36 protein-coding genes and 1 tRNA gene (1 of these 37 cut by a window edge) are annotated in these 57671 nt (G+C 34.7%); 18 read left to right on the plus strand and 19 right to left on the minus strand.

Going from position 1 to position 57671, the window contains the following annotated elements; translation table 11 throughout:
- Window positions 1-80: 80 nt before the first annotated feature.
- Genes AC23MC_RS11570 through AC23MC_RS11580 form a run of 3 tightly spaced genes read left to right on the plus strand, consistent with a single transcriptional unit; the run spans window position 81 to window position 3353 of the window.
- Entirely contained in the window at window positions 81-890 is an 810-nt protein-coding gene (locus AC23MC_RS11570) for a DUF4349 domain-containing protein (protein ID WP_487568514.1), read from the plus strand.
- Window positions 891-894: 4 nt separating this feature from the next.
- The gene (locus AC23MC_RS11575; RefSeq protein WP_487568515.1) at window positions 895-2532 is read left to right on the plus strand and encodes a S41 family peptidase; all 1638 of its coding nucleotides are present in this window, start codon (window positions 895-897) and stop codon (window positions 2530-2532) included.
- Entirely contained in the window at window positions 2529-3353 is an 825-nt protein-coding gene (locus AC23MC_RS11580; RefSeq protein WP_487568516.1) for an OmpA family protein, read from the plus strand. Before AC23MC_RS11575 ends, AC23MC_RS11580 begins: the two co-directional genes overlap by 4 nt.
- Before the next feature lie 261 nt (window positions 3354-3614).
- Here the strand turns inward: AC23MC_RS11580 and AC23MC_RS11585 are convergent, their stop codons facing one another.
- From AC23MC_RS11585 to AC23MC_RS11605, 5 genes are all read right to left on the minus strand, one after another.
- A complete protein-coding gene (locus AC23MC_RS11585) occupies window positions 3615-4061 on the minus strand; it encodes a GNAT family N-acetyltransferase (protein ID WP_487568517.1) in 447 nt (148 codons plus the stop codon).
- A gap of 276 nt (window positions 4062-4337) precedes the next feature.
- On the minus strand, window positions 4338-5309 hold the full coding sequence (locus AC23MC_RS11590; RefSeq protein WP_487568518.1) for a DUF4837 family protein: 972 nt from the start codon (window positions 5307-5309) through the stop codon (window positions 4338-4340).
- 30 nt (window positions 5310-5339) lie between these two features.
- Entirely contained in the window at window positions 5340-7280 is a 1941-nt protein-coding gene (locus AC23MC_RS11595) for a LysM peptidoglycan-binding domain-containing protein (protein ID WP_487568519.1), read from the minus strand.
- Between the two features lie 103 nt (window positions 7281-7383).
- Entirely contained in the window at window positions 7384-8571 is a 1188-nt protein-coding gene (locus tag AC23MC_RS11600) for a phosphoglycerate kinase (RefSeq protein ID WP_487568520.1), read from the minus strand.
- 86 nt (window positions 8572-8657) lie between these two features.
- A complete protein-coding gene (locus tag AC23MC_RS11605) occupies window positions 8658-10586 on the minus strand; it encodes an SPOR domain-containing protein (protein ID WP_487568521.1) in 1929 nt (642 codons plus the stop codon).
- A gap of 215 nt (window positions 10587-10801) precedes the next feature.
- On the opposite strand from AC23MC_RS11605, the gene AC23MC_RS11610 reads away from it, so the two are divergent.
- A complete protein-coding gene (locus AC23MC_RS11610; RefSeq protein WP_487568522.1) occupies window positions 10802-11950 on the plus strand; it encodes a DNA polymerase III subunit in 1149 nt (382 codons plus the stop codon).
- Between the two features lie 4 nt (window positions 11951-11954).
- Window positions 11955-12338: a DoxX family protein gene (locus AC23MC_RS11615; RefSeq protein WP_487568523.1), complete on the plus strand. Its 384-nt coding sequence runs from the start codon at window positions 11955-11957 to the stop codon at window positions 12336-12338.
- Window positions 12339-12361: 23 nt separating this feature from the next.
- Here the strand turns inward: AC23MC_RS11615 and AC23MC_RS11620 are convergent, their stop codons facing one another.
- From AC23MC_RS11620 to AC23MC_RS11645, 6 genes are all read right to left on the minus strand, one after another.
- Entirely contained in the window at window positions 12362-14638 is a 2277-nt protein-coding gene (locus tag AC23MC_RS11620; protein ID WP_487568524.1) for a helix-turn-helix domain-containing protein, read from the minus strand.
- A gap of 305 nt (window positions 14639-14943) precedes the next feature.
- Window positions 14944-15531: an OmpH/Skp family outer membrane protein gene (locus tag AC23MC_RS11625; RefSeq protein ID WP_487568525.1), complete on the minus strand. Its 588-nt coding sequence runs from the start codon at window positions 15529-15531 to the stop codon at window positions 14944-14946.
- Window positions 15532-15771: 240 nt separating this feature from the next.
- Window positions 15772-16617, minus strand: a complete 846-nt coding sequence (locus AC23MC_RS11630; RefSeq protein ID WP_487568526.1) for a class I SAM-dependent methyltransferase — start codon at window positions 16615-16617, stop codon at window positions 15772-15774.
- A 129-nt stretch (window positions 16618-16746) separates the two neighbouring features.
- Window positions 16747-18618, minus strand: coding sequence for a tRNA uridine-5-carboxymethylaminomethyl(34) synthesis enzyme MnmG (mnmG, locus tag AC23MC_RS11635; RefSeq protein WP_487568527.1), 1872 nt, complete (start codon window positions 18616-18618; stop codon window positions 16747-16749).
- A gap of 55 nt (window positions 18619-18673) precedes the next feature.
- Complete coding sequence (ybeY, locus tag AC23MC_RS11640) at window positions 18674-19093, minus strand: rRNA maturation RNase YbeY (RefSeq protein WP_487568528.1); 420 nt, start codon at window positions 19091-19093, stop codon at window positions 18674-18676.
- Window positions 19086-22481 carry a hypothetical protein gene (locus tag AC23MC_RS11645; protein WP_487568529.1) on the minus strand — a complete coding sequence of 1132 codons (3396 nt, stop codon included), beginning with the start codon at window positions 22479-22481 and terminating at the stop codon, window positions 19086-19088. The genes ybeY and AC23MC_RS11645 overlap by 8 nt, the downstream gene beginning before the upstream one ends.
- A 389-nt stretch (window positions 22482-22870) precedes the next feature.
- On the opposite strand from AC23MC_RS11645, the gene gltX reads away from it, so the two are divergent.
- From gltX to AC23MC_RS11660, 3 genes are all read left to right on the plus strand, one after another.
- Window positions 22871-24376, plus strand: a complete 1506-nt coding sequence (gene gltX / locus AC23MC_RS11650) for a glutamate--tRNA ligase (protein WP_487568530.1) — start codon at window positions 22871-22873, stop codon at window positions 24374-24376.
- Window positions 24377-24404: 28 nt separating this feature from the next.
- Window positions 24405-24794, plus strand: coding sequence for a hypothetical protein (locus AC23MC_RS11655; RefSeq protein ID WP_487568531.1), 390 nt, complete (start codon window positions 24405-24407; stop codon window positions 24792-24794).
- Window positions 24795-24871: 77 nt separating this feature from the next.
- Complete coding sequence (locus tag AC23MC_RS11660; RefSeq protein ID WP_487568532.1) at window positions 24872-25726, plus strand: HAEPLYID family protein; 855 nt, start codon at window positions 24872-24874, stop codon at window positions 25724-25726.
- 33 nt (window positions 25727-25759) lie between these two features.
- On the opposite strand, the gene AC23MC_RS11665 is transcribed toward AC23MC_RS11660, so the two are convergent.
- Window positions 25760-26416, minus strand: coding sequence for a porin family protein (locus AC23MC_RS11665; protein WP_487568533.1), 657 nt, complete (start codon window positions 26414-26416; stop codon window positions 25760-25762).
- 74 nt (window positions 26417-26490) lie between these two features.
- Here AC23MC_RS11665 and AC23MC_RS11670 point away from each other — a divergent pair, with 74 nt between their 5' ends.
- Window positions 26491-27459: an SPFH domain-containing protein gene (locus tag AC23MC_RS11670; RefSeq protein WP_487568534.1), complete on the plus strand. Its 969-nt coding sequence runs from the start codon at window positions 26491-26493 to the stop codon at window positions 27457-27459.
- Between the two features lie 587 nt (window positions 27460-28046).
- Here AC23MC_RS11670 and AC23MC_RS11675 read toward each other — a convergent pair.
- Window positions 28047-29732, minus strand: coding sequence for a glutamine--tRNA ligase/YqeY domain fusion protein (locus AC23MC_RS11675; protein WP_487568551.1), 1686 nt, complete (start codon window positions 29730-29732; stop codon window positions 28047-28049).
- A 367-nt stretch (window positions 29733-30099) separates the two neighbouring features.
- Between AC23MC_RS11675 and AC23MC_RS11680 the strand changes: the two genes are divergently transcribed.
- The 6 genes from AC23MC_RS11680 (at window position 30100) to AC23MC_RS11705 (ending at window position 48676) form a co-directional block, all read left to right on the plus strand.
- On the plus strand, window positions 30100-33831 hold the full coding sequence (locus tag AC23MC_RS11680; protein WP_487568535.1) for a T9SS type B sorting domain-containing protein: 3732 nt from the start codon (window positions 30100-30102) through the stop codon (window positions 33829-33831).
- 2 nt (window positions 33832-33833) lie between these two features.
- On the plus strand, window positions 33834-35813 hold the full coding sequence (locus AC23MC_RS11685) for a PorP/SprF family type IX secretion system membrane protein (RefSeq protein WP_487568536.1): 1980 nt from the start codon (window positions 33834-33836) through the stop codon (window positions 35811-35813).
- Window positions 35814-35823: 10 nt separating this feature from the next.
- A complete protein-coding gene (locus AC23MC_RS11690; protein ID WP_487568537.1) occupies window positions 35824-47058 on the plus strand; it encodes a T9SS type B sorting domain-containing protein in 11235 nt (3744 codons plus the stop codon).
- A 69-nt stretch (window positions 47059-47127) separates the two neighbouring features.
- Complete coding sequence (locus AC23MC_RS11695; RefSeq protein ID WP_487568538.1) at window positions 47128-48066, plus strand: PorP/SprF family type IX secretion system membrane protein; 939 nt, start codon at window positions 47128-47130, stop codon at window positions 48064-48066.
- A gap of 9 nt (window positions 48067-48075) precedes the next feature.
- Window positions 48076-48435, plus strand: a complete 360-nt coding sequence (gene folB, locus AC23MC_RS11700) for a dihydroneopterin aldolase (RefSeq protein WP_487568539.1) — start codon at window positions 48076-48078, stop codon at window positions 48433-48435.
- Window positions 48436-48605: 170 nt separating this feature from the next.
- Window positions 48606-48676, plus strand: a tRNA-Cys gene (locus AC23MC_RS11705).
- Window positions 48677-48828: 152 nt separating this feature from the next.
- Here the strand turns inward: AC23MC_RS11705 and AC23MC_RS11710 are convergent.
- The 4 genes from AC23MC_RS11710 to rnr all read right to left on the minus strand — a co-directional run bounded on the left by AC23MC_RS11710 (window position 48829) and on the right by rnr (window position 53289).
- On the minus strand, window positions 48829-49485 hold the full coding sequence (locus AC23MC_RS11710; RefSeq protein ID WP_487568540.1) for a GldM family protein: 657 nt from the start codon (window positions 49483-49485) through the stop codon (window positions 48829-48831).
- A 5-nt stretch (window positions 49486-49490) separates the two neighbouring features.
- Window positions 49491-50174, minus strand: a complete 684-nt coding sequence (locus tag AC23MC_RS11715; protein ID WP_487568541.1) for a LysE family translocator — start codon at window positions 50172-50174, stop codon at window positions 49491-49493.
- 95 nt (window positions 50175-50269) lie between these two features.
- Window positions 50270-50938 (minus strand): head GIN domain-containing protein, encoded by a 669-nt coding sequence (locus AC23MC_RS11720; RefSeq protein WP_487568542.1) that lies wholly within the window; start codon window positions 50936-50938, stop codon window positions 50270-50272.
- A 173-nt stretch (window positions 50939-51111) separates the two neighbouring features.
- Window positions 51112-53289 carry a ribonuclease R gene (rnr, locus tag AC23MC_RS11725; protein ID WP_487568543.1) on the minus strand — a complete coding sequence of 726 codons (2178 nt, stop codon included), beginning with the start codon at window positions 53287-53289 and terminating at the stop codon, window positions 51112-51114.
- A gap of 109 nt (window positions 53290-53398) precedes the next feature.
- Here rnr and AC23MC_RS11730 point away from each other — a divergent pair, with 109 nt between their 5' ends.
- Window positions 53399-53635: a DUF2007 domain-containing protein gene (locus AC23MC_RS11730; protein WP_487568544.1), complete on the plus strand. Its 237-nt coding sequence runs from the start codon at window positions 53399-53401 to the stop codon at window positions 53633-53635.
- Between the two features lie 1178 nt (window positions 53636-54813).
- Here AC23MC_RS11730 and AC23MC_RS11735 read toward each other — a convergent pair.
- Both AC23MC_RS11735 and AC23MC_RS11740 read right to left on the minus strand, forming a co-directional pair.
- Window positions 54814-55965, minus strand: coding sequence for a lycopene cyclase family protein (locus AC23MC_RS11735; protein ID WP_487568545.1), 1152 nt, complete (start codon window positions 55963-55965; stop codon window positions 54814-54816).
- A 123-nt stretch (window positions 55966-56088) separates the two neighbouring features.
- The gene (locus AC23MC_RS11740) at window positions 56089-56607 is read right to left on the minus strand and encodes a DUF1905 domain-containing protein (protein ID WP_487568546.1); all 519 of its coding nucleotides are present in this window, start codon (window positions 56605-56607) and stop codon (window positions 56089-56091) included.
- A gap of 57 nt (window positions 56608-56664) precedes the next feature.
- Here AC23MC_RS11740 and rpiB point away from each other — a divergent pair, with 57 nt between their 5' ends.
- Window positions 56665-57096 (plus strand): ribose 5-phosphate isomerase B, encoded by a 432-nt coding sequence (gene rpiB, locus AC23MC_RS11745; RefSeq protein ID WP_487568547.1) that lies wholly within the window; start codon window positions 56665-56667, stop codon window positions 57094-57096.
- A 92-nt stretch (window positions 57097-57188) separates the two neighbouring features.
- Window positions 57189-57671: the 5' portion of a cation diffusion facilitator family transporter gene (locus AC23MC_RS11750; protein WP_487568548.1), read on the plus strand. It continues 423 nt past the right edge of the window; 483 of the gene's 906 nt are visible here — the first part of the coding sequence; its start codon is at window positions 57189-57191; its stop codon lies beyond the right edge, outside the window.

Raw genomic sequence — 57671 nt, forward strand, 5'->3', positions numbered from 1 at the left:
ATGTTTAAAACCCTTCTCTGCGACTTTGCGGCTTTGCGAGAAAAAAAGAAATATTGCGTGAAACTAAAAATTAATCCATTATGAAATTAGCAATAGCATACCTTTCCCTTTTGATTTTTCCGTTGATGTGCGGCGGAAATCCGGATAATGCCGTTTATGAAACCGAAGTGACTGAAGAAGTTGCTGCACCAATGATGGACGAAAAAGCAAGTTCCGGCAATTTTGAAGCCCAAACCGAACAAAAAATAATCAAAGAAAGTAATCTTCGCTATGAAACGCAGGATTTAGATGCTACCTATCAACAAATTATTTCCTCTGCCAAGAAGAATAAAGCCTATGTGCAAAGCGACACAGAGGGAAAAGATTATAATTCACTCTACAGAACCATTACCGTTCGCATTCCGAATGCCAATTTTGATGCTTTCTTGGCTGATGTTGGAAAAGGCGTAGCTTATTTTGATAGAAAAGAAATTTCTGCCAAAGACGTTACTGCCGAATTTATTGACATTGAAGCTCGATTGAAAGCCAAGAAAACACTGGAAGAACGTTACTTACAATTATTAACCAAAGCCACCAAAGTTTCTGAAATATTAGAAATTGAAAAAGAATTATCTACCATTCGAGAAGAAATTGAAGCCAAAGAAGGACAATTAAAATACTTGCAAAATCGCGTTTCGTTGAGCACCGTGACCATCGAATTCTACAAAAAAGTAGCCGATGCAGACAATGCTACGGTTTCGTATGGCACCAAAATGTGGAACGCAGTGAAATCCGGCTGGAACGGAATTTCGAGTTTCTTTATCGGATTGCTTCATATTTGGCCTTTTATTCTTATTTTAGTGGCTGTAATTTTTTTCATCCGAAAAAAACTGAAAAAGAAAAATGTATAATACTATGTTTAAAAAATTCAAAAAACGCTATATCATTCCCATAATTTTAAGTGGATTTTTATTTGTTGGAAGTAGTTTCAGAGAAGATTTTTTTGAAATTGCCAAGCAAATAGAAATCTTCACTAATTTGTTTAAAACCGTGAACATGAACTATGTTGACGAGACAAATCCGGGTGAAATGATGGACAAAGCAATTAAAAGTATGTTGGCCGATTTAGATCCGTACACCAATTATTTTAACGAAGGTGATGTGGTTCGATTTAAAATCAACAACACGGGCGAATACACCGGAATTGGTGCGATGATTACTAGAAAAGACGGCAAAATCATAATTAAAGAACCATACAAAGGTTATCCGGCAGACAAAGCAGGTTTGAAAGCCGGCGATGAGATTTTTCAAATTGGCGATGTGAATTTGAAAGACTACAAAGAAGATGCTTCTGCTTTAATGCGAGGTTCAAAAAATGCTAAAGTTGAGGTTAAATTCATCCGTCAAGGAAAAACAGAAAATGCTACGATTGTGTTGGACGAAGTGGAGGTAAAAGCCGTTCCGTTTTATGGAAAAGTAGATGACAAAACCGGATATATCGTTCTTTCGCAATTTAACCGAAAAGCCTCATTTGAAACACAAGCTGCTTTGTTGGATTTAAAAACACAAGGAGCCGAAAAAATTATTTTAGACTTACGCGGAAATCCGGGTGGATTGCTCAACGAAGCTGTGAATATTTGCAATCTTTTTGTGCCAAAAGGCGAAGTGATTGTGACCACCAAATCAAAAATTGAAAAACACAACCAATCCTATAAAACCACTCGTGAACCCATTGATTTAGATATTCCGCTGATTGTTTTGGTCGACGGAAAAAGTGCTTCTGCCAGTGAAATTGTGGCGGGTGCTTTGCAAGATTTAGACCGTGCCGTTGTGGTGGGAAGTCGCAGTTTTGGCAAAGGTTTGGTGCAACGTCCGTTGGATTTGACGTATGGAACGCAAGTTAAAGTGACGATTTCTCGTTATTATACGCCCTCCGGAAGATGTATTCAGGCGTTGGATTATTCTAAAAAAGATGCCGATGGAAAAGCAATCAAAACCGATGCAAAAAACTTTAACGCCTTTAAAACCAAAAAAGGAAGAACTGTGTATGATGGTGGCGGAATTCAGCCCGATGTGGAACTGGCAGAAACAAAGTTGAGTTCTATTACGGAAGCTCTTCAACGGAATGATGCTATTTTTAATTATGCTACGGTTTATTTTTATAAAAATCCGAATTTAGGAACAAAGATTCCAACCATTTCCGATGCTGATTTTAATGAATTTAAAGCATTTTTGAAGAAAGAAAACTTCTCATTTGACACGGAGACAGAAAAGCAATTAAAAAAGACATTAGAAGCTGCTCAAGTTGAAAAAATAGATGAAAACATTAAAGCCGAATACCAAAATTTGATGACTGCATTGCGGAAAAGTGAAGATATTCAGTTGAATAAAAATCAATCGGAAATTAAAGAACTTTTGTTAGACGAATTAATCAAACGGTATCAATACAAAGAAGGACTTTATCAATACTATATTCAAAACAATTCTGAAGTTAAAAAGGCAACTTCCATTTTGGCAAACGCTTCCGAATACAATAAAATTCTTTTAAAATGATAAAAACGTGGGTTTTGGGCATTTTGTTACTGATGAGTTTTGGACTTTTTGCTCAGGAAGAAATTGTTCAATCCATTTATTTTGAAACAAACAAATCGGATGTTGAATCGAAATACGCAACCGAACTGGTTAATTTTATTCAAAAAACAGACAGCACAAGAGTTGAAAGTATTGAAATTTTTGGCTATTGTGATGATGTTGGAAAAGACGATTATAATCGAAAATTATCTACAGAAAGAGCCAATAAAGTAAAAGCCGAAATCACGAAAAGCGGTATCAAAAGCAAAATTATTGTGACTATAGAAGGAAAAGGTCGTATTTTGATTGATGATGATATTGTGGAGAATCTTCCTGAAGTTCGTTCCAAAAACCGTCGGGTGGATGTGGTTTTAAATATGAAACCTCAACCCGAAGAAGAGTTGAAGATTCCAGGAGTTTATACGATGTTTAACAAAGAAAACATTGTGGGCGACCGCATCATGCTTTCGGACATGATTTTTGAAAGAGGAAGTAGTAAACTCACGCTCAAAAGTAAAAACCAGCTCGACAAAATAGCCCGCATGCTATTGAAAAATAAAAATATCAATATAGAAGTGCAAGGTCATGTGTGCTGCACGCCTCCTAATCACAAAGAAGCGATCGACAAAGGAACTAAAAAACGAAAACTGTCGCACAACCGTGCAGAAGCAGTTTACAAATACCTCATCCTAAAAAAAGTACCTAAAACCAGAATGACTTTTAAAGGCTACGGAAACACAAAACCATTGGGCAAAAGTCCGGAATTGGATAGACGGGTGGAGTTGGTGATTACGAAGGTGTAGGTAGGGGTTTGATTTTGTTTTAAAAACGAAACAATAATCTTATAATCCATACTTGTTTTTTAAATCACTGTAAACATTCTCAGCATCGGTGTAATGTTTTTTATCTAAACCAACTTGGTCATCCAATTGCTTTTACAGCCTCTATTTGTGCATCATCTTGTGGATGAATGGTTATATTAAGATGTGCCATTTCTAATTTAATATAGTTATTACAAATATAAGAAATAAAATGAATGGTGGTGTTATTGAATACTATACAAACTATTTCCTCTTCATCTGAATGTGTGGAATATCATCCTCCAAATACACCTCACTCGTTTTTACAAACCCTAAATTTTCATAGAATTTTTGAAGGTATAATTGAGCAGAAATGGTAATGTTGGTTTCGTTTAATTCTGATTTTGTTGCTGCAATGGCTTCTTGCATCAAATCGTAGCCCCATCTTTTATCGCGGTAAATTTGCTTCACCACTACTCTGCCGATGGAAGCTTCTTCAAAATAATCGCCGGGTTTAAAAATGCGGACATAGGCCACGACTTGGTCTTCCCAAGTTCCGATAAGGTGAAGTGCTTTCTCATCTTTTCCGTCAATGTCTTGGTAAACGCAATTTTGCTCCACTACAAACACTTCGCTACGCAATTGCAGGATTAGATATAGTTCTGACAAAGAAAGTTCGTTAAATTGCTTTATTTTGAATTGTAGTTTCATTAAAAAATGTTTGTTCGACAGATTATATCATTTCTTTTACCACTAATTCACTAATAATTTGGGCGTTAAGCAATTCGTTATAATTCGAATTTTCATCAAAGATGAACTAATATAGCTTTGCCAGTTAGACTTTTATTTGTGAATTCGTGGCTAATTTACCAAGTTAATTTTGTTTAATATTAATAATCAATTCTATTAAACTTGGTTAAAACAGTTTCACAAGTTACTTCCTGCGAATTTAATGAAATTTGAAGATAATTTTCCAGAAAACGAAACTTATAAAAGCTTCACCGATTTGATGATAGATTCTAACTCGTGCATAATGTCACGTTTTGCCATGGAAGGATTATAGCAAAAACCTTCAATCACCAAATAACGATTATTTTTTTCGTCTCTGATGGCATAATTGATGAAAGGACCGGCCATAAAATCGTTTTTCAATTCCCATGTTCCTTTGGTTTCATAGGTTTTTTTACCATCCAGCATAATATTGAACAAATAAGGAGAATAGGCAGCTTCGGTAATCATGTAGGTGTTTGGAAGCGTTCCTTCAATATGTTTCTGTCCAATGGAATCACGCATTTGAATAATGTTGGCAATAGTATTTGTATCTTTTTGAATCGTATTTAACGGAACTTCATAGACCAACACACTGGCATTTCCGGAAGGAAGTTCTTTTCTAATCCAAAAGAATTTATCTTCTTCAATGATGTAACGATAAGCTGTTGGAAGTTTTAAACTCGCCTTAAAATTCTTTTTGATTCTTTTATCGTCAAGAAGCGATTTTGAAATTCTGCGTTGATTTTCGGCAATATCAGATTGCTTGAATTTAGCAATGATTTCTGGTGAATGTTTTTCTAATAAACTAACAATTTCTGCAACAGAACTGCCGGTAATGTGAGCTACATTTTGCGGTTTAGCAAACTCGTTTTCAACCAATTCAAAATCATTGTTTTCTTTTTTTAAAACAACCAAAATATTTCGGCTGTTGGTCATAAAACCTTCAAATAAATTGGGAGCGTATTGTTTGATGGTAAACAAGGGTTCTTCCTGTGGTAAACCATCTACCGGAGCGGCAAAAATGGTTCTAATGCTGTCACCTACTTCCCCATTCCAAAGTTGGTTTTCGATAATAACCGACAAATGATTGATTTTTCCGGAAGATTCTTTTAGAATATCTTCTCTATTTTCCTCTTTACAAGAAGTAAACAATGAGACAACAAACAGTAAAATAACAATTCTTTTCATGATGGTGTTTTCTGGTGAAATGAACCTTTTTTATCCGCTGATTTTAAGTTTCATTCCCGGTTTAATATTTTTACCACTAATACCGTTCCATTTTTTTAAATCCGAAACTGTTACGCCTTTAATTTTTTGGGATATGCTGAATAAGGAATCACCTTTTTGCACAATATATACTTTTTCAGATTTGTAAGGTGACTGTTTTTCAGGCTTTTTTGCTTTTACTTCTGCCACAACAACTTCTTCATCGGCAGGAAGCATAATTTTTAAAGTTGAACCTAATTTAATATTGTTATCTTCTAAATCATTCCATTCTTTCAATTCATCAATCGTTACACCATATTTTTTTGCTAATGAACTCAAATTTTCACCGCTTTGAACAATGTGATTTTCTGTTTTTTGCTTCACTAAAGCAGTTACAATTAATTTTGAACCAGACTGAATTGATTCTTCTTCCAGGTTATTCCATTCTTTTAATTCTTCACTCGTTACATCATATTTTTGGGCAATACTGAATAAACTTTCGCCTTTTTCAACAACGTGAAACTTTGCTGTTTCAACTGATTTTGCTTTTACTTTGATTGTATCGTTTGAAACAATTGCTTTGGATACAGGAGTTTCAACAACTTTTTTAGGAGCAACCGCTACTTGTTCTTCTACAACTATTTTTAACCTTTTACCAGGAACAATGTTGTTAGACTTTAAACCATTCCATCGCTTTAATTCTGTGACAGAAACACCATTTCTTTTGGCAATTAATCCTAAGGATTCGCCTCGTTTTACTTTGTGATATTTTGTATTAGAAATAACAGATGTTTCGGAAGAAGCAACCATTTCTTGTGCAGAAAATGGTTTTTCTCGTTTGTTAAAATCGTAATCGCAATACGCATAGATTTGATTTTCATTGGAAGTAAACACAGCTACTTTATCCAACGGCAAGCGAACAAAATGTTTTTTATCTGTTTGGTATGGAATAAAATCTCTTTTATACGATGGATTTAAAAACTGCAATTGTTCCACCGAAATATCTAACAATTCTGAAATTTGTTTGAACGACATTTTATTTTTAACCATAATGGTATCAGTCGCAAAATGATTTACAATTGGTTTATGTGGCACGATACCGTGTTCTTTATGGTATTCAAACACATACATTGTTGCCAAAAAAGCAGGAACATAGCCTTGCGTTTCTTTTGGCAAATACGGCCTGATGTTCCAATAATTTTGTTTCCCTCCAGAACGACGGATTGCTTTACTCACATTTCCGGGTCCGGCATTATAAGAAGCTAAAACCAAATCCCAATCACCAAAGATTTTATACATGTTTACCATGTATTGACAAGCGGCATCAGTTGCTTTCAGCATATCGCTGCGTTCGTCTGTATATGTGGTGATGTCTAAGTTGTATTGTTTTCCTGTTCCGTACATGAATTGCCACAAACCGGTTGCTCCCATTCTTGAAACGGCTCTTGGATTTAAAGCAGACTCAACAACAGCTAGGTATTTAATCTCTAACGGAACATTATATTTTGCCAATGCTTCTTCAAAAATTGGGAAATAATATTGCGATAAAGCCATCAAACGTTCATACGATCTCTTTCTATTTTTGAGATAGTGTTTGATGATATTTTCTAAACCGGGATTGTATTCAATATGAAAAGCAGATTTTGCATCTAGTGCTTTTAATCGCTCTTTCAATAATTCGGTTGATAAATCAAAATCAACTTTTTCGTCAATATTTGTGTTTTCGATGTCCGCAATCATTTCGCTGTACAAATCCTGATTGCTCAATTCGGTCATCCAACGTTCCTCAACACAAGCAGCAATGTCGTGTTTTTGAAAGGTTGATTTAATAGAATCTAAATAGGATAATTTTGGTTCTACAGACACATTTACATCCGCAAGTGTTGATTCTTGGGCATAAAAAGTAGTCGCAGAAAATAGAACAACGAGGAGTGTGGTATTTCGTAAATTCATTCTTTCTATGTTAATGTTTTATTTGTCAATAGGTTAAGCGTACTTGCAAACATAATTAAGTTAAACGTTATAAATTGTTTATTTATTGTTAAAAAACTTTTTTTTAACTTAAAATAGCTGCAATGCCTGGTAATGTTCGTCCTTCAAGCATCTCTAACATCGCTCCTCCACCGGTAGAAACATAGCTCATTTTTGGCTCTAACCCGAATTGTTTTACGGCTGCTACAGAATCTCCTCCTCCAACTAGTGAAAAAGCTCCGTTTGCAGTTGCCTCGGCAATATAATTTCCTAGTGTGATGGTTCCTTTGGCAAATGTTTCCATTTCAAAAACACCAAGCGGACCGTTCCATAAAATTGTTTTGGAATTCATGATTACCTCTTTGAAATTTTCTAACGATTTTGGTCCGGCATCCAAACCTTGCCATCCGTCAGGAATTTCGCGAACGTCAACAATTTTGGTATTGGCATCGTTTGAAAAAGCATCGGCAGCCACTACATCAACAGGAATGTGAATGTGTACGTTTTTTTCTTTCGCTAAATGCAAAATATCTAATGCCATTTGCATTTTATCGTCTTCGCAGATTGAATCGCCTACTTTTCCGCCCAAGGCTTTCACGAAAGTAAATGTCATTCCTCCACCAATAATCATGTGATCTACTTTGTCTAAAATATTTTCAATTACAGTGATTTTTGACGAAACTTTTGATCCGCCCAAAATGGCAGTAACCGGTTTTTCACTATCTTTTAAAACTTTGTTTAAACTTTCAATTTCTTTGGCCAATAAGGTTCCGAAACATTTATCATTTGGAAAAAATTGAGCAATGATAGTTGTTGAAGCGTGTGCTCGGTGGGCTGTTCCAAATGCATCATTTACATAAATATCGCCTAATGAGGCTAATTTTTTTGAAAAATCAACGTCTCCGGCCTCTTCTTCTTTATAAAAACGAAGATTTTCTAATAATAAAACTTCGCCTGGTTTTAAATCGGCTGCGGCTTTTTCGGCAACACTTCCAATGCAGTCAGAGGCAAATTTCACTTTAACTCCAAGAACTTCTTCTGTTTTTGAAACGATGTGTTTGAGCGAATATTTTTCTTCAACACCTTTTGGTCTTCCTAAATGTGACATTAAGATAACGCTTCCCCCGTCGGCTAAAACTTTATCGATGGTTGGTTTTGCTCCTTCAATTCGATTGACATCGGTTACATTAAAATCTTCATCTAACGGAACATTAAAATCAACACGAATTAATGCTTTTTTATTTTTAAAATTGAAGTCGAACAACGTTTTCATGGTTAATGTTTTTTTAATTTTTTAATAGTAACGACAAATATAAAATTTTAGAATTTAAAATGGATTGATAATAATCATGTTTACGATTATTTGTTCATATTTACAACTAAAATCCACATTTCTTCGGTGTATAAATTATTTAATTTATTCTCAATTAGTTTATCTGCTTCTTCTCTGGAAGTTACATATCCCAAATAAACATACATGTAATTATTGGTTGGGTTTACAAAATAATTTGGATTAAGTCCATTATCTCTCAAGACTTTCATAAACCGTGCTGCATTCATTCTTTCATTAAAAACATTAACAACCAAATAATATCCTTTTGGCGAATCGATATCGTTTAAAATCTCTACTTCTACTGGTTTGTTTTCTTTAGGTGTTTCTGTTTTAACTGCTTCAGGAGCAACAACAACCGGTTTTGATTCTGGTTTAACTTCGGCTGTTTTAGTAACTTTGGCAACATCCGGCTTTATTGAAGTTTTTGGTTCTTCTGTTTTGACAACAATTTCTTCTGTTTTGGAAGTTAATGGTTTTGAAGCATCTTTTTTAGTATCTGATTTTGAAGCTACTACCGGTTTTGTCTCTTCTTTTGCTTCTTTAACTTTTGTTTTCTCTTCTTCAACAATTGGTTTTGACGCAACCACAGGTTTTGTTTCTTTTTCTTGAGTAATTTTTTCGTTTCGTTCAGCAATTGGTTTTGTGTTTTCCTTGGAATCTTGAGCTAAACCATCTATTGCTTTTTGAGCTAATGTAGCAGACAGAGAATCTTCTGCCGTTTGACCTTGAACTATTTCTTCATTTGTTGTTTTATCAACTACTTTGAACTTACTGTCTTCATAAACCAATTTAGTATTATCTTCTTGCGTTTCTACCGCTGGTTTTGTTTCAATGGCCATTGCACTAAAAAAAAGATAAAAAACATCTCCAGAAGATTTGAACCGCACAGTTGCTTCATCCAAATTATTACCAATAAAACGGTTATTGTAGTTTGATAAAGTGGTTAAAAACGAGTCGTAACCCAAGGTGTTTTTGCTATCGGGAATGCGGTATTTAAAATGTTCATCTTCAATGGTAATTGAACTATCAAAAAAATTGCTGTAACGTCGAGTTACGGTTTTAACATTTGTAAAATCTTTGTTTTTAGTTGATCCAAACATGAATAAATCGCCATCAACTTTAAAATCTCCTTCTAAGGCTGCACCAGCTAATTTTACTTGAACATTTCCTTGTGGTTGGGTTTTGAAACCTTTGAAAATCACATTGACACTTTCACTTGATGCACCAGCAAAACCATCATGTGAAACAATGAATTTTTCGCTCATTGATGCATCTTCATACACAAAAATCATTGTCCAACCCGCAGCAGAACCACCTATAAGCGTTCCTTGCGTGGCACGAATGTTTGCAACACTATAAAATCCGAATGGGTTTTCGAGTGCTTTAACTTGTTCTGTTATATTAGCATAAACGGCATACGGTGCGGCATCTTTAAATTCTTTTTGCTTTAAACCATCAAAAATAATTTCACCTTTAATTGCTGTATATTCTTTTTGTGTTGGAAACTTCACTAAAACTTCCTCAAAAGGTTCTCTAGTGTTATCAAAAGCCACAAATTTATCTTCTCCTTTTTTATAGCCACTTTCATATTTGTACGTCGCTGACCAATATAATCCGGCATAAACAATTTTTTTGGAGGCTTCATCTTTTTGAAATAATGCAGCACTACTCGATGAAAAAGTTTGTTTATCGGTATCAATATCAATGTATTCCATGTCAACTTCATCGTTAGTGATAGCATCAATACTTTGATCGTTGTAAGGGTCGTTTGGAGAATTTTTTTTATCAATTCTGTTCAAAATAGAATTGGCAATAATAGTCATGTCACCTTTTATATTCGCTTTGTATCGCTCTTTAAAAGGGACGGCCATTTGAGCATGGCATAAATTGACAGATATAAAAAACAGTAAAAAAAATAAATTTTTATATCTTATTCGGTTCGTAAATTTACTCATATTGCAAGGAGCAATTTTAGATTTGGGACTACTAATTTGGGCTCAAAGGTACTAAAGACCAACGACAAAAAGCATATTTTACCGATTAAAGTGCCAAAAATGGTTTCTTTTTTCATACAATCATACTAATTTAACTCGATTTTGTTAAAATTTGAAATTCAACATCAAAAAAACAAACTCGTTTATTGGCAAAAAAAATCATTTATATTTGCTTTATGCAATTTACTCAAATATTAGGCCAAGACCATATAAAAAATCATTTAACCCGAAGTGTTCAGTTGGGAAGGATTCCGCATGCACAGCTTTTTGTTGGTCCCGAAGGTTCTGGAACATTGGCTATGGCGATTGCTTATGCTCAATATCTTTTGTGCAGCAATACCGGAAATGAAAATTCAGGCGGAAACGAAGCTTGTAATCTTAAATTTCAACATTTTGCACATCCGGATTTGCATTTTATTTACCCAACCGTTACTACAGATGATGTTAAAACCAAACCCAAAAGCATTGATTTTATTCAGGATTGGCGAAGTTTTTTAAATGAAAATGTATACGGTGGTTTATTTGATTGGTTTAAGATTTTGGGTGTTGAAAATAAACAAGGTGAAATTCGTGTGGATGATGCTCAGGAAATTGTGAAAACACTTTCTCTTAAATCCTACGAAGGCGGTTATAAAGTGATGATCATTTGGATGGCCGACAAAATGAACATTGCTGCTTCGAATAAACTTTTGAAAATTTTAGAAGAACCCACCGACAGAACCGTTTTTATCTTAATTACCGAAAAAGAAGAAGATTTGATTCAAACCATTCGTTCACGTTGCCAAGTGTTGGATTTTAACGGACTTCCGGAAAGTGTGATTGCCAATGCTTTGATAGAGAAACTAGAACTTGACCCAAAAGCAGCCACAAAAATTGCTCACCAAGCACAAGGAAATTATAACAAAGCCTTAAAATTGCTTAGTGATGACAACGAAGATTTACCGTTTGAACAATGGTTTGTACTTTGGGTTCGTGCCGCCTTTAAAGCCAAAGGAAACGCCGCCGCTATTCACGAATTAATTACTTGGAGCGAAGAAATTGCCAAATTGGGTCGTGAAACGCAAAAGAAATTTTTATCGTTTTGTATTGAAATGTTCCGTCAGGCGTTGTTGTTGAATTATCAAGCGACATCGTTGGTTTATTTAGAACCGAAAGTGGAAAAATTTAAATTAGAAAATTTTGCTCCGTTTGTAAATGGAAATAATATCTTGGATATTTATAAAGAACTCAACGATGCCATGTATCACATTGAACGCAATGGCAATGCGAAGATTATTTTAACCGATTTATCAATTAAATTGACTCGTTTAATTCATAAAAAATAAACGCATGAACAATCCCGCCTCTTTTCTGATCTTGTTACTTTTGACCGTTACTTTTTTGCAATCCGGCTATGATAAATTGTTTTATTGGAAAGACAATTTGGCTTGGTTAAAAGAACATTTTTCTAAAACTGTTATTAGAAATATGGTTCCGCAAGCCTTGGCTTTTATATTGCTTTTGGAATTAGTAACTGTAATTTTAGCCATTGCCGGTATGATTCAAATGCTTTATAACGGCAACCGCGAATATGGTTTTTATGCCGCCATAATGAGTTGTGTAACCTTACTTTTTTTACTTTTTGGACAACGTTTAGCCAAAGATTATGATGGAGCAAGAACAATTGTGATTTACTTTATTCCTGCTGTTTTGGCGGTGTATTGGTTGAATTAATAGATTTAAAAAGTTAAATCAAATTATAAACTCGCTTTAAACAACCGTAATTCTCCCCAAGTAAACTTCTCGCCGACTTGTTCTTTTAATGCGTTTAATGATTCTTCGTTGTATCCTTCAAATGCGGCGGCTAATTCATTTATTTTGTCTTCCGGCAACACATCGGTTATCGAGATGGTTTTGGCTTCAATTAGCTTGGCTAAATGGCCTTGAATTGTTTGTGGCGTTAAAACTCTGATTTTTGCAATTTCTTGAATGGAATTGTTTTGTTGCCAAAGTTCATACGTTTCTTGAACGGTTGACTTCTTCGGTTCTTTGTTTTTTTTCTTTTTTGGAAGGTATTGATACGGATCAAAATCAGCTTCTTCCTCTTCTTCGATTAATGTGCTTTGAATGGATTTATAATGTTCAACAACGTTTTCAACCAGAATACTTCGGTAGTTTTGAATTTCGTTGGAAGTTAAATTCTCCTTGTTAATTTCTTTCCCCTCCGATAAAACATCCACCATTTTAATGGCTTTAAACAATTGAAGAACCGTTTTTAATGTGCCTTCTTCTAATTCATTCAACTCGTTATAGAATTCCTTGACTCTTTTTTTACGTTTGATTTCTTCCATTTTCAAAAGCAAATCAAACATAATTTCATTCAATTTTGGAAGAAAATAATCTTTAGCCGCTTTGACCCTTTCAGCAATAAAAGGAATATTGACATCATCAGCGTGAAAAAGTTTGTCTAATTGCAATCGGAATTTTCTAGCGGGTTCTTCTAATAACGCAATTTTTCCTTCTTGAATTTCTGCCCAATTTTGATGTTTCGATTTCTCTGATTTTTCAGCATCGGTATTGTAACTATAACGATGATTTCGCCATTGTTGAGCAATCGCTTCCCAATCAAAACTGTTCTTAATATATTGAAGAATAAACCGTTGCGTTTCTTTTTGTAATGCATTCACGATCGTTTCTTCATCTGCTTTATTTTCAGCATATTGCATTACTTCTTGGTCGTTGGAAATGCCATTCATTTGAATCGGTTTCAACAAAACCAAACCTTCCAGCGATCGCAATCGCGACAATGCAACATACGCTTGTCCGGGTAAAAAGACTTGAGAAACATCCAAAACAGCTTTATCAAACGTTAATCCCTGACTTTTATGAACCGTTATTGCCCAAGCCAATTTTATCGGATAATGAACAAATGTTCCGAGTGTTTCTTCATCAATTTCTTTCGTATTTTCGTTAACGGAATAACGGATGTTTTTCCACTCGTATTTTTCAACTTCGATGGTTTTATTTTCTTCCGGAAAGTGAACAATTATTTCAGCTTCGGATAATGATTTTATGAAACCCATTTTCCCATTAAAATAATTTTTATCCGGCGACAAATCATTCTTAATAAACATAATTTGAGCACCCACTTTCAACTGAAGAATTTCTTCTACGGGATAAATTTTTTCCGGAAAATCGCCTTCAACTTCGGGTTTATATCGATAACACTTTCCTTCTAATTCTTCTAATGATTCGGCATTAATCGAATCGGCTTTGGCATTATGTGTTGTTAATGTGATGTAACCTTTATTGGCTTTGATGTCGAAGTTTGGTTTTACAAAATCATTCAAAACCACCATATCGTGCTGTGTAATTGTATTGTTTCGAAGGTTATTTAAAACGGATATAAACCGTTCATCTGTTTGACGAAAAATCTTAGATAATTCAATATACAACGGCGGTCTTTCCTGAATAACTTTTGCATTAAAAAAGAAAATCCCACGATAATATTTTCGTAAAACTTGCCATTCATCATTTTTTACAACGGGTGGCAATTGCAGTAAATCACCAATAAAAAGTACTTGCACTCCGCCAAAAGGAATGTCTCTTCGACGAACTTTTCGTAACATAAAATCGATAGCATCTAATAAATCCGCTCTAAGCATACTGACTTCGTCAATAATGAGCAATTCCATATTGAGCATCACGGCTTTCTTTTGGCCGCTCATGCGAAAATGCTTAACTAAGGTGTTTTTGGTTTCAAATTTCTGGTATTCAGAAATGCTGGAACCGGCAATATATTCCGGAATAAAACCCCCAAACGGCAGTTGAAACATCGAATGAATTGTTACTCCACCCGCATTCAATGCAGCGATTCCTGTGGGAGCAACCACAACCGTGTTTTTATGAGTAGTTTGAATGATTTTTCGCAACAATGTAGTTTTTCCTGTTCCGGCTTTCCCGGTGAGAAAAATGGAGCGTTGCGTTTGATTGATAAATTGCAAGACTTGGCGTGCATCTTTTGTAATTTCCATGTGGCGTTGAGTTTAAAGGTGGAAATTTACAAATTTTTGAATAATTGAAAAAGCCATAGTCTAAATTTTGTTGAAATTTGTTTGGTAAAAGTATAAATAACTAATAATGGCTGTCTCTTTGAAAAAATTGAATTTCACAAATTTAAAGAGATTTAAATAAATCTGTTTAAAAAGATAGCCACGAATTTCACTAATTTACACAAATTAATTCGTGTAAATTAGTGAAATTCGTGGCCAAAATGAATAGCAATTAGTGTACAGCTCTATCTCAAAACAAGAGACTTGAATAGCAATAAATTGATTGCTTATTTTTTAGTAGAATCTACTTTTGCATCTGCTTTTTCGTCTTTTTTATCATCCGAAGAAGTTGATTTGTATTTATCATTCAATAATTTAATTACATCATTTGTGATATCATATTCATCTTTTGCATACAAAACAGTTGCAGCATCACCAGTTCCGTAGATGTAATTGTATCCTTTTTCTTTACCGTAGTCTTTGATGAATTTTTTCACATCTTTTACTAAGCTGTCCATTTCTTTACCGCTTTCTTCTTGTAATTGACGCATAATTGCTTGTTGAGCATACGATAACTCTTGTTCTTTTTGTTGCAACTCAGCTCCTTTTTGTTGAGCCCATTGCGGACCATAGGTTTGAGCATTTTTTTGAAAAGCAGCTGCTTCAGTTCTAAAACGAGCAACTTCTGCTTCAAGTTGCTTACCCATTTCTTCGCCTTTTGATTTATATTTTTCCTCGATATCTTTTGCTTCTGTGTATTCATCCAAAAGTTTTGAAGTATCTACATAAGCTGTTTTGAAATCTTTTTGATCGGCTGCTTTTTCACACGATGCCATGGCCAAAAGTAAGCCGAAAACTAAAATTGATTTTTTCATTATGATTGTCTGATTTATAAAATTTTGGTAAAAGTAGTAATTCCAATTTAATTGGCAAATTTGATTTACATTTTCAAAAATTACGAAGTATAAGAAAATGTAATTGTATTTAAGCGGTTTATAGTTTTAATTTATTTGGTTTTGATTCATTAGATTCGCTTAAATCAATTAATAGAATTAAATAGACAAAAGAGCTGTTCGTTAATGAAACACTTCGATAATGAGCCTTAAAATGATTTTTTAGCTGTTTTTGAAGATATAAATGTGTGAAGAATACTCTAAACTCTTTCTTCCTTTTAAATTTGATTGTAAACCAATCCAAAATGCTTTAAACGGATTCATATTACCGGTTTTGTATTTTTCAGATAGTAAACTCACATAAAAACTATCGAACCACATAGGTTGAACTTTTTTTAGTTTTAAATTTTCTTGAGCAAAAAGTTTTTCCATTGCTGTTTTAGAGAAATGCCAAAGATGTCTTGGCACATCATAAGCCGCCCAAAATTTTCCGTAATGATTTGCATCATACGATTTGAAATTGGGAACAGCAATAAAAATTACGCCATCCGGTTTTAGTAATCTTTTCAGTTCTTTAATTTGAAATTCCAAATCCGGAACGTGTTCTAAAACGTGCCACATTGTTATAACATCAAAAAAATGATCTTCTAATTCAGGATACGTATCGATTATGCAAATTCCTTTTTGTTTTGCAAGAGCTTTTGCTTTATCGCTTGGCTCCATTCCTACCGCCTTCCAATTTTGTTGTTTGGCTTCCGCTAAAAAATCTCCTGTACCGGAACCGATATCTAAAACACTTCCTTTTTCAACACTCCAATATTCTATCAAACTTACTTTGTCGCGAATTGCTTTTCGTTTTATAAAATGATAGACTTTTTCAAACAAAGATCGTTTGTTATCTGTATGTGAAATGTAATCTTCGCTTTCGTAATAATTCGGTAAATCCGATAATGCAGGTTGCGGATACGTTTTTAGTAATTGAAGATTTTCATCCATCAACAATTCAAATTGTTCTCCCGAAACGGAATAATCTTTTACTTTAATATACGGTTCTTTTGTAAAATTCATTTTAATTAATAAAGTGTTTTTTTCTTACGGAACACTTTGTGTTTGTTGGGTTTTTCAAAATAGTTTCACGTGGAACAATTGAAATTAATGGTACGAACTGATCACTTCAATCTGCCAACTGATTACTTCCTATCTTCCCATATAAATTAATAAAATAGAAATATCACTCGGATTCACACCACTGATTCTAGATGCTTGCGAAACAGTGACAGGACGAATCTTTTTGAATTTTTCCCTTGCTTCATACGACAACGATTTGATTTTATCGAAATCATAATTCTCAGGAATTTTGACGTCTTCCAAACGTTTTAGCTTATCTGCGTTGTTGCGTTCTTTTTCAATATAACCATTATATTTCACTTGAATTTCTGCTTGTTCAACTGTTTCTTCATCCAAGTTATTAACGGCGATATATTCTTTTACTTTATCAAATAAAACAATGTCTTCCAAATCTATTTGCGGACGAGAAAACACTTTATACATCTTATCTGATTGAACCATTGGAGAGCTTCCTTTTATTTCCAAAACAGGATTTGCTTCTTCAGGTGAAATACTTGTTTCTCTGAAAAAAGAGACCATTTTTTCTGCTTCATTAAACTTTTGATTCATTCGAATTAAACGTTCTTCTGAAGCTAATCCTAACTCAAATCCTTTAGGAGTTAACCGTTCATCGGCATTATCTTGTCGCAATAACGTTCTGTATTCTGCTCTTGACGTAAACATTCGATACGGTTCTTCTGTACCTTTTGTAATTAAATCATCAATTAAAACGCCGATATAAGCATCATCTCTTTTCAAAACAAAAGGGTCACGTTCTTGCACTTTAAGAGCAGCGTTGATTCCTGCCATTAAGCCTTGTGAAGCGGCTTCTTCATAACCCGTTGTTCCGTTAATTTGACCGGCAAAAAACAAGCCTTCAACCAACTTGGTTTCTAACGTATGTTTTAACTGGGTTGGCGGGAAATAGTCATACTCAATAGCATATCCTGGACGGAAAAATTTCACTTTTTCAAATCCTTCTACTGAACGTAAGGCTTTAAATTGAACTTCTTCCGGTAAGGATGTGGAAAAGCCATTTACATATACTTCAACCGTATTCCAACCTTCCGGTTCAACAAACAATTGGTGTCTGTCTTTATCTGCAAAACGATTAATTTTATCTTCAATGGATGGACAATAACGCGGACCTGTACTTTGAATTCTACCATTAAACATTGGCGAACGATCAAAACCTTCACGTAATAGATTATGAACCGTTTCAGAGGTGTACGTCATCCAACACGATTTCTGATGAATTAATGGTTTGGAAGAATCTAAAAAAGAGAATTTATGCGGTTTATCATCCCCTTTTTCCTCTCTCATTTTGGTATAATCCAACGAACGGCCGTCTACTCGTGGTGGCGTACCGGTTTTCATTCGACCTGATTCAAATCCGAGTTTGACTAAATCTTCGGTAATGCCGTAGGCCGCACTTTCGCCTGCTCTTCCTCCTCCGAATTGTTTTTCACCAATGTGAATTAATCCGTTAAGGAAAGTTCCATTCGTCAAAACAACTGTTTTGGCTTTGATTTCAATGCCTAGAGAAGTTTTAATTCCCTTGATAACATTGTTTTCGATAATTAAACCAGCAACCATTTCTTGATAGAAATCAACATTCTGAGTATTTTCTAACATCAATCTCCATTCTTCTGCAAACCGCATTCTGTCACTTTGAACTCTTGGTGACCACATAGCCGGACCTTTGGACTTGTTAAGCATTTTAAACTGAATAGCTGTCTTATCCGAAACAATTCCGGAATAGCCACCCAATGCATCAATCTCACGCACAATTTGCCCTTTTGCAATTCCGCCCATAGCGGGATTACAAGACATTTGCCCGATAGTTTGCAGGTTCATTGTCACTAACAACGTTGAACAACCCATATTGGCCGCCGCCGCCGCCGCTTCAGAACCTGCGTGGCCAGCACCAACCACAATTACATCATATTTATCTTGAAACATAGTTTTATTGCATTGTTCCACGTGAAACATTTCACGGAAACTTCATTAAATTCATTTATTGTTCCACGTGGAACATCATCATTTTTTCTTCTTCTTTTTGACGCATTAGTTTTTCGTCAGCTTCCGATTTATCTTTATAACCACAATAATGCAAAACACCGTGAGCCATCACTCGTTTTAATTCCTCTAAAAAAGAAACGTTGAATTCTAAAGCATTTTCTTGCACTCTTTCGGTTGAAATGAAAATATCACCTTGTAAAAAATTTCCTTCACTATAGTCAAAGCTAATAATGTCGGTTAACGTGTCGTGATTAAGGTATTCCACATTGATTTTATGCAAATAATCATCATCACAAAAGATGTAATTGATTTCGCCTTCTTCTTTGGCTTCCGATGAAATTATCGCCGAAATCCAATTGGAAAACAACTTTTCATCACCTAATTCAAAATCTGTTTCGTAGTTAAAACTAATCATTCTTCTTAAAGTATTGCTGAACCTTTTGGTTATAATTTGGCCGCAAAGGTAAGCTTTGTCGATTTAAAATTTCAACACTATTCAAATATTGTTGTAATTCAGGCGAAAGTGGTTTAACCGAATTATTGAATTCTTTCTTGTTTGTTTCTGATTGACGTTTAGTATCTTCGCCTTGTTGTTGAACTGCTTTCTCGAGTTTCAACATTTCATAATTGATATTCAACATCCGCTGAAGCACTTCATTTTTAAAACCTTTATTCAGAATTTGCTTCTCTGCATCTTTCATTTGATCCAACACTTTTTGTCCACCAGGCGTTAAACCTTGCTTCTTCAATTCGTCCTCCAACTGTTGACGTAATCGACGTTGTTCTTGAAAAATTTCCATTAATTCACGAGCATTTTCTTCACCATCATTATTGCCTTGACCGCTGCCGCTTCCTCCACCTGGTTTATTTCCCTTTTGATTCCCTTTGCCTTTATCACCATCTTTGCCGCCTTCTTTTCCACCAGGTTTTTCACCTTTCTCACCGTCTTTTCCTTCACCGGGTTTCTCGCCTTTTTCTCCATCTCCTGGTTTTTCACCTTTTTCCATACCTTCTTTCATTTTCTCAGAAAGACCTTTTTGCTTTTGAATAATATCAGGTAACTGTCCACCTTTACCTTGACCGGGTTTTGGTTTGCCGCCTCCTGCACCCATTCCTTGCATAGACATTTGCATGTTATTCATCACATCAGAAAGAAAATCAGCTAAACGATTAGACGCTGCAACCGTGTATTGTTGGTGCGAAACCCCTTTAGAAATAATCGCTTCCGCCAAAGATTCAAGCGATTTATCAACGTTGTAATGTACGTTTCCGATTTCTTCTGTAACTTTCTCTGTAATCATCTCATTTCGCAACGACATCGCAAACAAACTATCATCAACGTGTTTAAATTGCTGTTTCAAATCCTGCTGAATTTTAAGGTATTTGTTATAAGACGGAGCTCCTTTTTTTAATCCTTTGAATTGTTTCATCAGCTCTTCTTGCGAAAAAGAAAAAGCTAATAAATTATCTAAAATCTGACGCATCATTTTAACGTCTTCTTCCATTTGTTCCATTTCTGCACCCGCCATTCCTTCTTGCATTTGCATACTCATTTGCTTCATTTTTTGAGCGGCACTTTTTTGTTTAGGCTTGGCTTTGTCTTTTTGCTCTTTTTGAAGTTCCTCCGAAGCTTTTTCCATATCTTCTTCGATGCTTTTTTCTTGTTTTTCGTCCGATGGGATTTCAACCGGCGATTTCAATTCTTTGTTTTCTTTTTCTAACTGACGCAATTCTTCCTGAATTTTGTCAAATTCCTTATTAATTTCGTCCTGCTTATCAGCAGTATTTTCTTTATCTTCTTTTGATAATTTGTCTTGTTTGTCGGCTAATTTGTCTAATTTTTTGATGAGTTGTTCGGCTTTCTTTTCAACATAATATTTCTTAGTCAGTTCAACCAACTGTTCTAAATTTTTCGATTGATTTTTAGAATTTTGTTTAATTTTATCTAACTTTTCTTCAATGTCTAAATCCTGAATTTTCTCCGAAAGTTTTTGAAGTTCGTCTAATAATTTCTGATTTTCTTCCGATTGTTTTTCAGCATTTTCCGCACGTTTTTCAAGTTGTTCTTTTAATTCATCTTTTTCTTCTTTATTCAATTCTTTCAGATTATCCTTCAAATCTTTTGTAAATTCTTTCATCATTTCCTCTTGTTGCTTTTGGCGTTTGATGAAATCATTTATTTTTTGTTTGTCTTTAAATTCTAAGCTTTCTTTTTCTTTACTCATTTTCTGAAGCTTATCTAACTCAGACATCTGCTTATCTTGATTTTTTAACGATTTTTGAATGCTGTTGATATTATCATTTTGTTGTTTGAATTGCTCATCTTCCCGTTCTTCTTCCGTACTAATTCGATCGGAAAACACAGAAGATTTTGAGCTTTTATAATTGTGAATCGCGTCATTATCAAACACTTCAAAATAGTATTCATACGAAACACCTTCTTCTACCGGAAGATTTCCCGGGAAAGTGTAAATGAATTGATCAAAGACATCCTTCTTCACCGGAATAGCCGATTTTAAAGCCGCTTTTTCATTGTTTTTAGGATAATAGACGATTTGCAATTTAGAAAGTCCAATGTCATCCGAAACTTGACCAATTAAAATATTCTTCTCAATTCGCAAACTATCTGGTGCATTGTTGACCGTTATGGTGGGAAATTGATCTTTAATCGTTGAGATTTGATAGTTTAATTTCTCGTAATGTTTAACTTTATTATTTGAAGTAAGTATTTGATATTCTGTATTTTGAAGAACATTTTTAGAAAATTTGAATTCATTATTCTCCTGAACAAAATTTTTAAAACCCGAACCATCAGCATATTCAATTTTTGATGTGGAAAGAGCATTAATTTTCCAACTCACTTTCGTTCCTTCTGGTACAATCGCATTACCGGAACCTTTGATTATTTCGGCTTTTCGATTCAGATACGATGGAAATTGCAAGACCATTTCAAAATTAGAAACAGTTGGAACAGCCACAACCGAAAGTTCATAATCATCCGAAGAAACTGCATTCGCTTCAATGTGAAATTCAATATTTTTGGATGGTTTTGTAAAACGATATTCAAAAACGCCAGGTTTTGTGGTTTCCATAAAATAACTTTCGTCACCAATAAAAATCATTGCATTTTCGGGAATTATCTTTCCTTCAGATTTTACCTGAAGAACATAATCCAACCCTTGTTCTGTTTGTAAATTTTCATTTAAAACCACAAAAGAAAACGGAGCCGGTGGTGAAAATTTTTCGTTATATCGCACCACTCGATTCATACTATCAGCAATAATATCGCTGTTTCCCGACAACATAAAGAAACTCAAAAACAACAATGGAACAATCGCCCACGGAAGGTATTTTGTATTCTTTTTAAAATTGATGGCGTTGCTAAATGGAATCGGTTGCAAACTTTTCCCCTTTTGTTCGATGGAAGCTAAAAGTAGCTCTGATTGCTGGTTATTTTCGGCTAATTGCAGAAAGTTAGTCAGTTTGTCATTCACTTCAGTGAAATGATTTCCAATGATTTGCGATGCTTGTTGGTAATCAATTCCTTTTTGAAGTTTAACCAACTTAAACAGCGGAAACAAAATAAATCGCGATAAAAGAAACAATTGAACTGCGATAAATAACCAAAATAATATTGTTCTTCCTACTGGTTTTAACCAAAGAAAATATTCTACAAAAAGCGTAAAAAAGAAATACAACAACCCAAAACCAACAAATAAGATGACTCCTTTTACAAGTTCGTTGGTGTAATATTTTTTTATGAATGCTTCTAACTTTTGATAAATCAGTGACTTTGTTTCCAAAATAATGAGGCTTTTACTTATAACTGATAAAAGTACAATTTTATTCGATAGTCAAAAGTTAAAAGTTTTCTAATGAAATTAACAGTTTCATTCAGTTTTTTGACACGGATTTCACTGATTAACACAGATTATTGTCCTGCAAAAATTTCACCGAGAAAAACATAACGGCAATTACTTCTAATCTAAAATTGTAGCTCAATCTTCAACGTCTCCCCCTCCTTTGGAGGGGGTTGGGGGGAGGTTTTTGCCACGAATTTCACGAATTAACACGAATTAAAAAAAGTCATAACACTCAACTTTGTTTTTCCTCTGATAAGGCAAGGTTATTTTTCAAAACACTTTTCATAAATAAAATTCATAAAATGTATCTTTGCAAAAAATTTAATAAAATGTCAAGACCTGTACGCGTTCGTTTTGCACCCAGTCCAACCGGACCATTGCACATTGGTGGTGTGAGAACAGCTTTGTTTAATTATTTATTTGCGAAAAAAAATAACGGTGTTTTTTATTTACGAATTGAAGATACCGACCAAAATCGCTTTGTTCCCGGAGCTGAGCAGTACATTTTTGAAGCATTGGAATGGTTAGGAATTGCTCCATCAGAAACAGTAAATAAGAACGAAAAGTTTGGACCGTATCGTCAAAGTGAGCGAAAAACGTTGTACAAACAATATGCCGATCAATTGATAAATTCTGGTTGGGCATATTATGCTTTTGATACTGCTGATGCGTTGGATTTACACAGAAAACAGCACGAAGAGCAAGGAAAGACATTTATTTATAATTGGCATAATCGTGAAAAATTAGATACTTCGTTGGTGATGTCAATGGAAGAAACGAACAGAAGAATTGCTGCCGGCGAAGATTTTGTCATTCGATTTAAAACACCTGTTAATGAAGTTTTAGAATTGAAAGACATCATTCGTGGCGACATAAAATTTGACACTAACTTATTAGATGACAAAGTGTTATTTAAAAGTGATGGAATGCCAACGTATCATTTGGCCAACATTGTTGATGATCATTTGATGGAAACATCACACGTTATCCGTGGCGAAGAATGGTTGCCTTCGCTCCCACTTCACCATTTGTTATACAAAGCTTTTGGTTGGGAAGCACCTGAATTTGCACATTTACCATTGATTTTAAAACCTATCGGGAATGGAAAATTATCCAAAAGAGATGGTGATAAAATGGGCTTTCCGGTTTTTCCTTTGGAATGGAAAACTGAAGAAGGAATTTCATCCGGTTATCGTGAAACGGGTTATTTTCCGGAAGCTGTGATAAACTTTTTAGCCTTATTAGGTTGGAATGACGGAACTGATCAAGAGATATTTTCATTAGATGAATTGGTTGAAAAATTTGATTTAAATCGCGTTCATAAAGCCGGAGCTAAATTTGATCCGGAGAAAAACAAATGGTTTAATCATCAGTATTTGCAAAAGCAAAGTGATGAAGAATTAGCGGCAAGTTTTTCTTCAATTTTAAACGAAAAAGGAATTTCTGTTGAAAATAATAAACTGATCAAAATCGTTTCTTCTATAAAAGAACGAGCGAATTTTGTATCCGATTTCTGGGAATTAGCAGATTATTTCTTTGTTGCACCTACTTCGTATGACGAAAAAGCTTCAAAAAATTGGAAAGAAGAAACACCAGCTTTAATGAAACAAGTGATTGAAGTTTTAGAATCGATTGAGGATTTTACATCTTTAAACATCGAAACAATTTTGAAAGATTGGATGAACACCAACGAAATTGGAATGGGAAAAGTAATGCAACCACTTCGATTGAGTTTGGTTGGAGCTTTAAAAGGTCCGCATTTGTTTGATATTATTGAACTTATCGGCAAAGAAGAAACCGTTAAAAGAATACTAAAAGCAATAGAAAAAATTTAATTTTGTTAAAAGGTTTTACTTTTGTGACATGTTAAATGCAATTCGACATTCTAAAATAACATCTTTTGTTTGGGGATTTATGGCATTCTACCTGTTGAATATCAGTGTAGATGTTACTTCTTTATTTGATGAAAAAGAGCAAAATCATAAAAACTACAACGAACAAGAAAGTATAGTTGAATTAGTTTTTGAAAAAGTCTTAGGTTTTGAAGAGGCTATTCCTGAAAATAATTCAAACGACAGCGAACAAAATCCAACAATGAAAAAAGGTTTTTCGATGGATAAGTTTGTGTTGCCTTTTTATGAAATCAATACCAAACTAATCGTTTTTAATCCGATAAAAAAGAGTTTTCATTATTCTAAAATTATCTTCTTAAAACCTTCGCTAGAAATTCATTCTCCTCCACCTGAAGTTTAATTTATTTTATTCGTAACAACTTGTTTTCCAATCGGAAACAGCTTAAATCATTCGTATAAATTAAAAATTAAACAATTATGAATACAGTTAGTTTGAAGCAATATCTATGCTTCTTTTCAATACTTTTTTTAAGTCAAATCACTTTTTCACAAACCGAAAACACCATAACAGACAGTTTGTATATCGAAGAAGTTTTAACCAAAACAGAGAAACCAAAAGTACTTCACGCCGAACCTTTATACATCGATTTAATTCGAGATTTAGGTGCCAGAAAAGGTGAAAAAGAATGGAACGTTGGTTTTGGAATTACCGACAACAATGATTATGATGAATATTTAGCACTGGTAGAATATGAATGGGCTCCAATCGATCGTTTGGGTTTAGAAGTCGAATTGCCTTTTACTGTTTATCCATCCAACAAAAACGGGATGGCTCCGGGAAGTAAGCTAAACAGCATAAAATTGGCTGCTCAATATTCCTTTTATGTTTCAGAAAAACAAAAAACTTCGTTAGCACTTGGCTATATTCAAGAATTTGAAATGAATGAATTTGACAATTACGGCAACGGAAAATTATTTGTCGGAAATGTTTATAATCCATTTTTTGTTGCAGCGAAACGTTGGGGAAATAATTTTCACACCCTACTCTACACGGGACCGGCATTTATTCATCATTTTGAAGACAATTCAACGTATACCAATTGGCAAATCAACAGCAATTTTCATTATATGATTCCGGGAACGCGAAATTTCATTGGAATCGAATTCAACAAAGAAGTAACCAAAACCGATTTTGACATGACCATTCGCCCTCAAATGCGAGTTGGAATTGCTGATAATTTATTAATCGGAATTGTTACCGGAATTCCGATTAGTCGAGAAAACGAACGATTTAGTACGTTCTTTAGGTTGATTTATGAACCTGGGCATTAAAATAAAGGCTCCTTTTTCGGGAGCCTTACTTTATTAAAAATAAAAGATAATATTTCCGGCAATTACGCCTAAATTTCCTTTAAGTTTTCCATCGGCTAAAAGAGCAACTTCTTCTTGGTCATTCAAACTATTCAAAATATTGGTTACACCATATTGATAACTCAAACTCAAACGTATATTTTCAAAACCACCGGAAATTCCGGCATAAACATTAAAATTAATTGGGTTTATGTCTTCAATATCTTTAACACGAAGCAATTGATTACCAACAATAAAATTATTTTCATCGGAACTGTTGAATTTTAATTTACTGTTGACTTGCAACACCGGACCAAAATCTAACGAAACCGGACCGCCACCAATTTTGTAACACAGTAACAAATGAATTTGCACAGCCATCATTTTTAAATCCACTTCTTTTTGAGAAATGCCTGAAAAAGTTTCAACTGCAAACTTGTTTTCGGTGAAATTCATTCCGTAGATCATCGAAAAATTGTTGTAGTAATTTCCACGCATAGACAATCCTCCTGTCCAACTTGTGCCGGGTTTTATATTAAAATTATCTGTGTACAAATTGGTTTGATTTATACCTAAACTAATTCCGATATGGTTATAATCGCCTTTGCCATATTGAGCCGAAACGGTGCTTGTAAATCCAAGTAAAACGAATGCTAAAAAATATCTTTTCATGATTTATGTGTAAAGTTGTAACAAACGTACGAGAAATTTCGTATCATTACATATAACCTAAAAACTATTTTTCTATGTATTGGACTATTATTATTCTCGTGTTTGCGTTTTTATTATTGTTAGCATCCTTTTTCACTGTTAAACAACAATCGGCAGCGGTAATTGAACGTTTCGGTAAATTCAGCAGTATAAGACAATCCGGTTTTCAACTGAAAATTCCTGTAGTTGATAAAGTTGCCGGACGATTAAATTTAAGAATTCAACAATTAGATGTTATCATTGAAACGAAAACAAAAGACAACGTGTTCGTAAAAATGAAAGTTTCAGTTCAGTTTAAAGTGATTCAAGAGAAAGTATATGAAGCGTTTTATAAATTAGAATATCCGCACGATCAGATTACTTCGTATGTATTTGACGTGGTGCGTGCCGAAGTTCCAAAATTAAAATTGGATGATGTTTTTGAGCGTAAAGATGATATTGCCGTTGCTGTAAAACGTGAGTTGAACGAAGCGATGACTACTTATGGCTACGACATCATTAACACGCTGATTACCGATATTGATCCGGATATTCAAGTAAAAAATGCAATGAATAGAATTAATGCGGCCGATCGTGAAAAAACCGCTGCTGAATATGAAGCTGAAGCCGGAAGAATCAGAATTGTAGCGAAAGCCAAAGCTGAAGCCGAAAGTAAAAGACTTCAAGGTCAAGGTATTGCTGATCAAAGAAGAGAAATTGCAAGAGGTTTGGTAGAAAGTGTGGATGTATTGAATCGTGTTGGAATTAATTCGCAAGAAGCATCTGCATTAATTGTTGTGACTCAACATTATGATACATTGCAAGCGATTGGTGCCGATACAAATTCAAACTTGATTTTGTTACCAAACTCCCCACAAGCCGGAAGTGATATGCTAAATAATATGGTAGCCAGTTTTACCGCCAGTAACCAAGTTGGTGAAGCGATGAAAAAAGGAGCTATTAAAAAAGCAAATAAAAAAAGTGCTCCTAAAGATGAATTCGGTACGACCGAAGATGAAGAATAAAATGAGAGAGACCTTCGGGTCTCTTTTTTTTGTTTTAATTGGACACAGATTTGAAAAGTTAAATTTAATGGAACACGGATTTGATGGATGAAAAGGATTTACGCTGATTTTTTTTGAAGCTTTGCTTAATGGATTTTCAAAGATTTTTTTGAACACAGATTCGAAAAATTTGAAAAATGAAAAACATATTTCTCACAGAAATCACGGAAAGCACAGAAATTTTAGTTTTCGAATTTTTAAGGATGAAAAAACGGTTAGAAATTCATCAAAAACGAATTAGAAACGTTTAAATTCACTTTCATTGAGCGAAGCATAAAATCACATTTCCTTTTATTTTTTCTTCCTAAAAAACGCTCTAAAAAAGCCGTTTTTGATTGTTTTTGATAATAGAATTTTAAAATCAATAGAAAATACAAATAATAGAAAAAGCCACAGTAATTTGTGGCTATTATAGTTTTTGTTTATGAAAATCTTTCACTGTGTCATTTCGACTAAAGGGAGAAATCACATATCGAAAATAGAATATTCTTTTATCAACTTTGTGTGATTTCTCCTATCGTCGAAATGACACACTCGCTGAAAAAATTTTACTCCTTTGCTTCCACTTTAGCCCAAGTATCTCTCAAGCCAACTGTTTTGTTAAAGACTAACTTTTCAGACGTTGAATCTTTATCGGTACAAAAATATCCCAAACGTTGAAATTGAAATTTATCCTCCGGTTGAGCGGTTTGTAAACTTGGTTCAACATAGCCGGTAATCACTTCTAATGAATTTGGGTTGATGTAATTTTTAAAATCAACTTCTTTGTCACCATCCGGATTTTCGTGCGTAAATAATCGGTCATAAATACGAACTTCTGCTTCCACGGCATGCGGAACAGAAACCCAATGTATGGTTCCTTTTACTTTGCGTTGACTGGCTTCTGTATCACTACCCGACTTAGAATCAACATCATACGAAGCGTGAATTTCGGTGATATTTCCATGAGCATCTTTGATAACATTTTCACCTTTGATGATGTAGGCATTTTTCAAACGAACTTCTGTTCCCAACGTTAATCGGAAAAATTTCTTATTAGCTTCTTCTTGAAAATCCTCTCTTTCGATGTATAATTCTTTTGAAAACGGCACTTTTCTGTAGGTCAAAACCTCTTCTTCAGGGTTGTTTTCGGCATCCAACCACTCTTCTTGACCATCAGGATAATTGGTAATGACTAATTTTATCGGATTCAAAACGGCCATTACACGTGGAGCAGTTTTATTCAAATCTTCACGAACACAGAATTCCAAAAGTGAAACATCAATTAAATTGGTTCGTTTAGCAATACCAATTGTTTTGGCAAAATTCCGAATGGAAGTCGGTGTGTAACCTCTTCTTCTCATTCCGGAAATCGTGCTCATTCTTGGGTCATCCCAAGAAGCAACGTGACCTTCTTGAACCAATTGAAGTAATTTTCGTTTACTTACAACGGTGTGCGAAAGGTTTCTTCTTGCAAATTCTCGTTGTTTCGGACGAACTCTATTAGCATCATAAATTTGATCTAAAAACCAATCGTATAATTCTCTGTGTGGTAAAAATTCCAGCGTACAAAGTGAATGCGAAATTCCTTCGATATAATCACTTTCACCGTGAGCCCAGTCGTACATTGGATAAATACACCAATTGTCGCCTGTTCTATGGTGATGTTTATGCAAAATTCGATACATCAACGGATCACGCATCAACATATTCGTAGAAGCCATATCGATTTTAGCACGTAAAACGTGAGTTCCTTCCGGAAATTCTCCGTTTTTCATTCGCTCAAAAAGATCTAAATTCTCTTCAACCGAACGATTTCTGTATGGACTATTGGTACCCACTTGCGTTGGTGTACCTTTTTGTTTTGCCATTTCTTCCGAAGATTGGCTATCTACGTAGGCTTTGTCTTTTTTGATAAATTCAACCGCCCAATCATACAATTCTTGAAAATAATCAGACGCATAACGTTCTTCAGCCCATTGATAGCCAAGCCATTGCACATCGCGTTTGATGGCATCTACGTATTCTTGTTCTTCCTTGGCGGGATTGGTATCATCAAAACGCAAATTTACAGGCGATTGATAATCAATTCCTAATCCGAAATTTAAACAAATAGAACTGGCGTGACCCACGTGAAGATATCCGTTTGGTTCCGGCGGAAAACGAAAACGAAGTTTATCCTTGGCAAAACCATTCTTTAAATCTTCTTCGATAATTTGTTCAATAAAATTGAGCGACTTTTCTTCTGACATAATCAATAAAATGAGCGACAAAAATACGGAAAAATTTACCTATTTGCCGTAAATGATTTTTTAAAAAAATTCAACCAAAAAGTTAGTCTGTTTCTAAATAATCGACCAACTGCAATTGTTGTTACGGTTTTCAATACAGGCAATTACGGTTTCCCGCAAACCTGCTTACCGTTCATCGATTTTAATGTTAAATTTACATAGTCATCTAAATATTTATATACTTTTAGTGAAACAAATTTCAAAAACAGATAGAAACAGAAAACCATTTATCGTTTTTTTCGTAATTAAGTGTAGTGTAGTGCCTATTTAAATTACAAAATAACAACCGATTGCTTTTGGGGTAAAAGCAGTCCGACATAAAGAGTGTTTTATGGTTTGGAAAATTACCCCAAGAAAATTATTTTTTTCTTTTTTGTTTCTGATGTTGCTTAACGGCATCGGAAATGGGTATGCCCAAACGATAGTAATTGGCACACCTTCTTTAGGTTTCTCTCAAGCTTGTGCTTCACAAGGATTTAATTCATACAATCTTAGTTTTACTTTTTTCCCGGTTTCCAACGTTCAAGCTGGAAATCAATTTATTGTGGAACTTTCTGATCCTTCGGGAAATTTTGGAACGGCAACAACTTTAACCACCTCAACAAGCACTACTTCTCCGGTTAATGTTTCGTTTGCAATGCCAACAACGGTTGCCGGAGAAGCGTACAGAATTAGAGTTAGAAGTACAGCTCCGGCAGTAACAAGTCCTGTAAGTGCTGCTTTTTCTGCTTATTACGCTGTTCACAATCAGCCTTTTTCCATTAATAATAATTCGGGAACGGTTTCTTTTTGTGAAGGAGGAAATATAACATTACAAGTTGATAACACAGGAACTCCGGCTTCACCTCTCTTCTATTCCGGTTTAACGTATAAATGGTTTCGCAATTTTGCTGAAGTTTCAGGAGCAACCGGTCCTTCGTTAACCGTAACTCAATCCGGAAATTATTATGCGATTGTGGATTATGGAAGTTGTGTGATGAATTCCTATTCAAACATTGTTTCTGTTAATGTAACTGCCGGTATAAATTTATCAATTTCATCAGCCGGAAATGTCGATTATATTTGTGATGGAACGCCACGCCTTTTAACATCATCTCATCAAAATACAGGTTACCTTTATCAATGGTTTAAAGATAATGTTGCGATTTCGGGAGCAACCGGACCAACTTACAATGCTGCACAAGAAGGAATTTATAAATTAAGAATTACGTTTGGTGGTTGTGTTTTTGAGTCGAATGCCATCTTTTTAGAATTAATTGAATTGGATATTGATTGGAATGTGGATGCGAATGAAGTCATCATTCCGGGCGAACAACTTCAAATTAATTCGGTAAATAATGCAACGACGCCAACTTATCAATGGAGAAAAGATAACGTAGTAATTGCGGGTGCGACCACTGCAAATTACACCGTTACACAACCCGGAACGTATCAATTAACTGTAACTGAAACACAAGGTTGCACGATTTCTGAACAATTGACAGTTGTGGTTCAATATCCAATTGGGTTTACGATAACTATTCAAAATTCCGGCGATTATCAATCTTGTAATGTGACGACTTCTACGTTGTCGTTGAGTTCGATTATTGCACAAACTTCTTCCGGAAATGTAACTGTTTCTCTTCCAAATCCGAATTTTTCGTATCAGTGGTTATTGAATAATGCACCAATTGCAGGAGCTACCGGAACAACACACACTATTGATGATGCAACAGAAAATGGATCGTATAAACTTCGTGTTACCATTCCAACCTTTGCTCCGATTGAATCAAATGCCATTTCGATTGCTTTGCAACTTCCAACTCCGGTTTTAACTGCGGTTGGAAGTTTGTGTGGAACTAACTCAGTTCAATTAAACAGTTCTGTAACCAACAGCATTTTTACATACAAATGGTATCGAAATAACACGTTAATTACAGGAGCAATTCAACCAAGTTACACTACCAACCAAGCCGGAAATTATCATTTAGTGATTTCGTATGGAGCTTGTTCGATTACATCCAATACAGTGAATTTAGAACAAAACAGTATTACAGCCAATTTGAATTTACCGGCAACATCGATAATTATTCCAGGAGAAACAAAAACCTTAATCGCCACAACAAATGCTGTAGATCCAACTTTTGAATGGTTCAGAAATAATGCAATTATTTCAGGACAAACCGGTTCGTCAATTAATGTGACACAAAATGGTGTTTACAAAGTAATTGTTACACAAACAACAGGTTGTAATGCAACGCAAGAAGCGGTTACCGAATTGGTTTATCCGGATTCTTTCAATGTAACGATTGCGGCAAATGCTGGTTATTCGCCTTGTGGAAGTGAGGAGGCTACTTTGTCAATTACTAGTTTTAATGCAGTTAGTTCATCTGAAACAATATCCATTTTAAATAATTCGTATGGTTATGTTTATGAATGGTTTAAAGATGGATTATTAGTACTTTCATCATCGAGTACAACCTACACCGTTCCTTCTTTTTTAGAAAATGGTTTATATGAATTACGCGTTACCATTCCAACCTTTGCCCCAATTGAATCAAATACCATTTCGATTGCTTTGCAACTTGAAACTCCGGTTGTAACTGCTGTTGGAAGTTTATGCGGAACAAACTCCGTTCAACTAAATAGTTCTGTAACCAACAATATTTTCACATACAATTGGTATCGAAATAACACCTTAATTACGGGAGCAATTCAACCAAGTTACACCACGAACCAAGAGGGAAATTATCATTTAGTGATTTCGTATGGAGCTTGTACAGTTACATCAAATTCGGTGAATTTAGAACTAAACAGCATTACAGCAAGTTTGAATTTACCGGCAATATCGATTATCATTCCGGGAGAAACCAAAATCTTAACCGCTACAACCAATGCTGTAAATCCAACTTTTGAATGGTTTAGAAATAACGCAATTATTTCGGGACAAACAGCTTCGTCAATCAATGTGACGCAAGACGGTGTTTACAAAGTAATTGTTACACAAACAACCGGCTGTGATGCAACACAAGAAGTTGTTGCAGAATTGGTTTATCCTGATTCATTCAACGTGACAATTGCTGCAAATTCAGGTTATTCTCCTTGTGAAAGTGATCAAGCAACGTTATCAATTACAAACTTTAATGCGGTTAGTTCATCTGAAACAATGTCCATTCTAAACAATTCGTATGGTTATGTTTATGAATGGTACAAGGATGGAGAATTGGTGCTTTCATCATCCAATACAACCTATAATGTTGCTTCTTATTTAGAAAATGGTTTGTATGAATTACGAGTTACCATACCAGGTTTTAGTGCAATTATTTCTAATACTGTTACTATAAAATTAGGCATTTCAGATAATTTTACTTTATCAACCGAAGGAACTTTATGTGAATCGGGTGGAAGTGTCACCTTATCATCAGACATCACAAATCCGAATTATATCCTAACGTGGTTTTCGATTGAAAACAACTCTGAAATCGGCACAGGAAATTCAATTACAGTAACTGAACCGGGAAATTATTTTATGACGATTGATTTTGATGGATGTTCCTATTCCTCAAACACAATTGCAGTTGAAGTGATCACAACAGACGGAATTACTTTAAACATAGCCGATGCAATTACCGTCATTCAAGGAGGTTCAACCGAAGTGATTGCAAGCGGAGTTGATAATTACACTTGGTATTTGAACGAAGAAATTATTGCCATTGGAAATTCATTTTCAGTTTCACAAGCCGGAACATACATAATTATTGGAACGATTGGCGATTGTGAATTCACTAAAACATTTACAGTTACTGTTGTTGAAAACACAAGCATTGTTGTGCCAAATGTAATTACGATGAACAACGATGGAATCAATGATTATTGGTCACTTCCGAACGAATATATTAATAAAGAAGATGTTGAGGTGATTATTTATTCACCAAAAGGAAAAGTAGTTTTCAGAGCTAGAAATTATCAAAATAACTGGCCAAATTCAACTTTAGAATATGCTAAATCAGAACCGGTTTTTTATTACATCATTTCTGAAAATGACGAAATTATTAAACGAGGATCCATTACCGTAATCGAATAAAAATGATAAAAAAGTACGTAATCGTTTTAATCTTAACAGGATTTGTGTTTGCCGATTTGCAAGCACAAGATGCTCCTGTTTTGACGTTTACGATACCTACGCAAAACACTTTATTGTTGAATCGATTTATGATGAATCCGACTTTTTCGGTAGTTCGTGAAAACGATTCGTATCTCACACTTTACCACAGAAATCAATGGATTCAATTTGATGATTCGCCGGAATTATATATGCTTTCTTATTCCGGAAAACACGGTGAAAGAGCAGGAGTAGGGATTGGAATTTATCAACAGAATTTAGGAATTATTACCAGTTTTGGAGGAGTTGGAAATTATGCGTATCAAATTCCGATTCGTGAAAAAATAAAGTTGACTTTAGGTTTCAACATCGCTTATTACAACAGTGGTGTGGATAGAAACAGAGCGGTAACCAACGAACCTGATCCGGCCATTATGGCGTTGCGAAACAATTCAATTTTAACAGTAAAACCGGGTTTGAATGTAACCTGGGGAAGTTTTGACTTTGGAGTTTATGCCGAAAATTTTGTGGATTATGATTTTAAATCCAGCGAAATGGTTCAAGATTATTCGCAAAAAACGTACACCGGACATGCGATGTATCATCATCAAATGCAAAATCAGGAAGGGTTGTTTGAAAACGGTTTTTTCAGATTAATTGCTCGAGGAAAAATGAATCAGACGGATGATTTTGTGTATGGAGGTTCGGTGATTACCAACTTTCCAAATTTAGGTTGGGTGCAAGCCGGAATTGATGATTTTTTTGGAGTAAATATTGGCGTTGGAGCTCATTTTACCAAAAAATTGTCTTTAGGTTATACCTATGAAAGAGTAATAAATGATGGTTTAGTGAATTTTGGTCCAACGCACGAAATTACACTTTCCTATCGATTTGCAGGAAAAGAGAGCGAAGAAACATACAACAGAAAATCATCAAAAAAAAAGCCGACAGCAGTTGTTAGAAAGCCAAAAGTGTTGAAAGAAACAGAAGAATTTGAAGAAGAATACGAAGACGATTTTGCAGAAGAAGAATATGAAGATATGGCCGAAGAACCAATCATCATTGAGCCTGCTCCAAAGAATAAAAAATCGGTTTTGAAAAAGAAAAAACCATCAAAAGCGATTGCAGAAGTTGAAGAGGAAGAAGAATATGATGAAGATGAAACAATGAAATCCTATAACAAAGACATCGAAATTGAAAAATTAAAAATGACGTTGGACGAAAATAATTTAAAACTATTGGAAATCATTGTCAAACAAGATTCGCTTGAAAATATGAAGAAAGCCGATTTTGAAAAACGAATTGAGAATATGATGCAATACATCGAACGATTAGAAGTAACCATTGCCGAAAAAGATTGCAATTGTGATCCAAAAACAACAGTGGTTACAGAAGAAAAAACAGTAGAAACCACAACAAAAACAACTGTGAAAAATGGCGAAACAGTTGTAGTGAAAGAAGATAAAAATGATTTGAACAGTAAATTATCGGCTATGAAATCATCAACTAAAAAAGAAGAAATTAAATTACCATCAACTAAAAATAATTCAAAAAATACTGATTTGGAATCTAAAATTTCCAAACTCAAAAAAGAAGAACCAAAAACAAATACCAATTCAAAATTTTCCCTAACAGATGAAGAAATCAAAGAGTATTATTCCAGACTGACCGACAAAAAAAGAGCTACTGCCAAAAAAGGAAACTATTTGCAGGTAGATAATCAAGAACCCGGATATTACATTATTTCCAATGTTTTTTCTGATCCTGCTTTTGCTGATGATTTTATCAATAAGCTAAAAAAGCGAGGAATTAAAGCCAATTATTTTATTAACCCAAAAAACAATTTCAGGTATGTTTATTTAAAAAAACATTCAGAATGGAGTGAAGCCCTAATCTCCTATTACACGAATGTTGACAACACCTACTTTGATGAAATTTGGATTATGAACATTAACATAAAATAAACACCCCAAAATGAAAACGCCCCAAATACCACAATTAAAAACAATCTTCCTACTCGGTTGTTTTTTGCTAATTAACTTGGTAGCCTATGCCCAGGTTCCCGTTCCTTTTACGGTTCGCTATGAACGAAATTTAAAAGGAGATATGACGTTGATTTCAAACGGAATTGTGAACAGACAAACCAATTCCAACACGCCAAATGATCCGTATAATACGGTTGGAAATTCATCGGAATACAATGATAACCTCGATATGCGATACATTGATATTGATGGTGATCCAAGTACGTTCAGTTCAAGTAGTGCATCATTACTTTTGCCTGCTAGCGGATGTAACAAAATTGTGTATGCCGGATTATATTGGTCGGCAACTTATCGTTTTAACAACGGTTATTCCACTTCTCCGGGAGATGGTGATAATGTGCGTGAAAATGATTTTAACCAAGTGCGATTAAAATTGCCGGGAGGAGCTTATCAAAACATCACCGGACAATTAATTTTTGACGGATTTACAAATCCCGATTTTATTGCAAATAGTCCGTATTCTTGTTTTGCAGATATTACTTCATTAGTAACAGGTTTAGCCAATCCGGAAGGAGAATATACAGTAGCAAACATCAGAGCTACGCAAGGACAAATTAATGGAGGAGGAGTTTCCGGTGGATGGACAATTTTCTTTGTGTATGAAAATCCAACGATGACCGGAAAATTTATTACTGCTTATGATGGTTTCGCAGGAGTGCGTGCAACAATTGGTCAAACGGATATTTCTTACTCCGGATTTACAACTTTGCCACCGCCGTTTCCGGTAAGAGCAAAATTAGCATCAGCAGCTTTAGAAGGCGATAATAGAATTACGGGAGATCAGTTGTTATTTAGAGCTGACTCAAACGCAACTTTTACCGCGTTGGGAAATACATTAAATGTAACCAACAATTTTTTTAATAGTCGATTAACACTGAATAACACCGACTTTGTAGATAGAGTTCCAAACAGTTTAAATACATTGGGATACGATGGAGATATTATTACAGTAGCTAATCCGCTTAACAGTGTAATTCCGAATAATGAAACAGGAGCAACATTGCGAATTACCTCAACACAAGACACTTACTTTATGTTCTTCAATGCATTTAATATTGAAGTCATAGAACCGGATATTAAATTAGTAAAAACTGTCGAAGATTTAGCAGGAAACGACATCGGTGGGGCTGATGTTAACCTAGGGCAATTCTTAGATTATGTTGTTACATTTCAAAATGTGGGTAATGATGATGCGACCAACACAACCATTCGTGACATTTTACCAATCAATACCAGTTTTATATCAGTAGATTTAAGTGGAGCTCCTGGGGTGACTTTCACACACGATCCTGCTTTTGATGAATTGGTTTTTACTTTACCTAATAATTTAGTAGAAATAGGTGATCCTGTTTATACCATTCGCATTCGTGTGCAAGTGGCAACAACGTGTAGTGAATTGGAAGATGCTTGTTCAAATTTAATTCAGAATCAAGCTTATACAACCTACCGAGGCGTTTTAAATAACAATTGGATATCAAATGACCCAAGTTTTGCCGGACTGGACAGTTGTGGATTTGGTCAACCGGGTCCGGCGAATTTCTTGGTCGATATCGATGATTGTATTTTTGAAAACGAAGCCTATTTGTGTGGAACAGATATTACACTTACCGCAGCAAATGGTTATGAAACGTATACTTGGTACAATAGTGCCAATGAAGTAATCGGAAATACACAAACAATTACTGTTTCCAACGTGGGAACTTATACTGTGGTAAATACCGCAACTCCTCCGTGTATCGGAATCACTCAAACTTTTAATGTGTTATTATTTGGAGCAACACAAACCAACCCGGTAATTCCTTTTGCCGATGAGGTAGTAATTTGTCCAAATAATGGAGAACAATTGCCTTATATTTTCTTGTGTGGAACGAACGATAGTCAGCTCATTCAAACCGGAATCAGCGATGCAACCAGTATTGTTTGGGAAGTATTGAATGAAGCCAGTTGCCCTCCGGTTGGCATTGATACGTGTGCCAATAATAATCCGGCTTGTTCGTGGAATCAAGTAGGAACAGGTGCCAACTTTAATGTAACCACGGCCGGACAATATCGCTTGACGATTAATTATCAAGATGGATGTTTTACACGTTTTTATTTTAATGTGTATACGAATTTATTAGACATTCAATATGTAACAACTAACATACTTTGCAATACGCCGGGAAGCATCACGATTACTAATCTTCCGTCGGATTATCAATTTCAATTGATTGATCAGATGACCGGAAACATTTTAGTTCCTTACCAAAATAATCCTGTGTTTACTATTTCAGATGCGGGAGTTTATACGGTTCAAGTTACACAAATTGGTGTGACAGACGGATGTGTATTTGAATTACCAAACATCGGAATTCAACAAAATAATTTTCAAGTAAATTTGATTCCACAAAACACTAATTGTAATGGTTTTGGAAGTATTCGTGTGCAAGCAACTGGAGCACAGCCGCAATATCAATTTAGTATTACCAATCCAATTTCTGCAACAAGTGGATGGGTTGTTGATAACGATTATACCTTCAATAACTTAAATCCGGGAACTTATACGGTTACAGTTATTACAGAAGATGGTTGTTCATTTACCGGAACTGTTACAATTGAAGACCAAAATAATTTGGCCGTAGTAGCTACCGTTACACAAAGTATTGGTTGTAACGATGGTGAAATTACAGTAATTGGTTCAGGTGGAAACCCTCCGTATTCGTATGCTATTGGTACAATTGATGGTGTAGATCAAAACCCAACTTCTGGCGATTTTCAGCCGGAAAATACATTTATAATTACCACTCCGGGAACATATGCTTTTATCGTTGTAGATTCTAATAACTGTAGTGCTACTTCAAATCCGGTAACGATTACGATAACTCCAGATGTTGTTTTTACAACTTCAACTCAAAATGTTTTATGTAATGGAGGATCAAATGGTATAATCACTTACACCGTTACAAACACGAATGGTTTTCAAGTAACGTATCAATTACTTGATGAAAACGGAAACATCATCAGCACCAATAATTCCGGTATTTTCAACAATTTACCAGCGGGAGATTATACGGTTGTGATGATTCAAACTCAAGGAAGTACCGTTTGTGATTTTTCTACCGATTTCACAATTACTGAACCAACGCCAATGACTGGTGTTGCTGAAATTACCGAAAATTATACTTGTATTACCAATGCGGGAACTATTAACATTGTGCCGGGAAGTATCACAGGTGGAACTGCTCCATATCTATTTGGTATTGATGGTGTGAACTTTGTTTCTTCTTCGGAATTTGCAGGTTTAACATCAGGAAATTACACCATCTATATTCAAGATGCGAATGGATGTATTTTTACAACCAATACCATTTCCTTAGTTGCACCAAACCAATTAACGGATTTAACTTTCAGTGCAACTGCTTTAAAGTGCCCGGCACAAAATGCAACGGTTACAGTTTCAACAGTTGGCGGAACAGCTCCGTTTACTTATCAAATTATTGCTCCAGCCGGACAAATTGTGAACAACGGGACTAATCCTGTTTTTGCTGGATTAACTGCCGGAACATACACGTTTGAAGTAACTGATAGTAATGGTTGTACGTATCAAGAAACTTACACCATCAACCCGTTACCAATTATTGATGTAATTGGTCAAACGATTAGCAATGTGGTTTGTTTTGGAGCTTCAAATGGAGCTGTTACTTTTACAGTAACCAATTCAAATCCATATAATTATCAAATCGTAAATAGTGCAAATGCGGTTGTTGCATCAGCAAACAATTCAAATTTATCGACTATTTCGCTAACAGGTTTAACTGCTTCAACTTATACGATAACGATAACAGATACCGTTACTAATTGTACAGACACAGCAACTGCTATTGTTGAAGCACCAAGTAGTGCGTTGGCTTTCACATTTGTTGCCAATCAGATCAGTTGTAATTCAAACGGAAGTGTAATTATTACTGCTACCGGCGGATGGGGAAGTTATCAATACCAATTAACTCAACCTAACGGAACTGTTCTTGGGCCGCAATCAAATGCTACGTTTACAAATTTAACACAAGCCGGAACTTATACAATTTCGGTTAATGATATAAATGGTTGTGTTGTGAGCAACACATTCAACCTAACTACGCCAACAAATCCTGTTGCTGTAATTGCATCGTCATCCGATTTATGTTTTGACGCTAATGGGGCTACATTAGTAATTGCAGTGACGGGTGGTGTAGTTCCTTATACCTTCAGTATCAATGGAAATCCATCACAAAATTCAAACACATTTGCCAATTTAACTCCGGGAAGTTATACGGTAATTGTTACGGATTCGAATGGATGTACCTCCATTGTTTCACAAACTATTCAACCTGAATTAACAGGCGATTTATCGTTAACCAAAGGTTTGGATTGTACAGCATCTCCAAATGCTCAAATTTCAGCTGCAATCGCTGGTGGATTAGCTCCGTTTACCTATCAAGTTTCTTTCAACGGTGGAGCTTTTGGATCATCCACGAATGTGGTTGGAACTAACTTTGTATATTCTACTGCCAATGCCGGAAATTATCAATTTTTGATAACCGACGCACAAGGCTGTACTTTTACAAGTCAAACTATTACTGTTGAACCGTTGACATTACCTGAAATTATATCAGTTGTAGAATTACAAGGGATTTTATGTCACGGAGGAAATGAAGGAGAAATTCAAATCAATACCAATAATGCGGTTGGTTTGGCTCCTTTTGTTTTAGAAGTAATTAATACCACAACCGGTGTAAATTACGGAACTCAAACGTCGGGATTAACGGCCGGAAATTATCAAATTACATTAACTGATGCTAATTCGTGTACCGATACAGCATCTATTACATTGACTGAGCCTAATCCGATTGTTTTCACAATATCAACAGTAGATATTACGTGTAACAATCCGGGTGGTACTTCTTATGGTGAAATAATCGTGCAAGGTGTAGCCGGTGGAACAGCTCCGTATACTTATATTTTAAATAATAATTTCGGATTTATAGATTCTTATACTCCGGTAACCAATGAAAATCATTCATTCCAAATTTTAAGTTTCGGAATTTATAATGTGGAAGTTATTGATGCCAACGGATGTGTTTTACTAGTTGATAATATCATCATTGCTTCACCTCCGAGTGATTTGATTATTGATGTTTCTACTTCAACTTCTGATTGTGTGAACGGTGGAATAGCTGTCATTACAGTAACTTCTGCAGTAAGTAGTGGTTCGTATGAATTTGCTATTTTAGAAACGAATGTTTTACCTTATTCAACAAACTATCAACCGTCAGATGTTGGAACTCCGGAAACTTCTACTTTTACAGGATTAGTTCCGGGTGTAACATACACGTTTGTAGTGCACGATTTAGTAACCGATTGTTATTATTTTAAAACTGCTGATACACCAATCAACACCCCATCCAATTTAACTTCTGTGTTAGATGTGGTTGGAAATGTGAGCTGTACCGGAAGCAATGATGGTTTTGTGAATTTTACATTTGATAATTATGATGCTACGGCGACGAGTGTATCCTACGAAGTATTTAATTCTCAATCGAATATTTCTACCGGAATTACCGGAACATCGTCACCACTTGGTGGACCAATTTCTGTAACAAATCTTGGCCCATTAGCTCCCGGAATTTATTACATTTTATTTACTGAAAATGGCGGAACATTAACCGGATGTAGTAGTGCATCAGTACCGTTTACCATCTCTCAATCAACTAATTTATTGCAAGTAACTGCGAATGTTACCAGAAACGACAACTGTTTAAATAACAGAGGACGAATTACTGCAACAGGCCAATTTGGAACAGCTCCTTATCAATATCAATTGGTAGTTGCCGGTGATCCTGCTCCAACTGTTGCCACGTGGGCGGGAAGTGCAACCAATGTATTCAATGTTGAAGGCGGAAATTATGTAGTTTATATTCGAGATGCCAACGGATGTATTCAATCAGCACCTGTTTTTGTGCCAACAGATCCTTCTCCGCAAATTTCAGCTACTGTAACTAATTTATGTACAGCTGTTCAAGGCGATTTCACCATTGAAGTAACGTTAACAACTGCCGGAATTGCTCCTTATACATTTAGTTTAAACGGCGGAACCTTCCAAGCTCAAACAGTTCCAACATTTACTTATACTAATTTAAATTCAGGAAATTATTCAATTAGAGTGAGAGATTTTAACGGATGTATTCATACCGTAAACCTTACTATTCCTGCTCCTTTGAATTTAACCCCGTCTTTAACTGCTCAAACTTCTTGTGCTAATAACGATGGAATTATTACGGTAACTCCTTTCGGCGGAAGTGGAACTTTTACATACGAATTACAAAACAATGTAGGTGGTGTAATTGTTGCTGCTCAAGCTTCTCCGGTATTCAACGGATTGGCTTCAGGGAATTATGTGGTGGTAATAAATGATACAACCACAGGCTGTTCGGCTCAAGCTCCAATTGAATTAGAGCCTGCAACTCCTGTAACTTTTACTACTGTTCATAATGATGTAAGTTGTAATGGCGGAAATGACGGAAGTATTACCGTGACTTTACCGGCATCCAACGATAATCCGATTTATACATATGTTTTAACAGATGGTGTAAATGCTCCAATTTCTCAAAGCAATGGTGTTTTCACAGGATTAGCGGCTGGAAATTATACGATTACTGTGACTTCTGCCAGAGATTGTTCGTTACAAGAAATCATTGTAATTGATGAACCGGCTTTATTAACAGTTGCTGCAACGGCTACCGATTTTGCTTGTGATGCTTCCAATGTGGTTCAAACATCAACCATTACAGCCACAGCCAATTTTGGAACAGCTCCTTATGTTTACAGCATTAACGGAACGAATTTCTTCGCATCCAACACATTTACAATTGTAGATAATGGAAGTGTTCAAAACATTACTGTTACTGTTCGTGATGCAAATAATTGTTTGGCGACAACTGTTGTGAACATTAATCCGCTACCAACCATTACTGCCGTTACTGCAACAACGGTAACGAATTTAACGTGTACGAATGACGGAACCGTTCAAATTAATGTAACCGGAGGATCCGGAGATTTCACTTTTGAATTATTACCTCTAGGAAGTCAGCCTGCTATCACATCGGGAAGTGGTGTTTTCAGTGCCAATTTTACATTAACTGAGCCAGGAACCTATACTTTCCAAGTAACAGATAATGTAACAGATTGTTATTTTATAACAGCTCCTTACGAAATTGCACCTTTTGATACCATCGAAGCAACTATAATCAACTCATCTGGTGTAACTTGTTTTGGCGATACAGATGGAACAATCACCGTGAATATTTTAGGTTATGTTGGAAATGTAACCTATGATGTAATTGACATTCAAGGAAATACGGTTGCTTCCGGAAGCGGAAATACTGCCATAAATCCATTTATCGTTTCTGGATTATCAGGTGGAAATTATCAAGTGGTTGTAACGGCAACTGAAACACCTTTCTGTACAGCTACATCCAACTTTGCAGTAGTTTTTTCGCCAAGTGAGCCATTGGTTTTAACTGCGAATGAAACGGCAAATGTAACGTGTACAAATAACTTAGGTGAAATTTTTGCCAATGCAACCGGCGGATGGGGAACGTATCAATATGAATTGGTTAACAACATGACTTCAACAACTGTTCAACCTTTTGGGGCCAATTCCTTATTTACAGGGTTAGCTGCCGGAAATTATACTGTTTCTGTGCAAGATGCCGGAGGGTGTTTGGTAAGTTCAATTGTTATTTTGGTTCAACCGAGTTTAATTTCAGCAAATCTTACTTCTACCAACACAAATTTACTTTGTAATGGTGATACGAATGCTTCTGTAACAGCAGCAAATGTAATCGGAGGACAAGGAACGTATCAATACATTTTGAATACGTATGATTCAACCGGAACAACAATTGTAACTAGTTCAGGAGGACAAACGAGTCCAACTTTTGATGGATTAGGTGCCGGAATTTACAGTATCACCATCACCGACGGATGGAATTGTGATTTTACAACTAACATCATTACCATAACTGAACCAACAAGTGTTATTGCTTCATTAACGTTAACAAGTTCATTAACTTGTACAAATGATGCAGTAATCACTGTTTCTGCTTCAGGTGGAACAGCTCCGTATCAATACAGTACAGACGGAATCACTTTTACCAACACAACGGTTTACAATGTTGGCCCTGGAACGTATCAGTTTTTTGTGAGAGATGCAAACAATTGTACTGTGGTGCAATCGAATCAAATTACGATAGAAACTATTCCTGATTTAGAATTGAATTTGAATCTGAATAGTGCCAATATCAACTGTTTTGGTGAAAGTACTGCAACCATTATTGCTAACACAACAGGTGGTTTAGGAAATTACAGTTACACACTTTTAGATGGTGTGAATAACGTAATTGCAGGTCCACAAAGTAGCGGAATGTTTACTAACCTTCCATCCGGAAATTATATAGTTGAGGTGGATAGTGTAGATTGTAATGCAGTTTCATCAGTTATCCAAATCACTGATCCGCAAGAATTGATGATTTCAAACTTAACTGTCAATAATGTTTTATGTAATGGTGGTGAAAACGGAAGTATTGCCATCCAAACCACTGGAGGAACAGGAACAGTTCAATATGCGATTTCGCCTAACTTGAATCAATTTTTCAACACCGGAACATTCAACAATTTAGCTCCGGGTAATTATGATATTATCGTTCAAGATCAAAACGGCTGTTTTATTTTATTGGATATAGAAATCACAGAACCTGCTCCATTAGTTGCAGATGTTGATTTAACATCAGTAGTTCAAAACTTGTGTTTAGGTGATAATGACGGTTCGTTTACCGTTCTAATCACTGGCGGAACAGCTCCGTATTCAACCAGTTTGAACAACCAAGATCCAAGTGCTTTTGTTGAAGGACAATTATCGTTCTCAGGATTAGAAGGCGGAACCGATTATTTCATCTTCGTCAAAGATGCCAATGGTTGTGAAACAATTGCGTATATCTTCTTAAATGCTCCGGTAGAAGTAATCCCAGCCATTGAATCAGTTGTTTATAATTGTACAGGAAATGTGCCGGGTAACATCGTAACCGTTTCTGTCAATCCATCAGCTGTCGGAAATGTTCAATATGCTTTAGATGGTGGAACGTATCAAGCTTCAAATGTGTTTTTGAATGTTCCTGCAGGAAACCATACTATTTCAGTTCAACACACCAATGGTTGTACTAAAACAGTTGATGTGAATATCGAAGATAATCAGCCGTTGAGTGCAACTTTATCAAGTGTTCAAAACGTACTTTGTAACGGAGATTCAACCGGAAGCGTAACCATCGACGTAATAGGTGGAACCGGAACAATTGAATATGCAATTTCACCTAACTTAACCACATTTACAACAAACAATGTGTTTGCGAACTTAGCTGCCGGAACATATGATATTATCGTTCGAGATGGAATTGGATGTAGTGTAACGCAACAAGTTGTCATTACCGAACCAACTGTTGTGACTTCAAGTGTTTCTGCTTTAGTGCAAGAATTATGTACAAATGATGGTAACGCAAGCATCACAATTGCTGTAAATGGTGGCGTTGCTCCGTACTCAACAAGTTTGAATAACCAAAATAATTTTGTTGCGAATCAATTTACCTATTCTAATTTAACTGGTGGACAAACTTATACCATTTTCATTCAAGATGCGAATGGTTGTATTTCATCATTACCGGTAACATTAGATGCTGCAGTAACTATCGCTCCAAGTGTTGATGTAACGTATGTTTGTACAGGAAATGTGGTTGGAAATGCAGTCACAGTAAGTGTAAATTCAGCGGTTGAAAATGATGTAACTTACTCATTAGACGGCGGAGCTTTCCAAACATCAGCAACTTTCAACAATGTTGCAGTTGGAAACCATACCATCAGAGTGAGACATTCAAATGGATGTGAACAACAAGTTCAATTTACAATCACACCGTCAACTCCAGTTCAAGCTGTATTTACTCAAGTAGATGTAACTTGTCATGGTGAATCAACCGGTTCATTCCAAGTTTCAGCCTTTGGTGGCAGCGGACAATTAGAATTTGCTGTTTCTCCAAACTTAACTGTTTTTGGTTCAAACCAAACATTTACCAATTTACCAGCCGGAAATTACACAGTTATTGTTAGAGATGAAATTGGTTGTACTACCCAGTTAAACATCACCATTAACGAACCAACTGCATTAGATGTTTCCTTAGTAACCATGTTCCCTGATTTATGTGCTGGTGACAATGTGGGTGCGATTGAAATCGATATAAATGGCGGAACTGCTCCATATTCAACTAGCTTAAATAACGAGAACAATTATACTCCAAACCGTATTTTGTTTGAAAATTTAGCTGGCGGACGATCGTACACTATTTATATTAGAGATGCAAACGGATGTGTTACAACATTGGACGTTGATGTTGATGGAGGAATATCTATTTCTCCCGGAGCTGATATTGTGTATGGTTGTGTCGGCGATTCAGCTTTTAACACCGTAACCATTAAAGTTAATCAAGAAGTTCAGTCAGAAGTAACGTATTCGTTAGACGGCGGAGCCTATCAAACCGGAAATGTATTTACTAATTTATCAAACGGAAATCATTCGGTTACCGTTCTTCATGAGGATGGTTGTTCGGAAACGGTTGGATTTACCATTTCAAATTACATTCCGATTGCATTGACTTTAACTGAAACGTATCAAAATCAATTTACAGCAACAACAACCGGTGGAACTGGTGTTTATACCTACTATCTAAACGGCGTGAACTACGGATTTAATGATGTTTTCCAAATATTAGCTACCGGAACCTACACGGTGGTTGTAGAAGATGAAAACGGTTGTACTGCCGAAGCTCAGATTTATATTGAGTTTATCGACATTGATATTCCAAACTTCTTTACACCAAATGATGATGGTGATAACGATACGTGGGTTCCAGAAAATTTAGAAGGATTCCCAAAGGCACAAGTAGAAGTTTTTGACCGCTACGGAAGAATTATCACGCAATTTGGACACAAAGGCGAGTGGGATGGAACCTACAACGGATCACTGTTACCTACCGGTGATTATTGGTACACCATCACGCTAGACGGAGGAAGACAATTTGTTGGAAACGTTACCCTTTACAGATAAAAAAATTAAAAAATACCAACTCCAAATTGCCACAAGTTTGGAGTTGGTTTAACCCAAAAACCTACAACCATGAAAAAAATAGCCCCATTTTTCATTTTGCTAGCTTTTCTAAACGGAAAAGCCCAGGAATTAAACCTACCTTCTTTTACGCAATATTTAGCCGATAATCCTTTTTTGATTTCTCCGGTATATGCCGGAATTGGTGATAATGTAAAAATTAGAGCCAACGGATTTACGCAATGGGTTGGAATCAAAGATGCACCCGAAAATATGTCGCTTGCTGCCGATATGCGAATTCACGATCAATCAGGAATTGGCTTGTATTTGTATAGCGATAAAAACGGAAATACGCGTCAATCCGGAGCAAAAGTGAGTTTTGCTCATCATATTGTAATTGATAAATATGCAGAACAATTTGTTTCGTTTGGAATTTCGTACGCTTTAAATCAGTTTCGAATTGAAATTGAAAATTTTACTGGACAAGACATGACAGTTACCGACGATAGAAGATTAACCAATCACAATGTAGATGTAGGTTTTTTATATCGTAAAAATGGTTTCTACGGAAGCTTTACCGTTGCCAATTTATTAAACAAAAATTTAGATGTTTTTAATGATATTGAACCGTTGGAACTACGTAATTATCAAGTTTTTACAGGTTATAAATGGAGAAGTTCATCCAACAGCGATTTTGAAGTAGAACCTTCCGGATTTTTTCAATATTTTGAAAGTGATCAAAGATCAACAACAGATTTGAATTTGAAGCTGCGTTTTTATAACTTTGATGATTATTACTGGGCAGGTGTTTCCTATCGGTTTTTAAATGATCAATTGTTAGAGCCTTTGAATATTGGACCGATGTTGGGATTAAAGAAAAGTAATTTTTACTTCGCTTATTCCTATCAAATCACGCTCAACAAATTGGTGAATTACAATTCGGGTACGCATATGGTTACACTTGGTATAGATATTTTCCAAGGTATAAGCAACTGTCCGTGTACTTTTTAAAAACTACAAATGGGAACAATTAAATTACAAAACATCCGAACGTTTTCGTTTCACGGTTGTTTGATGGAGGAAAGCAAAATCGGCTCAGATTATTCAATTGATTTGGAAATTAAAACCGATATGCGAAAGTCGGCCATTTCCGATGAGTTACATGATACGGTTGATTATGTTCACCTGAACAAAGTAGTGGTGGAAGAAATGGCCATTCGTTCCAAGTTATTAGAACACGTTGCTCATCGTATTATTAAACGCATTTTTGACGAAATTCCGGCTGTTTCACGCGTAATTGTTTCGGTTTCTAAACTGAATCCGCCTATTGGTGGTGATGTGGAAGCGGTTACGGTGGTGATGGAGGAGTATAGGAGTTAGAAGGTTGCGAGTTGAAAAGTTGCGGGTTACAGGTTTTCCTGCGTAAAATTGTCATTCCGAAGAATGAGGAATCTCATAAATTTAAGATTAAGTTTACTTTTAAAAAAAGTTTTTTGAAGTTTAGCTTTTTAACTTTAAACTTTTTATTTACATTTGCCATCCGATTATAAGGCGTCGTGGCCGAGCGGCTAGGCACCGGTCTGCAAAACCGTCTACCCCGGTTCGAATCCGGGCGATGCCTCTAAATTAAAGCTTCTTGAAAAAGGAGCTTTTTTTGTTTCTATCATAAATGCAAAACCGTCTACTCCGGTTCTCCCGATAGCAATCGAGAGGGCGATGACTCTGAAAGAGTTGCTAAAAAGCAGCTCTATTTTTTCAATTAGTTTAAAAAAATCAATCAGAAATTCTAACTTGGATAAAACTAGCTTTTGGCCACATTGCATGCTCTTGTGGGATAACTCTATATTGAATTCCAGTAATTATTATTATTTCACCTTTTTTTAATTTCTTTAATTCATTAATAGTATCCTCATTAATAGTATTACCGTCTACTAAAATAGCAGGCTTTTTTGGTCTAACAATTACAAAATTTGTTACTTCAAAATTATAATCAAATAGAAAATCTTCAAAATGAACTGAAATTGTTGCATTTTTAAGTTGTGTTAAATTCATATTAACATAACAATCATAACAATTTCTATTGTCTATTTTAGCTAAAAGATGAGGGATATTTTTTATTCTAAAAACATGTTCTTCAACCACTTTTGAATCATCTTCTAGTATAATATCTAAAGTAACAACCATCTCATTTCCTTGTCCGGGAGCAATATAGTACTTACCATTTTCTTCTTTTACCCCTAATCCTGAAACAGTAAATGATTTTGCGTTTGGTACAGCAATTGAAATTGGATTTTGAATTCCTCTATAAACTACATTCAATTTATCAACAGAAACAACCCCTATTTTTGGTTTTGGAACTGACGCAGTATCATTTTGTGCCAGTAAAAATTGACAAAGAAGTAAACATAATATAAGGAGAAATTTTTTCATAACCATCAATCCTTCATCCTCTCCAACTTCTCCTTAATCATTTCCTTTTCCTTCGGAAAAAAACCTTGAATAATTAAAAAGAACCCGAAAATCATTAAAATTACACTGATAACTCGTTTGATTTTATAAATAATATAAGGCGTTAATCGATTTTTTAGTTGTTTGGCTAAAATAATTTTTACGACATCGGTAATCAAATAAGTGATGATAATAACGGTCATAAACAACACAATTCGGTCAGTTTCCATGTTCATTTGCGGACCAAAGACGATGATGATTCCCACCCAAAAACCTAATACACCAATATTGATGAAATTAAGTATGAATCCTTTGAAAAAAAGTCCTAAATAATTGTTTTTCGGGATTGAATCGGCTACAAATTCCGGGTTGAGGTTTTTCTTTTTACTCTTCTTTTCTTTTATAAAGGAAATTAACCCAAAAACAAACATAATTACACCACCAAAAATAAATAAACTCGGGTCGTCTTTAAGTTTTTCAAGCAATTGATTAGTACTGAAATAAGCAATCAGAATAAAAACCAAATCGCCAAAAACAACGCCAAAATCAAATGTCATAGCCGCTTTAAAACCTTTGGTAATACTGGTTTCTATCAGTACAAAAAACACGGGACCAATGGTGAAAGCCAAAAGAATTCCCCACGGAATGGCAGCTAAAATATCGTTAAGCATGAATGTTTGTTTCAGGTTTCAAGTTTCAGGTTTCAAGTTCAACCCAAACTTTCTAAATGCTAATTTAAAATTTAATATTCAAATTAACACATTTCTTAGTTCATTTCTTTAATTGAACCGCCTAAAACTGTTTTTTGATCAATTTGCTTTGGTTTTCCGTAGATGTAAATATAACCGCCGGCTCTCACTTTTGCATCCACATAATCAGTGGCGTGAATACTGGCATTTCCTCCCGCATTGATGCTCACGGTGGTTTGATTAGAATTAAATTTATTTGCATTTACTTCACCTCCGGAAGTAACGATAACCTCTTGATTTTGTGTAGTTCCGGTAATGTTTATTTTTCCGCCTGTTGATGCTTTGCTGTTGCATTTTTGTACATTTAAAGCAATTTTAATTTCTGCTCCTTCTTTCACATTTAAATCAAAATTGACTGCTTTTATTGTTTTTTCTGAATTTACATATGAACCTTCGCTGGCTTCTACACCTTCTAATTTTTTGTAGTAAACGGTGGCTTCAATAACTTCGCCTTTTAATAATTTGGTCAGCGGCATGCGGATTTTTAAATCGCCATTGTTATTAATCACTTCCACTTCTGCAGCTCTGGAACCTTTGATTTCCACTTTATTTTCGTTGGATGGAATGAGTTGAGCTGAGATTCTGTCAAATATTTTTACGTTTGTAAAATCGCCCGGACTTTTGGTGACAGTTTGAGCAAAAAGGGGAGAAGTTGTTAAAATGAAAAGGAAGATGATTTTTTTCATGATGTGATGATTTTGATGATTGATTAGCTCAAAAATAATACCATTTTATAAATTTAAATAGTAAGAATAAAACAATGTTATTATTTTACCATATAAGTCATTTAAGTTTTAGAATGTGAAAACTTATATGACTTATATGGTTCAATTATTTAAAGCTTTTTGTAGTTCTACAACTATTCTTTTCTTCTTATAAAATGAAAATCCAATTGTTTTTTAACTAAATCGGCATTTTTTACTTTAACGTATACTTCGTCGCCTAATTGTATAATTTTTTTAGAAACTTCGCCTACTAACGCATATTGCTTTTCATCAAACACATAATAATCATCTTTAATTTCGCGGATTCGCACCATTCCTTCGCATTTATTTTCGATGATTTCTACATAAATTCCCCATTCGGTTACACCGGAAATTACACCCAAAAATTCCTGATCTTTATGATCTTGCATGTATTTTACCTGCATGTATTTGATGCTGTCTCGTTCAGCTTTGGCAGCCAAATTTTCCATATCGGACGAATGAGCACTTTTTTCTTCATACAATTCTGCCGAAACCGATTTTCCTCCATCCAAATAATATTGCAATAAACGATGCACCATCACATCCGGATAACGACGAATGGGCGATGTAAAATGTGAATAATAATCAAATGCTAATCCATAATGGCCAATGTTTTCAGTAGAATAAACTGCTTTACTCATACTTCGTATGGTTAACGTATCAACTAAATTTTGTTCTTTTTTTCCAACTACATCATTCAATAATGTATTCAATGATTTGGAAATATCTTGTTTAGATTTGAAATTGATTTTATAACCAAACTTTGAAATTACCGTTTGCAAATTGATTAATTTATCTTCATTCGGTTCATCGTGAATTCTGTAGACAAATGTTTTCTTTTGTTTTCCTATAAATTCGGCCACTTTTCTATTGGCCAACAACATAAATTCTTCAATTAAATGATTGGCATCTTTAGATATTTTAAAGAAAACACCAACCGGTTCTGCTTTTTCATTTAAATTGAATTTTACTTCTACTTTATCAAATGAAATTGCTCCGTTTGCCATTCGTTTTTGACGAAGGATTTTAGCTAATTCATCTAATTTTAAAGTAGCTTCTACCACATTTTCATCGACTTTATAATCATTTCCGGTTAATGAAATTTCTGCCGGAATGATATCTTTTTTAGTTTCGATGATGTGTTGAGCTTCCTCATACGAAAAACGCTGATCAGAATAAATCACGGTTCTTCCAAACCATTGATTAACCACTTCTGCTTTTGGAGAAACTTCAAAAACTGCCGAGAACGTAAATTTATCCTCGTGTGGATTCAGAGAACACGCGTCGTTACTTAAAACCTCCGGAAGCATCGGAACAACACGATCAACTAAATAAACCGATGTGGCTCGTTTATAGGCTTCGTCATCCAAAATCGTTCCTTCTTGTAAATAATGGGAAACATCGGCAATGTGAATTCCTATTTCATAATTTCCATTGTCTAATTTTTCAAACGACAACGCATCATCAAAATCCTTCGCATCTTTTGGATCAATTGTAAACGTTAATGCTTTTCGCATATCGCGACGTTTGGCAATTTCTTTTTCCGTTACGGAAGTATCAATTTTGTTTGCAAATGCTTCTACTTCAATCGGGAAATCATACGGTAAACCATATTCGGCTAAAATTCCGTGAATTTCTGTATTGTGTTCACCCGGTTTTCCTAACACTTTGATGACTGATCCAAACGGACTATCGGCTTTAACCGGCCAATCTTCCATTTTTACTAAAACTACATCACCGTGTTCGGCATCACCAATTTTATTTTTTGGGATGAAAATATCGGTGTACATTTTAGCATTGGCAGTTGTTACAAACGCAAAATTCTTTTGAATGTCAATCACACCGACAAATTCAGTTTTGGCACGTTCTAAAATTTCTAACACTTCCGCTTCGGGTCGGCGAGAACTTCTTCGGTTGTAGATGTAGGCTTTAACTTTATCATTATCTAATGCATGATTCAAATTGATGAACGGAATAAACACATCGTCTTCCAGTTCATCACAAATAAAATAACCTGTTTTTCGGGAAGTCATATCGACGGTTCCTTCGTAATATTCGGCTTTGGAAACCATTTGGTATTTGCCAACTTCTACTTCGTGAATTTTATCTTGAGCTTTTAAAATTTTTAAATCGCGGATAATTTCGTTTCTGCTTTTAGTATCATCTAATTCTAAAATAACAGCTATCTGTTTGTAAGTGAATGATTTATTGGTTTCTTTTGACAGAATTTTAAATATCTGTGCGGTAAAATCTTTATTTTTTTTACCTAATTTTCTGGGTTTCTTACTCATAATTCTTTTCTAATAAAGGTGAAAATTACGAATAAGATAGCAGAAAATAGAATTTGAAATACAGATTTATTGAAAATATAACTTTTGTATCTTTATGCAAATTTGAAAAATGAAAGACTTTGTAACCGTTGCCGTATTTAATTTACCTACAGAAATTGCGGTTTTAAAATCTATTTTAGAAAACGAAGGTATTCAGTACTTTTTTGAAAATGAAACGATTGTTTCGATTGATCCTTTTGCCAGTATTGCTTATGGCGGAATTAAATTGAAAGTGCATAGAAATGATGTGGAATTTGTGAAAGGAATTTTGGATAATTTGGATAGTCATTTGCGGGTTGTAGAATAATAATTATGAAAAATTTATTTCAAATTGGTTCCGGTATTTTTATTTTTTTAATAGCATCTTCTTTCAAACATTTAGTAGAAGCTGTTATTTTCGATTTTCTATTAATTTTAAAAGTTGATCATCATTTAAATTTCTATTTGACAAATCTTGTTAGTTATTCAAGTCTTTTTATAGTACTATTAGTATTAGTAAAAAGGTTTGAAAAAAAATTGAAATTAAATTTTGAAAAAAAAATTCTTTTGAAATTATTCATAACTTACTTTTTAATTCAACTATTACAATTTTTCTATAGCTTTTACTTATCGGAATATTTATTTATTAATTACACAGAAAAATATAAACTACAATTCATAGAAACTATTACAAATTCTGCATTCTATATGACACTAAATCCAATTTTTATTTATATATCTCATATATTCATTTTTATTTTCTTTTATTTTAAAATAAAAAAGAACACAGATTTATAAATTTAAGAAATCTAAAAACCTTTTACCTTTTACCTCGAAATCAAAATAGTTTTCAACATTTATTAAATACAACAAAAAGAAAAATTAAATTAATTTAAAATTTATGATGGTTATTATAGCGTGTTCATTTGTACAATAACTTTATCTATTAAACTTGATTTTAAAAGTTGTTGTAAGTTATACAGACTTGTTAACAGGGTTACAAAAAGATAAAATGCTCAAAATGAAGAAAATTTTAGTTTTTATTAACAGTTGTTAACATCCAATTTTTGGTATAAAATATTAATAAGTTTGTTGTGAAAAACTGTTGAAAACCGACTTTAAAAAGTTGATAATTTTAAAGTAAAAAATCAAAACAAAAGTTGATTTATTCATTTCAATTTTTGATTAGAAAAAATTTCCATACTTCTTCAAAATACTTCTAAAATTCTATCCGAATTTATCAACAACCTATGTTAATTTAATGTTACCTCATTATCAAGCGATTATGAAATACTGTTAACAATGGAAAGATTTAACGTTTAGTTTATGATAATTATAAGATTATCATAGGTTTAGTGAAAAGTTAATTAAAAAGAGTTTATTGAGTTTTTTGTCATTCCGACGAAGGAGGAATCTCATCAAGTCATTCACATTATGAGATTCCTCCTTCGTCGGAATGACAAGATTGAGGGTAAGCTGCGACTAAAAACAAACAACAGACAACGTTTACACCAACTTCCACAAAGCCCGAAAAGTAGCCTTAATAAAAATCCATTTTGGTAACGTTAACATTACTTTTAAATCGGAGAAAATAGTGCCTTCTTCGTTCAAAAATTTGAAGATATTTTGAATGGAATTTTTTTGAAAAAGTGTTCCAAAAAGATGAGCTCCCAATTCATTATTTTGATGTAAAACTTCCAACAAAATTAAATCGTAAAACCAGTAACGATTTTTTTGATGAAATTTTGAGAGGTTTTGATTGTTTTTTAGAAATTGCACTAATTTTTCAGATTGTTTTTTACTGTTGAAAAAAGTAAAACCAGTGCTCGCTTTTGTCCAACCGCCGGCCGTTCCTATAAATAAAACGCGTTCCGAATTCTGTTTATGAAAAGGAAAACAAGTCATCGGAATGTTACCGGCTTCTTTTTCTACAATTTCATAATCGGTTATTCCTAAATTTTGAAGATATTTTTCAATTGATTTTTCGTAAATTGATTTTTCTAATAAATCTTCAGAAAACAACGTATATTCAAACAAAGCTTCGGTTTTTGAAGTTGGTAAAACATACATAAATCGAGTGTTTCCATCTTGTTCAATCGTAAAATCCATGAATTTAACTTCTGAATCATCAAAAATTGATTCTTTGGTTTTGATGAACCATCCGATGAAATGTTGTTTTAAATAGGGATACTTTTTTTGGTTGAAAAGAGAATTGACATCGAAAAAACTATTTAATAAAAAACTTCCGAAATAAGTTTGATTTTTTCCAGTGATTTCAACCGAATTTCCAATTGTTTTCCAATTTAAAATTTCATCATTTATAAATGTAAAATTAGATTTGGATGAAATTCTATCGAACACTAATTTATAAAAATCACTACTTCGAATCATTTTATACAAATAAGGATTCATTTCAAATGATTGTTGAAAATCCTGATTTCCTATAAATGCTTTTTCCCAAGTTTTGGATAAGATAGAATCGAATTCGCCATTTGGTTCTTCCCAAAAACACCACGTTCGGTCGTTTTGATTTTTAATTTCTTTGTCGATTATTAGAATCGATTTATCATCAAACCAAGGATCATTCGCCATCCGATATGCCGAAAGCAAACCGGATAAACCAGAACCAAGGATGATGTAATCGTATTTTTTTGACACGGATTTCAGTAATTTTTTTTACAAAGCTACGAATAGTGTTTTGTTTTGCCACGAATTTCACGAATTGGCACGAATTATATAAATTCAATTAATTCGTGGAATTAGTGAAATTCGTGGCAACTATTAAAATCTATTCTTAAAATTCTTAAAATCCTCATTCAACCCTTTAAAATCCAAAACACCTTTTCGGTTCTTCAAATGATCTAAAATAACGAATGATTTTTCAATCCGCAGTTGCGAACTTTTGTATTTATTAACCACGTGAATCAACGTTCGTTGTTTTCCGGGTGTGAGTTGATGAAATAAATTGCTTCCTTCGGGATCGCTGAAAAAAACTTCTTCCATTTCTTCGGATAATGGCATGCCGTATTTGCTCTCATCTTTCACTAATTCCACTTCCACATCATCATTCAAATGCAAATTCAGTTTTTTAGATATTTCTCTATTCAATAAAATGTAATGAAAAGTGACTTTTGGCAACATCGCACAATGAAAAGAAAAATTTTCGTTTAACGTGCAAACCACACGTTTGTCTTTTGCTTCTTTCAGCAATTTTTCAAAAACAGCGGGCGGAATTGGGATGTGTAATTCCCAATATAACGCATTATCATCAAACGAACAAACCTGACCGTTAAATTTCATCCTAACCTGATTGAATTTGATTATTTTTGTAAAGATAAAAATAACAACACAACTAAAATGAAAATCTCTATTGGAAACGATCACGCCGGCCCGGATTATAAAAAAGCCATCGTTGAATTTTTAGAAAAACAAGGTCACGAAGTCATTAATCACGGAACAAACTCAACAGATAGCGTTGACTATCCCGATTTTGGTCATCCGGTTGCCACCGATGTAGAAACCGAAAAAGCCGATTTAGGCATCGTGATTTGCGGCAGCGGAAACGGTATCGCAATGACTGTTAACAAACACCAAGGCATTAGAGCTGCTTTGTGTTGGACAAAAGAAATTGCGGCTTTGGCCAGACAACATAATGATGCGAATATTATTAGTATTCCGGCACGATTTACTTCCATTCCGCAAGCGGTTGAAATGGTAGAAACCTTTTTGAAAACCGATTTTGAAGGGGGAAGACATGCTAATAGAGTGAATAAAATAAGTTGTTCATAACAATTTAAACCATTAAGGAATTAAGGTTCATTAAGTTTTAGTTTCTTAATGTCACTTAATTTGTTAATGGTTTTAAAAAATAAAAAAATTAAATGTCCACCAATCCAAAGATTCACAAACATAATGTAAGAGGAAATAATTTAATTTATTCGATTTTACTCAATACATTGATTACGATTGCTCAAGTGATTGGCGGGATTGTTTCCGGAAGTTTGGCGTTGATTTCCGATGCCTTGCACAATTTTTCCGATGTGCTTTCGCTCATTTTTAGTTTGGTAGCTCACAAATTATCTCGACGAAAAGCTTCCATCAGTCACACATTTGGTTACAAAAGAGCTGAATTGATTGCTGCGTTTATCAATGCCTCCACATTGATAGTTGTGGCATTTATATTGATTTATCATGCAATAATTAAATTAGCACATCCTGAACCAATTGAATCCAGTTTAGTGATTTGGTTGGCACTTTTAGGAATTGCCGTCAATGGATTTTCGGTTTTATTACTTCGTAAAGATGCGGCTCATAATTTGAATATGAAGTCGGCTTATTTGCATTTATTCACTGATATGATGGCT

It is taken from the genome of Flavobacterium sp. T50_26 (genome assembly GCF_057652995.1).

Excerpts from the sequence above, each read along its gene's own strand:
- AC23MC_RS11570 (WP_487568514.1), top strand. The coding sequence starts at position 81 with ATGAAATTAGCAATAGCATACCTTTCCCTTTTGATTTTTCCGTTGATG.
- AC23MC_RS11610 (WP_487568522.1), top strand. The coding sequence starts at position 10,802 with ATGCAATTTACTCAAATATTAGGCCAAGACCATATAAAAAATCATTTA.
- AC23MC_RS11590 (WP_487568518.1), bottom strand. The coding sequence starts at position 5,309 with ATGAAAAGAATTGTTATTTTACTGTTTGTTGTCTCATTGTTTACTTCT.
- AC23MC_RS11615 (WP_487568523.1), top strand. The coding sequence starts at position 11,955 with ATGAACAATCCCGCCTCTTTTCTGATCTTGTTACTTTTGACCGTTACT.
- AC23MC_RS11665 (WP_487568533.1), bottom strand. The coding sequence starts at position 26,416 with ATGAAAAGATATTTTTTAGCATTCGTTTTACTTGGATTTACAAGCACC.
- gltX (WP_487568530.1), top strand. The coding sequence starts at position 22,871 with ATGTCAAGACCTGTACGCGTTCGTTTTGCACCCAGTCCAACCGGACCA.
- AC23MC_RS11605 (WP_487568521.1), bottom strand. The coding sequence starts at position 10,586 with ATGAGTAAATTTACGAACCGAATAAGATATAAAAATTTATTTTTTTTA.
- AC23MC_RS11630 (WP_487568526.1), bottom strand. The coding sequence starts at position 16,617 with ATGAATTTTACAAAAGAACCGTATATTAAAGTAAAAGATTATTCCGTT.
- AC23MC_RS11730 (WP_487568544.1), top strand. The coding sequence starts at position 53,399 with ATGAAAGACTTTGTAACCGTTGCCGTATTTAATTTACCTACAGAAATT.
- folB (WP_487568539.1), top strand. The coding sequence starts at position 48,076 with ATGGGAACAATTAAATTACAAAACATCCGAACGTTTTCGTTTCACGGT.
- AC23MC_RS11595 (WP_487568519.1), bottom strand. The coding sequence starts at position 7,280 with ATGAATTTACGAAATACCACACTCCTCGTTGTTCTATTTTCTGCGACT.
- AC23MC_RS11710 (WP_487568540.1), bottom strand. The coding sequence starts at position 49,485 with ATGAAAAAATTTCTCCTTATATTATGTTTACTTCTTTGTCAATTTTTA.
- AC23MC_RS11740 (WP_487568546.1), bottom strand. The coding sequence starts at position 56,607 with ATGAAATTTAACGGTCAGGTTTGTTCGTTTGATGATAATGCGTTATAT.
- AC23MC_RS11670 (WP_487568534.1), top strand. The coding sequence starts at position 26,491 with ATGTATTGGACTATTATTATTCTCGTGTTTGCGTTTTTATTATTGTTA.
- AC23MC_RS11695 (WP_487568538.1), top strand. The coding sequence starts at position 47,128 with ATGAAAAAAATAGCCCCATTTTTCATTTTGCTAGCTTTTCTAAACGGA.
- AC23MC_RS11660 (WP_487568532.1), top strand. The coding sequence starts at position 24,872 with ATGAATACAGTTAGTTTGAAGCAATATCTATGCTTCTTTTCAATACTT.
- AC23MC_RS11580 (WP_487568516.1), top strand. The coding sequence starts at position 2,529 with ATGATAAAAACGTGGGTTTTGGGCATTTTGTTACTGATGAGTTTTGGA.
- AC23MC_RS11680 (WP_487568535.1), top strand. The coding sequence starts at position 30,100 with ATGGTTTGGAAAATTACCCCAAGAAAATTATTTTTTTCTTTTTTGTTT.
- AC23MC_RS11600 (WP_487568520.1), bottom strand. The coding sequence starts at position 8,571 with ATGAAAACGTTGTTCGACTTCAATTTTAAAAATAAAAAAGCATTAATT.
- AC23MC_RS11575 (WP_487568515.1), top strand. The coding sequence starts at position 895 with ATGTTTAAAAAATTCAAAAAACGCTATATCATTCCCATAATTTTAAGT.
- mnmG (WP_487568527.1), bottom strand. The coding sequence starts at position 18,618 with ATGTTTCAAGATAAATATGATGTAATTGTGGTTGGTGCTGGCCACGCA.
- AC23MC_RS11685 (WP_487568536.1), top strand. The coding sequence starts at position 33,834 with ATGATAAAAAAGTACGTAATCGTTTTAATCTTAACAGGATTTGTGTTT.
- AC23MC_RS11690 (WP_487568537.1), top strand. The coding sequence starts at position 35,824 with ATGAAAACGCCCCAAATACCACAATTAAAAACAATCTTCCTACTCGGT.
- AC23MC_RS11715 (WP_487568541.1), bottom strand. The coding sequence starts at position 50,174 with ATGCTTAACGATATTTTAGCTGCCATTCCGTGGGGAATTCTTTTGGCT.
- AC23MC_RS11655 (WP_487568531.1), top strand. The coding sequence starts at position 24,405 with ATGTTAAATGCAATTCGACATTCTAAAATAACATCTTTTGTTTGGGGA.
- AC23MC_RS11585 (WP_487568517.1), bottom strand. The coding sequence starts at position 4,061 with ATGAAACTACAATTCAAAATAAAGCAATTTAACGAACTTTCTTTGTCA.
- ybeY (WP_487568528.1), bottom strand. The coding sequence starts at position 19,093 with ATGATTAGTTTTAACTACGAAACAGATTTTGAATTAGGTGATGAAAAG.
- AC23MC_RS11625 (WP_487568525.1), bottom strand. The coding sequence starts at position 15,531 with ATGAAAAAATCAATTTTAGTTTTCGGCTTACTTTTGGCCATGGCATCG.
- rnr (WP_487568543.1), bottom strand. The coding sequence starts at position 53,289 with ATGAGTAAGAAACCCAGAAAATTAGGTAAAAAAAATAAAGATTTTACC.
- AC23MC_RS11620 (WP_487568524.1), bottom strand. The coding sequence starts at position 14,638 with ATGGAAATTACAAAAGATGCACGCCAAGTCTTGCAATTTATCAATCAA.
- AC23MC_RS11720 (WP_487568542.1), bottom strand. The coding sequence starts at position 50,938 with ATGAAAAAAATCATCTTCCTTTTCATTTTAACAACTTCTCCCCTTTTT.
- rpiB (WP_487568547.1), top strand. The coding sequence starts at position 56,665 with ATGAAAATCTCTATTGGAAACGATCACGCCGGCCCGGATTATAAAAAA.